Source organism: Paenibacillus sp. MCAF9 (assembly GCF_052114265.1).
Lineage (GTDB): Bacteria > Bacillota > Bacilli > Paenibacillales > Paenibacillaceae > Pristimantibacillus.
This window is the reverse complement of sequence record NZ_JBFREL010000015.1, coordinates 57,672-115,342: the sequence shown is the minus strand read 5'-3', so window position 1 is coordinate 115,342 and position 57,671 is coordinate 57,672. Positions and strand designations below refer to the sequence as shown.

Annotated in this window: 56 protein-coding genes (2 of these 56 cut by a window edge); all 56 read right to left on the bottom strand. The window is 44.3% G+C overall.

Annotation, left to right across the window (positions count from 1 at the left end):
* Window positions 1-481, bottom strand: the 5' end (the start) of a protein-coding gene (gene yfmF / locus AB4Z45_RS21220) for an EF-P 5-aminopentanol modification-associated protein YfmF (RefSeq protein ID WP_441911356.1). The gene continues 794 nt to the left of window position 1, outside the view; only the first 481 of its 1,275 coding nucleotides appear in the window; its start codon is at window positions 479-481; the stop codon falls past the left edge of the window.
* Between the two features lie 147 nt (window positions 482-628).
* Window positions 629-1,414 carry a spore cortex-lytic enzyme gene (gene sleB, locus AB4Z45_RS21215; protein ID WP_441911354.1) on the bottom strand — a complete coding sequence of 262 codons (786 nt, stop codon included), beginning with the start codon at window positions 1,412-1,414 and terminating at the stop codon, window positions 629-631.
* 117 nt (window positions 1,415-1,531) lie between these two features.
* On the bottom strand, window positions 1,532-4,210 hold the full coding sequence (locus AB4Z45_RS21210; RefSeq protein ID WP_441911353.1) for a DNA translocase FtsK: 2,679 nt from the start codon (window positions 4,208-4,210) through the stop codon (window positions 1,532-1,534).
* An 81-nt stretch (window positions 4,211-4,291) separates the two neighbouring features.
* Window positions 4,292-4,504: a YlzJ-like family protein gene (locus AB4Z45_RS21205; protein WP_441911352.1), complete on the bottom strand. Its 213-nt coding sequence runs from the start codon at window positions 4,502-4,504 to the stop codon at window positions 4,292-4,294.
* The gene (locus AB4Z45_RS21200) at window positions 4,501-5,238 is read right to left on the bottom strand and encodes a ClpP family protease (protein ID WP_430055122.1); all 738 of its coding nucleotides are present in this window, start codon (window positions 5,236-5,238) and stop codon (window positions 4,501-4,503) included. Before AB4Z45_RS21200 ends, AB4Z45_RS21205 begins: the two co-directional genes overlap by 4 nt.
* 216 nt (window positions 5,239-5,454) lie before the next feature.
* Window positions 5,455-7,134: a ribonuclease J gene (locus tag AB4Z45_RS21195; protein ID WP_053375776.1), complete on the bottom strand. Its 1,680-nt coding sequence runs from the start codon at window positions 7,132-7,134 to the stop codon at window positions 5,455-5,457.
* Between the two features lie 433 nt (window positions 7,135-7,567).
* Window positions 7,568-8,443: a 4-hydroxy-tetrahydrodipicolinate synthase gene (gene dapA, locus AB4Z45_RS21190; RefSeq protein WP_441911351.1), complete on the bottom strand. Its 876-nt coding sequence runs from the start codon at window positions 8,441-8,443 to the stop codon at window positions 7,568-7,570.
* Between the two features lie 25 nt (window positions 8,444-8,468).
* Window positions 8,469-9,683, bottom strand: a complete 1,215-nt coding sequence (gene dapG / locus AB4Z45_RS21185; RefSeq protein ID WP_339208970.1) for an aspartate kinase — start codon at window positions 9,681-9,683, stop codon at window positions 8,469-8,471.
* A gap of 62 nt (window positions 9,684-9,745) precedes the next feature.
* Window positions 9,746-10,780, bottom strand: a complete 1,035-nt coding sequence (gene asd, locus AB4Z45_RS21180) for an aspartate-semialdehyde dehydrogenase (protein ID WP_441911349.1) — start codon at window positions 10,778-10,780, stop codon at window positions 9,746-9,748.
* A 28-nt stretch (window positions 10,781-10,808) separates the two neighbouring features.
* Entirely contained in the window at window positions 10,809-11,399 is a 591-nt protein-coding gene (locus tag AB4Z45_RS21175) for a dipicolinate synthase subunit B (protein WP_076269194.1), read from the bottom strand.
* Window positions 11,396-12,295 (bottom strand): dipicolinate synthase subunit DpsA, encoded by a 900-nt coding sequence (dpsA, locus tag AB4Z45_RS21170; protein ID WP_441881236.1) that lies wholly within the window; start codon window positions 12,293-12,295, stop codon window positions 11,396-11,398. The genes AB4Z45_RS21175 and dpsA overlap by 4 nt, the downstream gene beginning before the upstream one ends.
* Before the next feature lie 128 nt (window positions 12,296-12,423).
* Entirely contained in the window at window positions 12,424-12,903 is a 480-nt protein-coding gene (dut, locus tag AB4Z45_RS21165) for a dUTP diphosphatase (RefSeq protein ID WP_441911347.1), read from the bottom strand.
* Window positions 12,848-14,116, bottom strand: coding sequence for a M16 family metallopeptidase (locus AB4Z45_RS21160; RefSeq protein WP_076269191.1), 1,269 nt, complete (start codon window positions 14,114-14,116; stop codon window positions 12,848-12,850). The genes dut and AB4Z45_RS21160 overlap by 56 nt, the downstream gene beginning before the upstream one ends.
* 123 nt (window positions 14,117-14,239) lie before the next feature.
* Window positions 14,240-15,235, bottom strand: coding sequence for a polysaccharide deacetylase family protein (locus AB4Z45_RS21155; protein WP_441911345.1), 996 nt, complete (start codon window positions 15,233-15,235; stop codon window positions 14,240-14,242).
* A gap of 202 nt (window positions 15,236-15,437) precedes the next feature.
* Window positions 15,438-17,537 carry a polyribonucleotide nucleotidyltransferase gene (gene pnp, locus AB4Z45_RS21150; protein WP_441911343.1) on the bottom strand — a complete coding sequence of 700 codons (2,100 nt, stop codon included), beginning with the start codon at window positions 17,535-17,537 and terminating at the stop codon, window positions 15,438-15,440.
* 152 nt (window positions 17,538-17,689) lie between these two features.
* Window positions 17,690-17,959: a 30S ribosomal protein S15 gene (gene rpsO / locus AB4Z45_RS21145; RefSeq protein WP_053375765.1), complete on the bottom strand. Its 270-nt coding sequence runs from the start codon at window positions 17,957-17,959 to the stop codon at window positions 17,690-17,692.
* Between the two features lie 213 nt (window positions 17,960-18,172).
* A complete protein-coding gene (locus AB4Z45_RS21140; protein ID WP_441911341.1) occupies window positions 18,173-19,120 on the bottom strand; it encodes a bifunctional riboflavin kinase/FAD synthetase in 948 nt (315 codons plus the stop codon).
* A 44-nt stretch (window positions 19,121-19,164) separates the two neighbouring features.
* Complete coding sequence (gene truB / locus AB4Z45_RS21135) at window positions 19,165-20,079, bottom strand: tRNA pseudouridine(55) synthase TruB (protein WP_441911339.1); 915 nt, start codon at window positions 20,077-20,079, stop codon at window positions 19,165-19,167.
* A gap of 3 nt (window positions 20,080-20,082) precedes the next feature.
* Complete coding sequence (locus AB4Z45_RS21130) at window positions 20,083-21,072, bottom strand: DHH family phosphoesterase (protein ID WP_441911337.1); 990 nt, start codon at window positions 21,070-21,072, stop codon at window positions 20,083-20,085.
* A complete protein-coding gene (gene rbfA, locus AB4Z45_RS21125) occupies window positions 21,069-21,425 on the bottom strand; it encodes a 30S ribosome-binding factor RbfA (RefSeq protein ID WP_054028943.1) in 357 nt (118 codons plus the stop codon). Before rbfA ends, AB4Z45_RS21130 begins: the two co-directional genes overlap by 4 nt.
* 7 nt (window positions 21,426-21,432) lie before the next feature.
* Window positions 21,433-23,994 carry a translation initiation factor IF-2 gene (gene infB, locus AB4Z45_RS21120; protein ID WP_441911374.1) on the bottom strand — a complete coding sequence of 854 codons (2,562 nt, stop codon included), beginning with the start codon at window positions 23,992-23,994 and terminating at the stop codon, window positions 21,433-21,435.
* Between the two features lie 61 nt (window positions 23,995-24,055).
* On the bottom strand, window positions 24,056-24,388 hold the full coding sequence (locus AB4Z45_RS21115; RefSeq protein WP_054028945.1) for a L7Ae/L30e/S12e/Gadd45 family ribosomal protein: 333 nt from the start codon (window positions 24,386-24,388) through the stop codon (window positions 24,056-24,058).
* On the bottom strand, window positions 24,375-24,689 hold the full coding sequence (gene rnpM, locus AB4Z45_RS21110; protein WP_076269184.1) for an RNase P modulator RnpM: 315 nt from the start codon (window positions 24,687-24,689) through the stop codon (window positions 24,375-24,377). The genes AB4Z45_RS21115 and rnpM overlap by 14 nt, the downstream gene beginning before the upstream one ends.
* 54 nt (window positions 24,690-24,743) lie before the next feature.
* Window positions 24,744-25,841, bottom strand: coding sequence for a transcription termination factor NusA (gene nusA, locus AB4Z45_RS21105; protein ID WP_054028947.1), 1,098 nt, complete (start codon window positions 25,839-25,841; stop codon window positions 24,744-24,746).
* 38 nt (window positions 25,842-25,879) lie between these two features.
* Window positions 25,880-26,341, bottom strand: coding sequence for a ribosome maturation factor RimP (gene rimP / locus AB4Z45_RS21100; protein ID WP_339208958.1), 462 nt, complete (start codon window positions 26,339-26,341; stop codon window positions 25,880-25,882).
* 169 nt (window positions 26,342-26,510) lie between these two features.
* On the bottom strand, window positions 26,511-30,818 hold the full coding sequence (locus tag AB4Z45_RS21095) for a PolC-type DNA polymerase III (RefSeq protein WP_441911336.1): 4,308 nt from the start codon (window positions 30,816-30,818) through the stop codon (window positions 26,511-26,513).
* A 43-nt stretch (window positions 30,819-30,861) separates the two neighbouring features.
* Window positions 30,862-32,310: a proline--tRNA ligase gene (proS, locus tag AB4Z45_RS21090; protein WP_441911335.1), complete on the bottom strand. Its 1,449-nt coding sequence runs from the start codon at window positions 32,308-32,310 to the stop codon at window positions 30,862-30,864.
* 10 nt (window positions 32,311-32,320) lie between these two features.
* Window positions 32,321-33,595 (bottom strand): RIP metalloprotease RseP, encoded by a 1,275-nt coding sequence (gene rseP / locus AB4Z45_RS21085; protein WP_441911333.1) that lies wholly within the window; start codon window positions 33,593-33,595, stop codon window positions 32,321-32,323.
* 88 nt (window positions 33,596-33,683) lie between these two features.
* Window positions 33,684-34,823: a 1-deoxy-D-xylulose-5-phosphate reductoisomerase gene (locus tag AB4Z45_RS21080; RefSeq protein WP_441911332.1), complete on the bottom strand. Its 1,140-nt coding sequence runs from the start codon at window positions 34,821-34,823 to the stop codon at window positions 33,684-33,686.
* Window positions 34,824-34,839: 16 nt separating this feature from the next.
* On the bottom strand, window positions 34,840-35,634 hold the full coding sequence (locus tag AB4Z45_RS21075) for a phosphatidate cytidylyltransferase (protein ID WP_441911330.1): 795 nt from the start codon (window positions 35,632-35,634) through the stop codon (window positions 34,840-34,842).
* A 27-nt stretch (window positions 35,635-35,661) separates the two neighbouring features.
* The gene (locus tag AB4Z45_RS21070) at window positions 35,662-36,426 is read right to left on the bottom strand and encodes an isoprenyl transferase (RefSeq protein WP_076269177.1); all 765 of its coding nucleotides are present in this window, start codon (window positions 36,424-36,426) and stop codon (window positions 35,662-35,664) included.
* A 61-nt stretch (window positions 36,427-36,487) separates the two neighbouring features.
* Window positions 36,488-37,042, bottom strand: a complete 555-nt coding sequence (gene frr / locus AB4Z45_RS21065) for a ribosome recycling factor (protein ID WP_339208952.1) — start codon at window positions 37,040-37,042, stop codon at window positions 36,488-36,490.
* Window positions 37,042-37,770, bottom strand: a complete 729-nt coding sequence (gene pyrH / locus AB4Z45_RS21060) for a UMP kinase (RefSeq protein ID WP_053377774.1) — start codon at window positions 37,768-37,770, stop codon at window positions 37,042-37,044. The genes frr and pyrH overlap by 1 nt, the downstream gene beginning before the upstream one ends.
* Before the next feature lie 103 nt (window positions 37,771-37,873).
* Complete coding sequence (gene tsf, locus AB4Z45_RS21055; protein WP_372239011.1) at window positions 37,874-38,539, bottom strand: translation elongation factor Ts; 666 nt, start codon at window positions 38,537-38,539, stop codon at window positions 37,874-37,876.
* 129 nt (window positions 38,540-38,668) lie between these two features.
* On the bottom strand, window positions 38,669-39,367 hold the full coding sequence (gene rpsB / locus AB4Z45_RS21050) for a 30S ribosomal protein S2 (protein WP_054028957.1): 699 nt from the start codon (window positions 39,365-39,367) through the stop codon (window positions 38,669-38,671).
* Window positions 39,368-39,550: 183 nt separating this feature from the next.
* The gene (locus AB4Z45_RS21045; protein WP_441911329.1) at window positions 39,551-40,126 is read right to left on the bottom strand and encodes a hypothetical protein; all 576 of its coding nucleotides are present in this window, start codon (window positions 40,124-40,126) and stop codon (window positions 39,551-39,553) included.
* Window positions 40,119-40,685 (bottom strand): DUF6115 domain-containing protein, encoded by a 567-nt coding sequence (locus AB4Z45_RS21040; RefSeq protein WP_441911327.1) that lies wholly within the window; start codon window positions 40,683-40,685, stop codon window positions 40,119-40,121. Before AB4Z45_RS21040 ends, AB4Z45_RS21045 begins: the two co-directional genes overlap by 8 nt.
* A gap of 35 nt (window positions 40,686-40,720) precedes the next feature.
* Window positions 40,721-41,047 (bottom strand): hypothetical protein, encoded by a 327-nt coding sequence (locus AB4Z45_RS21035; RefSeq protein WP_441911325.1) that lies wholly within the window; start codon window positions 41,045-41,047, stop codon window positions 40,721-40,723.
* Window positions 41,048-41,086: 39 nt separating this feature from the next.
* Window positions 41,087-42,493 (bottom strand): DUF342 domain-containing protein, encoded by a 1,407-nt coding sequence (locus tag AB4Z45_RS21030; RefSeq protein WP_076269171.1) that lies wholly within the window; start codon window positions 42,491-42,493, stop codon window positions 41,087-41,089.
* Between the two features lie 14 nt (window positions 42,494-42,507).
* On the bottom strand, window positions 42,508-43,293 hold the full coding sequence (locus AB4Z45_RS21025) for a FliA/WhiG family RNA polymerase sigma factor (RefSeq protein WP_339208940.1): 786 nt from the start codon (window positions 43,291-43,293) through the stop codon (window positions 42,508-42,510).
* A 4-nt stretch (window positions 43,294-43,297) separates the two neighbouring features.
* The gene (locus AB4Z45_RS21020) at window positions 43,298-43,735 is read right to left on the bottom strand and encodes a hypothetical protein (RefSeq protein ID WP_076269170.1); all 438 of its coding nucleotides are present in this window, start codon (window positions 43,733-43,735) and stop codon (window positions 43,298-43,300) included.
* Between the two features lies 1 nt (window position 43,736).
* Entirely contained in the window at window positions 43,737-44,231 is a 495-nt protein-coding gene (locus tag AB4Z45_RS21015; protein WP_076269169.1) for a chemotaxis protein CheD, read from the bottom strand.
* Window positions 44,228-44,848, bottom strand: a complete 621-nt coding sequence (locus AB4Z45_RS21010) for a chemotaxis protein CheC (RefSeq protein ID WP_076269168.1) — start codon at window positions 44,846-44,848, stop codon at window positions 44,228-44,230. The genes AB4Z45_RS21015 and AB4Z45_RS21010 overlap by 4 nt, the downstream gene beginning before the upstream one ends.
* Window positions 44,849-44,851: 3 nt before the next feature.
* The gene (locus tag AB4Z45_RS21005) at window positions 44,852-45,313 is read right to left on the bottom strand and encodes a chemotaxis protein CheW (protein ID WP_076269167.1); all 462 of its coding nucleotides are present in this window, start codon (window positions 45,311-45,313) and stop codon (window positions 44,852-44,854) included.
* 13 nt (window positions 45,314-45,326) lie between these two features.
* A complete protein-coding gene (locus AB4Z45_RS21000) occupies window positions 45,327-47,411 on the bottom strand; it encodes a chemotaxis protein CheW (RefSeq protein WP_441911324.1) in 2,085 nt (694 codons plus the stop codon).
* A 44-nt stretch (window positions 47,412-47,455) separates the two neighbouring features.
* Window positions 47,456-48,817: a protein-glutamate methylesterase/protein-glutamine glutaminase gene (locus AB4Z45_RS20995; protein WP_441911323.1), complete on the bottom strand. Its 1,362-nt coding sequence runs from the start codon at window positions 48,815-48,817 to the stop codon at window positions 47,456-47,458.
* A 26-nt stretch (window positions 48,818-48,843) separates the two neighbouring features.
* Window positions 48,844-49,713 carry a MinD/ParA family protein gene (locus tag AB4Z45_RS20990; RefSeq protein ID WP_339208931.1) on the bottom strand — a complete coding sequence of 290 codons (870 nt, stop codon included), beginning with the start codon at window positions 49,711-49,713 and terminating at the stop codon, window positions 48,844-48,846.
* On the bottom strand, window positions 49,710-50,939 hold the full coding sequence (gene flhF, locus AB4Z45_RS20985) for a flagellar biosynthesis protein FlhF (protein ID WP_441911321.1): 1,230 nt from the start codon (window positions 50,937-50,939) through the stop codon (window positions 49,710-49,712). The genes AB4Z45_RS20990 and flhF overlap by 4 nt, the downstream gene beginning before the upstream one ends.
* Window positions 50,936-52,966, bottom strand: a complete 2,031-nt coding sequence (gene flhA / locus AB4Z45_RS20980; protein WP_076269162.1) for a flagellar biosynthesis protein FlhA — start codon at window positions 52,964-52,966, stop codon at window positions 50,936-50,938. Before flhA ends, flhF begins: the two co-directional genes overlap by 4 nt.
* Window positions 52,967-52,988: 22 nt before the next feature.
* Entirely contained in the window at window positions 52,989-54,083 is a 1,095-nt protein-coding gene (flhB, locus tag AB4Z45_RS20975) for a flagellar biosynthesis protein FlhB (RefSeq protein ID WP_441911319.1), read from the bottom strand.
* A gap of 13 nt (window positions 54,084-54,096) precedes the next feature.
* On the bottom strand, window positions 54,097-54,894 hold the full coding sequence (gene fliR, locus AB4Z45_RS20970; RefSeq protein ID WP_076269160.1) for a flagellar biosynthetic protein FliR: 798 nt from the start codon (window positions 54,892-54,894) through the stop codon (window positions 54,097-54,099).
* A gap of 11 nt (window positions 54,895-54,905) precedes the next feature.
* Window positions 54,906-55,175: a flagellar biosynthesis protein FliQ gene (gene fliQ, locus AB4Z45_RS20965; RefSeq protein ID WP_054028974.1), complete on the bottom strand. Its 270-nt coding sequence runs from the start codon at window positions 55,173-55,175 to the stop codon at window positions 54,906-54,908.
* Between the two features lie 22 nt (window positions 55,176-55,197).
* Entirely contained in the window at window positions 55,198-55,905 is a 708-nt protein-coding gene (gene fliP / locus AB4Z45_RS20960; protein WP_372239010.1) for a flagellar type III secretion system pore protein FliP, read from the bottom strand.
* A 37-nt stretch (window positions 55,906-55,942) separates the two neighbouring features.
* Window positions 55,943-56,542 (bottom strand): flagellar biosynthetic protein FliO, encoded by a 600-nt coding sequence (locus tag AB4Z45_RS20955; RefSeq protein ID WP_441911318.1) that lies wholly within the window; start codon window positions 56,540-56,542, stop codon window positions 55,943-55,945.
* Between the two features lie 57 nt (window positions 56,543-56,599).
* Window positions 56,600-56,962, bottom strand: a complete 363-nt coding sequence (locus AB4Z45_RS20950; RefSeq protein WP_076269158.1) for a response regulator — start codon at window positions 56,960-56,962, stop codon at window positions 56,600-56,602.
* A gap of 20 nt (window positions 56,963-56,982) precedes the next feature.
* On the bottom strand, window positions 56,983-57,671 hold the 3' portion of the coding sequence (gene fliY, locus AB4Z45_RS20945; RefSeq protein ID WP_441911316.1) for a flagellar motor switch phosphatase FliY. It continues 580 nt past the right edge of the window; 689 of the gene's 1,269 nt are visible here — the last part of the coding sequence; the start codon falls outside the window, past its right edge; it ends in the stop codon at window positions 56,983-56,985.

The following is a 57,671-nucleotide window of genomic DNA, read 5'->3' as shown; positions in this document are numbered from 1 at the left end:
CCAAGCAGCGCTCAGCAGCGTATCGAATTTTATCATTTACGATCGCCTCTAAACGTTTTCTGAGCGTCGTTTTTTCGGCATCTACATACTTCTGATGGAAACCATTCTGATCTATGAGCGGGTCTGTTATTACATCACCTAGAAATTGCAGCGATTCTGCAAGAAGTGGAGTATCGGATGAAACAAACTCATCATTTATGACATCCATTCGAAATTGAACGATCTGAGAGTCGCCTCTTTTATATACATCAAACCCAAAGCCTGCTCCATATAAATCATCAAGCTTCTCACGAAAAGTAATCGTTTCTGGTAATTTCGCCGTGCCTCTTCTCAGTACAAACGGAATAAGAGCAACCGGTGTTACTGTTGCTTCTTCAAGTGAAAGTCCCGCAAATAACGAAATGGCAAACGTTTTGAATCGTTTTGTAGGCAATACATGCAGACGAATGCGCTGCAGCTGCCCTCTTTCAAATGTGGACACTCGGTTTGCTCCTTTCAACGGCGCGTTATAGAGTAAATCTATTCCATTAAACAAATCACTATACCATTCTAACCTATAGGAAATGGAAGAAGCAACCACTGCTGCACTAGGCAGTAACGGCTGCTTCCTTTCGAGAATGGCTTATAGTTACATACAGAATATATGCTTGCCGATTGTTTTAATTTGTGTTCTTGTCCAGATCCATTTTGAGGTTGCTGTTTCTGGATTGAAATAATAAAGACAACCGCCAGACGGATCTTGGCCGTTTATGGCATCCATAACTGCCTCGCGCGCTTTCGCATTAGGCGTGAGCCAAATTTGACCGTCAGCAACCGCTGTAAAGGCACCAGGCTGGAAGATGACACCATAAATCGTGTTGGGGAAACTTTGAGACTTCATACGGTTAATGATAACCGCTGCAACCGCGATTTGGCCTTCATACGGCTCGCCTCTTGCTTCACCGTATACGGCATTAGCCATAATCTGTATGTCATTTTCCGACAAGCCTAATCGGTTGGAACCTCCAATGGGTGCCTTATTGCCGGAAGAACCAGCATTTTCTTTACCGCCAGAATTAGAACCGGAAGCAGGCGGGGCTGCTGCTGATGGCGTCCATTTTTTGGTTGCTTCCCAGAGCTTCAGCTTTGTTTTGGCACCGACAATACCGTCCGATTTAAGCCCAAACTTCCATTGAAACCAAGTGACCGCATTTTTTGTGCTCGATCCAAACTTCCCGTCTATATCACCTTTAAAATAACCGAGGTGCTTTAGCCGTCCTTGCAATTCTTTTACGTCTTGTCCAGTTGAGCCTACCGTTAAGGTGGCGTTGCTGAACGTTTCCTTTACTCCGTCATGCTTTCCGCTCAGTAACGAAAAGGAACCGAACAACAACAGCACGATAATCGAGGTCACCAAAATCAAACGATTTCTCATGATGGGATCTGCCTTTCTCTTGCAAGTTAGTTCGCTTAAGGTAGCGTTACCTAACTTTAGTATGAGAAGTTGATCCCACTTCTATGCACTTCGTTCCGTTTTCTGCAAACTTCGGTATTATGAGCTAGCTCTTCCAGCTTGAAATTGATCGAGTGTAATTAGCACTTCCCGCGGCTTACTGCCTTCATAAGGACCAACAATAGAGCGAGCCTCCATTTGGTCGATTAATCTTGCCGCTCTAGTATAGCCAATTCTCATCCGCCGCTGCAGCAAGGAAACCGATGCCTGCTTCGCTTCCAATATCACTTGTACCGCCTGATCATAAAGCTCATCGAGCATTTCGTTCCCATCCGTTGTTTCCTCTTCAACTTCCGGTACAAGATCCTCTTTATACTGCGCTTCGGCTTGACCGCGTGCGTAGTTTACTAATGATTCTACTTCCTGATCGGATAAAAAAGCCCCTTGCACCCTGATCGGCTTCGACATCCCAACCGGCAAGAAAAGCATATCACCGCGACCAAGCAGCTTTTCTGCTCCTACCATATCAAGAATGGTGCGAGAGTCTACCTGAGAAGATACACCGAAAGCAATACGGGAAGGAATGTTTGCTTTAATAACGCCCGTAATGACATCGACTGATGGCCGCTGCGTTGCAATGATAAGATGAATACCAGCTGCACGCGCCATTTGAGCAAGCCTTGCAATGGAGTCCTCTACATCGTTTGCAGCAACCATCATCAAGTCAGCAAGCTCGTCCACAATAACAACGATATAAGGAAGAACAGCTGCAGGATTATCGGCCATTAAATTGTTGTAGCCTTCGATATTACGAGTTGCGGATTTTGAGAAAAGCTCATAGCGGCTTTCCATCTCAACAACAATTTTCTTTAGAGCCAGAGAAGCACGCTTAGGATTCGTAACAACAGGAGCGAGCAAATGCGGAATTCCATTGTATACGTTCAGCTCAACCATTTTTGGGTCAATCATAAGAAATTTAACCTCGTCTGGCGCAGCCTTATACAAAATACTCGTAATAATGCCGTTAATACAAACGGATTTACCCGAACCTGTAGCACCTGCTACAAGCAAATGGGGCATTTTGGCTAAGTTGCCTACGATCGTCTGTCCCGATATATCTCGGCCGAACGCGATAGACAATTTGGACGCAGCATTTTGAAACGCAGTGGTTTCCATTACCTCCCGCATCGTTACGACGGAAACCTCCATATTTGGCACTTCTATCCCTATGGCTGATTTCCCCGGAATCGGTGCCTCCATCCGAATATCCTTAGCTGCTAGCGCAAGAGCGATATCATCCGTTAAACCAACAATTCGGCTAACCTTAACGCCTGTTGCCGGCTGAACTTCATAACGAGTTACTGCTGGCCCGCGAACAACATCCAGTACCTTGGCACGTACGCCAAAGCTTTCCAGCGTTGCCTCCAGCTTTCGGCGAGAGTCGTACATGTCGGATGCATCTGCATTTTTGCTCATTAAATTCGGTTTAGTAAGCAGTGTAAAAGGCGGCAGCAAGTAAGGCTTAGGTGCGTTCTCTTCGGCAATAGGACGTTTCGGAATCGGTTGCTCCGTATCTTCCTCATACATAAGCGCTTCTGAAGAATTAGCACCAGCCTCGATTATTTCAGGCTCCAATAAATCCGTATCATCATCCTCAGCCTCTTCCAGAGTATCGTTTAGCAGCTCTGAATTTGCCAATTCCTGGATAGGATTCGTTTGGTTCCATGCTTCATCACGATTAGGTACAAGCGGCTCATGGTCGATTATAAGACCATCACCAGCATTTTCCCATGGCGGCGTGCTGTCATGCTCATGAATATCTGGAGTCAATTCTGTATGTAAATCGGCGCCGGATTTCTCCCAAGGCGGTTCGATATCATTTTGCCAGGCTGGCTTCACGCTTGCAAGCGTGTCCGTTCCATTTGGCTCGAACACCCATTCATCCTGCGGATGAATGGATATATCAGACTCTTCCTCATCTTGATCCTGTCTCCAAGAGAAAAACAAGGATCTTCTCTTCTTCTTCTTGGGAGGAGCAGCAACATAACTTTCATGATCGTCATCAATCGTTTCATCATCATCATCGAAATCAGCCTGTCCAACATTGGCACTCGCTTGTGCTGCTGCGGCAGCACGCAGGGAAGCTCTCTTCTCCCATTTAGCTGCAAGCAGCTTGAACATGCGATTGCCACGGGTCGTAACCAATCTCCCTAACTCCACATACGACTTACCTGTCATAAGCATGATAGAGATCGCGAACATAACAAACATAATAAGCTTCGCGCCATAATACCCGAATAAAGAGAAAAATAATGAATATTGAATAGCGCCTACAAAACCACCGCTTATTTCTTTGTCTCTGATCGGCAAATCATTTTCGGCCGGTACACTTATTAAAGATAATTTCAAATCGCTGCTAAGCTGATTAAAAATCTTCGACCCTGTCAAATCAACCGTAGGGCTCAGCTTTTGATCAATTTCAGATATGGAGCTCATGAGTGTAAACGCCAGCACCATAATAAACAAACCTGTTCGCTTGTTCGTCCATCCTTTAGGCCAAGCGCGTTTGATCATGACCGCAAGTCCAATGACAATCCCAATTAGTGCTAATACAAAATAAAATTTGCCGAGCACAAGCCCAAACAGCTTGGATAACGAGCGCCCGACAGCCGCCTCACCAGAGAGGGCAATAATTGAAATTGTAATAAGCAAAATTCCATATACTTCATATTTTAAGTTTGTGCCAATTGATTTTTTTCGTCTCTTTTTCTTTGCCAAATCCGTCACCTCTGGTAAAAGATTATACCATAGGTGGGCAAATGTTCCTATGAGACATTTGCACGAACATTTGTTTGTTCATTATTTATAATTCACAATCGTGCCCGGCATTAAATTTGGATTGAGATAGTCATCGAGGCTGCAATCTAATAAACGAATAATTTTCCCCATTCCCGGTGCGATAGGAGTCACCTGCATCTTTACACCATTTGACCATACCTCTTGCGGTTGCTCTATTTCGTCATTAAAGCCCTCCAGCACAACCTCAAGAGGCATATTCGTATAAAGTGTCATTGGATATTCACCTCAATTCTGCCGAGCTTGGAAGCCTCAATTCTTCGGTTTAATTCCTTTAACGCCTCACCCAAGCCGCCAACGGCATCAATCAGACCATGCTTGACTGCATCTGACCCAATAACCGTAGTTCCTATATCCCGTGTAAGCTCCCCCGTCTTGAACATGAGCTCTTTAAATGTATGTTCCGTCACGTTCGAGTGCGAAGTTACAAATCGTACGACGCGCTCCTGCATTTTATCCAAATATTCAAAGGTTTGTGGTACACCGATTACTAAACCGTTTAGACGAATTGGATGTATCGTCATCGTTGCTGTCTCTGCAATAAACGACATATCGCCAGCTACGGCAATCGGAACACCTATGGAATGTCCTCCGCCAAGCACGAGCGTTACTGTTGGCTTGCTGAGTGATGAAATCATTTCAGCTATTGCCAGTCCTGCCTCGACATCGCCGCCTACAGTATTCAGAACGATAAACACACCTTCAATTTTATGATTTTGTTCAGCTGCTACGAGTTGTGGAATAAGATGCTCATATTTAGTCGTTTTATTTTGCGGAGGCAAAACGAGATGTCCCTCCACTTGCCCAATGATGGTCATACAAAAGATATTGGATTCCGTCAATGCAGGAGCCGCTGTCTGACCAAGCTGCTGAATCGTTTCGACAACAGCATTCGCCTTTTTTTTATCGTCTGGAATAGGTTGTTCAGGCTGCTCTGAAGTAAACTGCATGTTTGTGTGACCATTCATTTAAATATCCCCCTCTTATGTTGATGCTCGTCATAGTATGAGGTCTGGTCAAAAAATTATACAAAATACAGTCTAGATCTCTTGATTTGACAAACCAAGCAGAAACGGTTTCGGTTTTTACATAAAAAAAGAATCGCTTGTGTCCGCCGCGGCAATTGCGGAAAGGACAAGCGATTCTTTTCATTAATTATTTATATGTTAAACTTCCATAATGATTGGCAAAATCATTGGACGACGACGAGTCTGCTCGTACAAGAAACGACCAAGCGCATCCTTCACATTCGTTTTGAGCGATGCCCATTCATTTACTTTATCATTCATCAAACGTGTAAGCGTCGATGTTACGATGCGATTGGCTTCATCAAGAAGACCTTCGGATTCACGAACATAAACGAAACCGCGAGAAATAATATCTGGACCAGACAAGATCGCGCCATCTTGCTTGCTTAATGTAACAACAACGACCAAAATGCCATCTTGCGACAAAAGCTTGCGGTCACGCAATACAATGTTACCTACATCGCCTACGCCCAATCCATCAATCAATACGTTTCCTGCTTGTACTTTCGAGCCTTTGCGGCCGCTGCCGTTCTGGAACTCAACTGTATCACCGTTATCAATAACGAAAATGTTCTCGCGCTCAATTCCGATTGCTTCTCCAAGCTTCGCATGCTGACGAAGCATACGATATTCACCGTGGATAGGAATGAAGTATTTGGGCTTAATCAAGTTAAGCATAAGCTTAAGTTCTTCTTGGCTGCCGTGACCAGATACGTGAACGCCTGAAACGGAACCATTTCCGTAAATAACATTTGCGCCAAGGCGGAATAATTCATCAACAGTACGACCAACATATCTTTCATTGCCCGGGATTGGTGTTGCCGCAATAATGACGGTGTCGCCTGGTAAAATATCAACTTTGCGATGTGTCGAACGAGCCATGCGAGTAAGCGCCGACATCGGCTCGCCTTGACTGCCTGTACACAAAATAACAACACGATCAGCAGCTAATTTGTTTACTTCTTCCGGCTCAATAATCATTCCCTCTGGAATATTCAAGTAGCCAAGATCAGAAGCGATACCTACAACGTTAACCATACTGCGGCCAACAACCGCAATCTTACGTTTTGTTGCAATAGCAGCATTTATAATTTGTTGAATCCGATGTACGTTGGAAGCAAAAGTTGCTACGACAACGCGTTGTGACGATTTGCGGAAAATATCCTCTAGATTGTCGCCAACTTGTGCTTCAGATGGCGTGTATCCTGGACGTTCAGCATTTGTACTGTCTGACAATAGCGCCAAAACGCCGCGCTTGCCAATCTCAGCGATACGCTGCAAGTCAGCAAATTGCTCATTCACCGGCGTATGGTCAAATTTAAAGTCACCAGTATGAACAACAGTACCTTCAGGTGTATCCAAGCTGACACCTACGGAATCTGGAATACTGTGGTTCGTTCTGAAGAAGGATGCACGAATCGTGCCTAATTGAATTTCGCTATCAGCATTGATGAGAATACGTTTCGTTTCTCCGAGCAAGCCGGCTTCCTTCAATTTTCCTTCGATAAGTCCGAGTGTTAGTTTTGTTGCATATAATGGCACATTTAAGCTTTTTAGTACATAAGGCAAACCGCCAATATGATCCTCGTGACCATGTGTAATAATAATTCCGCGAACTTTGTCGCGATTTTCCGTTAGGTAAGAGATGTCAGGGATAACAATATCGATTCCGAGCATGTCCTCTTCAGGGAACTTAAGTCCTGAGTCAACTACAACGATATCATTGTTATATTGGATGACGTACATGTTTTTCCCGATCTCGCCAACTCCGCCTAGTGCAAAAATGAGCAATTTATCCTGGTTGTTCTTCTTAGACAAGTGTTTTCCTCCTTAAAATTTTGCGAAGCGAAATTCGCTTCGTAATCATTGGGTTAATTTTCGAAGCAAAATAGCTTTGTAAGCATTTTCTTAAATATTTCGAAGCGAACGGCTCCGTAAGCATCTAATTATTATTGCGAAGCTATAATGGCCTCGTAAGTATTGTCGTAATATGGAAAAGCAATATTTATTTTGTACGGATCCACAGGTAATTAATGCCGAACATTGTTTACCTATGCGTTGTTATCGTCAGATGCCGCTCTGACGTTAATTTCATTTCCAAATATTTGCCGCACCCAGTCACTTGAAATCATTATACATGAAGAAAAAGCTGGAATACAAGTGAAACACGATATTGCTATTATGCAATATGCTTCCCAAAAAAATAAAACCGATGCTGGATGCACCGGCTGCAATCAACGATTACGTGTATTTACACCAGTAAATTGCGTAAGAATGCGGCCTCAGCCTCGGTCACAGTAACAAGCGGAAGTCTAACTCCTCCAACTGGCAAACCTTTTAAGCCAAGTGCAAATTTCACGGCCACAGGATTAGGTACAGGATGAGGACAATTGAATAAACCTCTGAAAATTGGATGTAAAATACCATTTATTCGAGCAGCTTCCTGCACGTTTCCGTTCACATAGGCTTCGATTAATTGTTTCATTTGCGCGCCAACGACATGTCCCGCAACGCTAACGATTCCGTAAGCTCCAATAGCCAAAGCAGGAAGTGTAGCACTGTCGTCCCCGCTGTATACTTTAAATCCTGCAGGAGCACCACTAATAATTTGAGTTAATTGATCTGTTGAAGCACAATCTTTTGTCGCCACAACATTGTCGATTTGTGCTAAGCGAAGCGTCGTTTCGACAGAGATGTTGACTCCCGTACGACCTTCCACATTATACAAAAGAATAGGCAATTTTGTTGCTTCAGCAATAGCCTTAAAGTGCTGATAAAGTCCTTCTTGACTAGGACGGTTATAATATGGAGCAACAAGCAAAATGCCATCAACGCCTGCTGCTTCTGCGTCTTTTGTCAGATGGATGGAATGGGCTGTGTTGTTGCTGCCCGTACCAGCAATGATTTTGCAACGACCATTCGCATGCTTAACAGCAAATTGGAACAGTTCCAGTTTTTCTTCATCGGAGAGCGTCGGTGATTCGCCAGTCGTGCCTGAAACGACAAGACTATCGCTTTGCTGCTCCTCAATCAAATAATCAATTAATTTTGCTGTCGTTTCCCAATCAATATGACCGTCCGCATCAAATGGGGTTACCATTGCGGTAATTAGTCTTCCAAATTCCATCTGAATTCCTCCCAAAAAAGTTGCTCTATCGATGTAGCTCGAACTTCGCGTGCAGAGAACGAAGTGCCTCTACCATATCCGCTTCACGAACGAGCACCCATATCGTAGTATTAGAATCAGCCGATTGCATGATTGAAATGCCCTGCTCCGTCAGCGCTTCCACGATACGCGCCATAACGCCTGGCTCTCCATTCATACCACCGCCGATGACGGATACTTTAGCACAGCCTTTAATAGCTGAAGGTGCAAAACCGCATTCCTTCAGTACATCAACTGCACGTTTAGCATCATGATCAAATACGGTATAAACTGCACCGCTTGGCGTTACATTAATAAAATCAACACTAATATGATGTTTAGCCATAGATTGAAACACTTGCAGCTGCACATCATTTCGGCCTTCAATAGCCTTTACTGATATTTGAGTAATCCCTGCTGCATGGGCAATTCCTGTAACATGACGATCCTTAACCGCCAGCTCAGCCTTAAGCTCAGCTGAATCAGTTACTAATGTGCCTGTTTCACTTGAGAAAGTAGAACGAACACGGAGCGGTATACGAGCCTGCTGAGCAATCTCAACGGCACGAGGATGAATAACCTTAGCTCCTTGCCTTGCCATGTTGCATATTTCAGCATAGCTTACGACAGGAAGCGGTTTCGCCTCCTCGACTAATCTAGGGTCCGCCGTTAAAATCCCGTTAACATCCGTATAAATATCGACCATTTCAGCGCGCAGCGCAGCACCTAATGCTGTAGCTGAAGTATCGCTTCCGCCGCGGCCAAGTGTTGTCGTATCTCCTAATGCTGTGCTTCCTTGAAAACCTGTTACGATTACAACGGTTCCTTCACGTAAATGATGAAGCACCTTATCTGGCCGAATCTCTTTGATTCGGGCTTGCCCATACTGCTCGTCAGTAATCATGCCCGCCTGTCCTCCGGTTAGGACAACGGAAGGAATGCCGCTCGCAATGAGCAAGCTGCATAAAGCGGCTGCGGAAATAATTTCTCCGCAGCCTAGCAGCATATCTCGCTCACGCGCTGGCAGCCTGTCGCCATTATCACGTATAACCTGAAGCAAGGTATCCGTTGCGTAAGGATCGCCCTTACGCCCCATAGCAGATACGACTACGACTACAGCAAGGCCACTGCTGCGTTCTCTGGTAATATGACTAATTACGTGTTCTCTGGCATGATCGGTAGAAAGAGAGGTGCCCCCGAATTTTTGAATCAGGATGCGCATATTATAATCCTCCATGATCGATCCAGGGAAGAAGCAAGCTTTACTACCTTTTACTTAATACATTAACCTCTTGCGATATGTTCAGCGATTTGAACAGCATTCCATGCTGCTCCTTTGAGCAGGTTATCGGAGACGATCCACATATTAAGTCCGCGATCCGAACCAAGATCACGTCTCAAGCGACCAACAAATACATCCGGCTTACCGGCAGCATCAGTCGCAAGCGGGTATTGCTGATTAGCAGGATCATCAACGAGCGTAACGCCCGGTGCATCTGCAAGCAGCTGCTTAACCTCTTCCAAATCGTAGTCGTTTTTGAGCTCAACATATAAAGATTCCGAGTGACCGTAAACGACAGGAATTCGCACGCATGTAGCTGTAACCTGGATAGACTCGTCACCCATAATTTTTTTCGTTTCGCGAACCATTTTCATTTCCTCAAGCGTATAACCATTCTCTTGAAACTTATCAATTTGCGGAATCGCATTAAATGCAATTTGATGCTTAACCGGCAATGCGCCTACTGGAAGAATAGCTGGGTTTACCTCTTCACCCTGAAGTGAAGCTGCAGTTTGACGAAGCATCTCGTCAATAGCAAGATTTCCAGCACCAGAAACCGCTTGATAGGTGGAAACGATAATACGCGAAATACCAAAACGGTCTTGTAGCGGTTTAAGAGCTACTACCATTTGAATGGTCGAGCAGTTCGGATTAGCGATTATGCCCTTATGCTCGCTAACCTTCTCAATATTAACCTCAGGAACGACAAGCGGTGTGTTTTCGTCCATGCGATATGCATTTGTGTTATCAATACATACTGCACCATGTTTAACAGCATGTGGAGCCAATGCTTTAGTAACATCGCCTCCTGCACTAAACAAAGCGATGTCGATACCTTCGAAGCTTTCCGGTTTTGCTTCTTCAACCGTAAGCTCCTGATCTTTAAATGTAATTTTTGTGCCGGCTGAGCGAGCAGACGATAACAGCTTAAGCTCTCGGATTGGGAAGTTTCTGGATGCAAGTAATTTCAGTATTTGTTCTCCTACTGCGCCTGTTGCACCAACAACTGCAACGTTAAACAATTTCTGATACGACATCTGTTGTCGTCTCCCCTCTAACCGTGTGTCATGAATGACGTTCGACAAGCAGAGGCTGCAGCTGTTTGCCAGAGAGGGCAGCTTCGCATGCTTCCAAGACCAAATCCATTCTGGCAACAAGCGAATTAGGCTTCTGCACCGGGTTATCTTGGCCGAACGGTACAAAATAAATATGTTTAGCCACTAATAGCTTCGCTATGTTAGCGGCATTTAAACCAAGTCCATCATTTGTCGAAATAGCAAGAACCAGCGGACGGCCATTGCGCATTTGGGCTTTTGCAGCCATAAGTACTGCGCTGTCCGTAATCGCATTTGCAAGTCGGCTTGTTGTATTTCCTGTGCAAGGTGCTATGACAAGAACGTCCAGCAGCTTAGAAGGCCCAAGTGGCTCCGCCTGCACAATGGTCGAAATAAGTTCATTTCCGGTAATCGCTTTTAACTGTGTTTGCCAATCCTCGGACTTTCCAAATCTAGTGTCCGTTGTCATAAGTGTATTCGAAACGATCGGCACCACATTGGCCCCCGCATCGACGAACCGCTTAATTTCAGGCATAACTTCAGCAAACGTACAATGTGAGCCTGACAATGCATAACCCACCGTAATTCCAGACCAATTCATATCCCATTCCCCCGCTTAATCGTATCGTCCAAAATCAACTGAGATAAGCAATCCGCTATGATACGTCCAGCTGTTTTCGGTGCGACGATACCGGGTAGTCCGGGTGCGAGCATCGCTTTAATGCCACGCTTCTCAGCGAAGCGGAAATCTGTCCCGCCAGGCTTCGATGCGAGGTCAATAATGACGGCTCGCGAAGGTAAATTTGCGATAATTTGTGCTGTGACTATCATAGTCGGAATTGTATTAAAAAGCAAGTCAATATTGCTCACATGATGCAATAAACCACTGATGTAGAAAGGCTCAAAACCCATCTCTGCCGCTCTTGCGAACTGCTCTGAACGCCGTACACCGACCTTCACTTTGGACCCCAAACCTTGAAGTGTTCGTGCCATTGTAAAGCCTGTTCTACCGAAACCAAGCACCATAGAAGAAGACCCATGAATCGTAATATCCGTATTCTGAATGGCCATCATTAAGGCGCCTTCCGCTGTCGGAATTGAATTGTATATGGCAACATCATCACGGTCAAACAGCTCAACGAGCGACAGTGAATGCTGCTCGCATAGCTGACGCAAATAAGGCTTCGCCATCCCTGTATATACTGTGCAATGTTTTGGCAGCTTTGCAAAATGGCTGTCTGCCAGCTGCATTTGTCGGTCACTAAAAACACTCTGGATGATCCCTTGATCATCAGTGCCTACGGCAGGCAACAACAACGCATCGACGGATTCAAAAAGCTGTTCCTCAAACTCCGCTTGTACCGCTCCGTCGAGTGACGAATGCAAGCCGTCAAAACCCGAAACTGTGACAGCAGCATCAAGCTCAGTCAGCTTTCGAATTACCTCCAGCTGCCTTGCATCACCCCCAAGCAGCAGAACTTGAACGCCTGTTAGCATTAAGCTTCACTCCTTTCTTGCTAATAGCTCTAGATCATCTTATGCTTGCGCCCAGAGCGGGGTGAAAAAGAAAAAAAGATCGGGCATATGCCCGATCTTCTTCATACTCATTTATGAATTCATATCGCTTAAACGCCAGTATGTCCAAACCCACCGGCACCTCTTACGGTGTCAGGCAGCTCGTCAGCTTCTATAATCGTAACTGCCGGCACGAGTTGGAATACCATTTGAGCTATTCTTTCCCCGCGCGTGATTGTAAACGGCTGATCGCCTAAATTGACGAGCAGCACTTTCACTTCTCCACGGTAGTCCGCATCAATCGTACCTGGTGAATTCAAGCAAGTAATGCCATGCTTATACGCAAGGCCGCTGCGCGGTCTAATTTGCGCCTCCAGCTCCCCGGGCATTGCCATTGCAAAGCCGGTAGGAATAAGCTTACGCTCGCCTGGCTGCAATACTACAGGCTCTCCTACAGAAGCTTGCAGGTCAAAGCCAGCTGCCCATTCGGACATTTTTTTCGGTATGGCTATATCTTCATTTCCTTCTAATCGTTTAAACTGAACTTGATACAAATTGATCCCTCCTGAGCTCTGCTGCTGCTTTATCATTCGTTCCGACCATTGCAACGGAGAAAGGAGCAGCTAACATACGCTTCGTAACATCAACTACATCTGACATCTGCACCGAATCGATACGCTTCAACAGCTCATCAAGCGTGTAATGATGACCGAGCATCAACTCGTTTTTGCCCAATCGATTCATTCTGCTGCTCGTGCTCTCTAAGCTCAAAATCAAGCTGCCCTTCAATTGCTCCTTGCCGCGGTGCAGCTCATCCTCGCCTAATCCTTTTACAGATAGCTCGTTCATCTGCTCCATCGTTAAATCAAGCACTTCCTTCGTTTGCTTAGGCGCCGTTCCAGCATATAAAGTAAACAAGCCAGTATCCGCATAGGAAGTGTGATAGGAATAGACAGAATACGCGAGTCCGCGCTTCTCTCTTATTTCTTGGAACAGCCTCGAGCTCATTCCGCCCCCTATAGCATTGTTAAGAAGAATCATGGCATACAAATTTGAATCGGTAATCGAGCACCCTGGGAAAGAGACACATAAATGGTTTTGCTCTGTTTTCTTTTTGTAAAACAAATAATCGCCATGAAATGCCGGAGGCGTAATGATGGATGAGGCTGGCTTGCTATTCTTAAAGCTTCCAAAATATTGTTCCATTAACGCAAGCAAGCTCTGCTCTTCAACATTGCCTGCAACACTGATTACTACATTCTCAAGTGTATACGTATCGTTCATATATCCGCGAAGCGTATCAGAGGTCATGGCAGTCAAACGATCCTCAAGCCCCAATATCGAATAAGCAAGCGGGTGTTCACCGAATGCTGCGCGAGAGGCTTCGTCATGCACCTTATCATCCGGAGTATCCTCATACATAGAGATTTCCTCTAGAATAACATTTTTTTCTTTCGCCAATTCTTCCGGATCAAATTGGGAATTAAAAAACATATCCGAGAGAGCGTCTACGGCAAGCGGCAAATGCTCATCAAGCACCTTGGCAAAATAACACGTATATTCCTTCGAGGTAAACGCATTKACATTTCCGCCTATACCATCGAATAAATCCGCTATGTCCTTTGAAGTACGGCTTTCTGTGCCTTTGAACAGCATGTGTTCAATGAAATGGGAGATGCCGTTATTTTCTGGCGTCTCATTGCGTGAGCCCGTTTTGACCCATATGCCAAACGATACTGATCTTACTGTCGGTATGTATTCAACGACAACACGCAATCCATTGCTAAGTGTGTATTTGTTCATTAGTAGTCCTCCTCATGTTTTGTGCAGCAAAATGATCATTATTATACGTCTCATCATTTTGCCTTACAAAACTGACATCATATACATGTGACTCTAAACATGAATGTTTTTACTATAGCAGAATCAGTCCGCTCCCTCAACTTCAACGGGAATCCGCTTGGAGGAAAGCGTTTCACTAACCGTTCCTATTGCGTAGCCTTTTGATTTAGCTGTAGCAATTATGCCAGGCAGCGCATCTCGCGTTGTGGCTGTAGGATGCATTAATATTAGCGCTCCAGGCTCTAATTTCGCTGCAATTTTGCGCACAACGCCATCTGCCGGCGGTTTCTGCCAATCAACCGTATCAATGGTCCACAGCACCGTTTTTAACCCCTGCTCCTCGGCAATCTGGACAGTCGCTTGATTAAAGGAGCCCGATGGCGGAGCAAACCATTTGTTGTTTACGTTCAAGCTCGATTTCAATAAGGCTTCGGTTTTGGCTATTTGATTGTACTGCGCTTCCCTGCTAATCGCACTCATGTCAGGATGAGTATACGCATGATTAGACATTTCATGTCCTTCAGCTTGTATTTGCTTAGCAACATCAGCGTTTTTACTTAGCCAGCTGCCATCAAGGAAAAAGGTAGCTTTCACTTTTTCACGTTTAAGTGTTTTTAAAATGGAATCTATGTACTCATTGCCCCAAGCGACATTGATCATAAGCGATATCATCTTTTTGTTGGGATTGCCGCGAAAAATCGGATGTGGACCAAGATCATTTAGACTGATTTCGGGTTCAACCTCTTTATATACATAAGGAATGGTTTGAGAAGGCGGAGCAAGCAATGCAGCTTCGAGCGTTTTATCAACATCGACTTCCAAGCCGTTATACCCTGGAATAGCTCTCCAAACACGATCAATCCGCGCGTCTACTGGTGCAATATTCAGCTTATCTGCTTCTTCTGAAATTATGTTCAGCAGCCTCTGCTTCTCCGATTGCGTATAAGAATATTGTGCATAAACCATTTTATTATCATATTTTAAAGAAGAGAGAAATTTTGATATGTCGTCGTTCATACTGACGAATGCAAGCACTAGAAGCATACTTGCCACAATTGCAGTTGCTTTTCTAAGCATCATTATTCCCACTCCCATCTAAGTCCTCGCACGCTTTCTAAGCTTGACCTTATTTCGGCATGTTAATTCATATGTATGAAAAGTAGGACGAGAATATGCAGCGGCTGGGCAAGATGGTGACCGGATGTCGCTTAAAAAAACAAAAAGAGCCAGATCAAATCTGTCTCTTTTCTTCTTATTTATAGGACCGCCAAGCATTAAAAGCTTATTGCGGCGATGCTTCTGGCGTCATCAAAATTTTGGCAGACAAGTTAATACGGCCTTGTCCGTCAATTTCGGTTACTTTAACTTTGATTTGGTCGCCAATGTTAACGACATCCTCTGTTTTTGCAACACGTTCATTCGACAATTGAGAAATATGGACAAGTCCATCTTTGTTCGGCAGAATTTCAACAAATGCACCGAACTTCTCAACGCGCTTAACCGTACCCATATAAATTTCACCAACAACCACTTCTTTAACGATACCTTCGATAATCGATTTAGCTTTTTGGTTCATCTCTTCGTTTGAAGAAGCGATAAATACCATTCCGTCTTGCTCGATATCGATTTTCACGCCAGTTTCTTCAATGATTTTGTTGATGATTTTTCCGCCTGCGCCAATAACATCGCGGATTTTGTCCGGATTAATGCGAAGCGTCAAAATTTTCGGTGCATACTTCGATAAGTTTGGACGAGTAGTCGGCAAGCTTTCGAGCATTTTACCTAGGATGAAAATACGGCCTAGGCGAGCTTGTTCCAGCGATTGCTCCAAAATAGCGCGGTTGATGCCGGCAATCTTGATATCCATTTGAATAGCTGTAACGCCTTCAGCTGTACCTGCAACTTTAAAGTCCATATCGCCGAGATGATCTTCCATCCCTTGAATATCAGAAAGAATTGCAAAGTGATCGCCATCTTTAATTAGACCCATAGCAATACCAGCTACTGGCGCTTTGATTGGTACCCCTGCATCCATCATAGCAAGTGTGCTTGCGCAAATGCTTGCTTGTGAAGAAGAACCGTTAGATTCCAAAACTTCCGAAACAAGACGAATCGTGTAAGGGAATTCAGCTTCAGATGGAATAACTTTGGAAAGTGCACGTTCTCCGAGAGCACCATGCCCGATTTCACGACGGCCTGGCGGACGAAGCGGACGAGCTTCACCAACGCTGAACGGCGGGAAGTTATAGTGATGCATGAAACGTTTTGTTTCTTCAGGCGAAATGCCATCCAAAATTTGAACGTCGCCCATTGCGCCAAGCGTACAAATACTTAGTGCTTGTGTTTGTCCACGAGTAAACAGCCCTGTTCCATGTGTGCGAGGCAAAATTGCCACATCACAATCGATTGGACGAATTTCATCAAGCGAACGGCCATCTGGACGAACCTTATCATGAGAAATAAGACGACGTACTTCTTCCTTCACGATGTCATAAAGAACTTCTTTAACATCAGAGAGTAGTTCTGGCGTATCGATATATTGCTCTTCAAAGTGAGCAACTGCTGCGCTGTTAACTGCGTCAATTGCGTCTTGACGAGCATGCTTTTCTTCCACCTTAATCGCTTCAACCAAACCAGCAGAAGCATAAGCGCGAACATCAGCATTCACTTGCTCATTTACAGTATGTAGCTTAACTTCCATTTTCGGTTTGCCGGCTACAGCTTGCAGCTCTTCTATTTTTGCTACGATCTTTTTGATTTCGTCATGACCAAACATAATCGCTTCAAGCATTACTGCTTCAGAAACTTCGTTTGCTTCTGCTTCCACCATCATGATCGCATCTTTCGTTCCTGCGACAACTACAAAAATATCCGTTTCTACGCTTTGCTCCACCGTCGGATTAATAATGAATTCGCCATTAACACGTCCAACGTTTACTCCGCCAATTGGACCATCAAATGGAACATCAGAAATGGATAGTGCAGCAGATGTACCGATCATAGCCGCAATTTCTGGCGAACAATCTTGATCCACACTCATTACAATGTTCATGACTTGAACGTCATTCCGGAAACCTTCTGGGAATAACGGACGAATAGGCCTGTCCGTAAGTCGGCTGGATAAAATCGCCTTCTCGCTTGGACGGCCTTCACGTTTAATGAATCCACCTGGAATTTTACCAACAGCATACAAACGTTCTTCATAGTTAACAGTCAATGGGAAGAAATCCAGATCCTTCGGACCTGCTGACGCTGTTACCGTACACAATACGACAGTATCACCATACTGAACAGTGACTGCTGCATTCGCCTGCTTCGCAAGGCGGCCGGTTTCAATGGATAGCGGTCTTCCGCCTACCATCATCTCAATTCGTTGTACCATTTTATCCCTCCTAATTGTTATTCGATTAGTCTATTTCACTGCTAATTGGCAGTTTATTCCGAGTGTTTCCCTATTACAAAAAGCAACCCGAATCCGCTCATCCGTTATTCCCGGACGGCTGGACAACCAGGTTGCTTTTCTTTACGCATGTTTTAGCGGCGAAGGCCGAGTTTTTCGATCAATGCGCTGTAACGTCTAACATCATTGTTTTTAAGGTATGCAAGCAGCTTACGGCGCTGACCTACCATCTTGAGCAAACCACGACGGGAATGATGATCTTTCTTGTGCTCCCGCAAATGTTGAGTCAAGTTAACGATGTTTTCAGTCAGGATAGCCACTTGAACTTCCGGGGAACCCGTATCAGTTGCATGTGTCTTATGCGTCTCAATCAGTTCGTTTTTACGTACTTGTGTAATTGCCATCCTAATTCACCTCCTTCTTGATAATCGCCATTAGCCTCGAAGCCGTCGGTGAGATCGGACATCCAAGCTAAGGTTAAGTTTGTCCGTATGTCACACAAAATGTATGACTACTTACAACGTTTTATAGTATAACACATAAGGTAGACGAATGTCGAGGATCATAAATAAAGAATGCCCAACATCCGTTTTCACACGAATGGTTGATACGATTAGTTAGTTGTAACCATGAATCGCCTTCGCTTGCTCAGAATCAGATCCAATCTGCTCAACAAGCTCGGCAATGGAATTGAATTTTTTCTCCGAACGGATAAACGATAGCAATTGCAAACGCATATGCTCACCGTATATATCGCTGTTGAAGTCAAACAAATGAGCCTCCATTACAGGTTTCAGCTCATCTTTGTTAAAGGTTGGTTTTAAGCCATAGTTTAAAACACCAGGGTATGCGGTATCACCAATCCAAGCCATTACCGCATAAACGCCAAGCCTTGGCGCGATATATGGGGCATTAAATTGCAGGTTTGCTGTTGGGAACCCGATCGTACGACCTCTTTTGTCCCCATGAACAACGATCCCTTCAACTTCATATGGCCTGCCAAGCAATCGTTCTGCCAGTTCAAGATCACCTTGCTCAAGAGCTTCACGGATATAAGTACTGCTAACTTTTATCCCGTTCTCGATCAAAGGCTCAATGATATGAACAGAAATATCAGGCTCTGCCAGCTGCTTCAAAGTCTCTGCATTACCTGAGCCTTTGTGGCCGAAGTTGAAATCAAAGCCTACAACGACCTGCTTAGCACGAAGTGTGCGCAGAACCTCATTGACGAAGCGCTCAGGTGTTACTGAAGCAAACTCAAGATCAAACTTCATTATGAATACAAGATCTACGCCAAGCTCTGCAAATAACGCTGTCTTCGCATCAAAAGGCGTAAGGCAACGATAATATTGCTCACCTTGTCCGAGAACTTCCTTCGGATGAGGATCAAATGTCAAAACCGCTGATAGCATCTCGGATTCCTTCGCCGCATTTACAGCTTGGCGAATCACGTTCTGATGTCCACGATGAACCCCGTCAAAATGACCGATTGCTATGGAAAGCGGTTTGTCCAGCGACAACGTGGACAAACCGTTTAAAGGAAAACTTAATGGAATAATTTCCAACGCTGAAGCACCTGCATTTCCTATTAACTTTCTACAACGATAAGCTAAGCTGAAAACACTTTGATTGGCTTGAAAACATTTGCATTCAAATCAATCTGAAAAATACCTAGAAACGAGCTTTGATCATTATAAAGACGTATAAGTTGTCCATCTAAAGTCAATGCTGCATGTTCTACGGAATGGCTGAGACTAACTTTCTGTCCTTGCAGTGCAAGTTTCCCAAACGATTCTGGAATCGTCACACGATCCAAATGTGTAATGGCTTCATCGGCGGAAATGATATGTCCGCTTAATTCACCGGATTGCTGCAATTGCTCAATTTGCTCAAGCGTCAAACAGCTTTCCTTTGTAATACCGCCTGACATCGTTCGCGTCAAATGGGCCATCGTAGCAGGAACACCTAATGCTTTGCCGATGTCTACACATAACGTCCGAATGTATGTACCTTTTGAACAAACGACAGAAAACGAAATCTGAGGCTGATCAAGATCGAGCTGAGTATCAATGAGATCTATTTGATGAATCGTTACTTTTCTCGATTTCCGCTCAACGGTCTTTCCTTCTCTAGCTAACTCGTACAATCGCTTGCCATCAACTTTGACAGCGGAATACATGGGAGGTACTTGATCAATCTCGCCTAAAAACTGCGACAGCGCATGGCGAACATCTTCTTCTGTAACCGATATTGGCGTTTGCCGCTCAATAACTGTACCCGTTATGTCTTCTGTATCTGTTGCAATTCCAAGCTGCAATACGGCTTCATATGACTTAGGCCGCTCTTGCACATATTCGACTACTCTCGTTGCACGCCCAAGACATAGCGGCAATACACCCGTAACCATAGGATCAAGCGTTCCTGTATGACCAATTCGCTTCATCTTTAGCACTCGGCGCACTTTTGCAACCACATCATGAGAAGTCCAGCCTTCAGGCTTCCAAACTGCCAAAATGCCGTCCATCGCTTAAATCAACGCCTTTCTGACTGCTTCCACTAGCTCTTCAATCGAGGTCGTTAAAGAACCTTCAATCCGGCATCCTGCTGCACGCACATGACCGCCACCGCCGAATGCTTGCGCAATTGCGGCTACATTGGCTTTGCCTGCTGAACGCATGCTTGCTTTGACTGCACCGTCTTCCGTTTCTTTAAATAGAATGCCGACTTCAACTCCATCCACATTAAGCGCATAATTCACGATTCCTTCTAGATCTTCAGGAACAGCACCTGTATTGCGCAAATCATCTTTGCCAATATAGACCCAGCCGATCTCTAAGTTATCCGTAAATGTGAGGCGATTGAGTGCGAGCTGGAGAAGTTTGAGCTTAGCCATGGTCATTTTCTCAAGAAGATGATCAGCGAGCTCATTGCCGGACACGCCTAAAGCGAGCAAATGCGAGGCAATCTCCATAACACGCGGACTCGTGTTTGAATAACGAAACCCGCCTGTATCGGTCAACAAACCGGTGTAGATTGCTGTTGCGCAATTCACATCTAATGCGATTTCTGCCCTCTCGATTAAATCATACAATATTTCAACAGTAGCCGCAGCTTCTGCTCGTATAACATTTACGGTGCCAAATCCATTGTTTGTTGGATGATGATCGATATTAAGCAGCTTTGCATCTGGTGCAAAGCTGCTCGCTACCTCTCCAATACGTTTGAAATCCGCACAATCGACCGAAATAATGGCATCAAATGTTTGTTGAGTTACATCGCGCTTGTAATTGAGAATTGAATCAAATTGATGCAAGAAACGAAGTCTGGACGGCAGCTCGCTTTCATTTATCAGCACTGCCGTCTTCCCAAGTTTCTCAAGCATCCAGCCTACGACAACAGTAGAACTAATAGCGTCACCGTCAGGCTGTACATGTGATACGACCAAAAAATGATCGTAAGTTTTCATGAACGCCAGCGCTTCATCTAGCTGCATCGAATAGCTGCTTTGATTTATCATCGAGCTGAATTCCCATTGTTGATGTTTTCAAGCAATGCCTCGATGCGGCTGCCATATTCAATACTGCTGTCAAACTTGAACAGCAATACGGGTGTATGGCGAAGGCGCATGCGCTTGCCAAGCTCTGTGCGAATAAATCCAGTTCCGCTCGCTAATGCCTTAAGCGTCGCTTCCTTCTGCTCTTCGCTGCCAAGCACGCTTAAATACACTTTTGCTTGTGAGAGATCACTCGAAGTTTCAACACCTGTTACAGTAATGAATCCGATTCTAGGATCTTTCAACTCTGTTTGTATAATTTGGCTCAGCTCTTTTTTAATCTGTTCGCCGACCCGCCCTACTCGGATTTTTGCCATGCTTTACTCACCTCTCTACTGATTCCATGACAAACGCTTCGATAATATCGCCTTCACGAACATCATTGAAACGATCAAGCGTGATACCGCACTCATAACCTGCTGCAACTTCTTTAGCATCGTCTTTGAAACGTTTTAGGGATTCAATTTTGCCTGTGAAGACAACGATACCGCCACGAACCAAACGTGCTTCAGCGTTGCGAGAAATTTTACCGTCAGTAATCATACAACCTGCAATTGCGCCAACTTTAGTCACTTTAAATACGTTACGAACTTCAGCGTGGCCAATAACAACCTCTTTGTAGATTGGATCAAGCATGCCTTTCATTGCTTGTTCAATCTCATCGATTACGTTGTAGATAACGCGGTGCATACGAACGTCAACTTTTTCTTGTGCAATCGTTGCTTCTGCTTGTGGATCAGGACGAACGTTAAATCCGATTACGATAGCATTGGAAGCTGACGCCAAAATGATATCCGATTCTGTAATCGCGCCAACACCGCTGTGGATGATTTTTACGCGAACGCCTTCGATTTCAATTTTTGCGAGCGAGCCTTTAAGTGCTTCGGATGAACCTTGAACGTCGGATTTGATAATAACGTTCAGATCTTTAATTTCACCATCTTTGATATGGTTATACAGATCATCAAGCGTTACGCGTGTATTCGCACCCATATCCGATTGACGCTGTTTAATGGAACGACGTTCAGCAATATCACGAGCTTTGCGTTCATCTTCAAATACCATGAACGGATCTCCAGCTAATGGAACTTCTGTTAGACCAGTAATTTCTACTGGCGTAGAAGGACCTGCTTCTTTTAAGCGACGGCCTTTATCATTAACCATTGCTCTAATACGGCCGAAGCAGTTACCTGCAACAAAAGCATCTCCAATTTTCAAAGTACCGTGTTGAACGAGAATACGCGCAACAGGACCTTTACCTTTATCAAGCTCAGCTTCGATAACAGTAGCGCGAGCGCGTTTGTTCGGGTTAGCTTTGTAGTCATTCATCTCAGCAACGAGCAAAATCATTTCAAGAAGGCCTTCAAGACCAATTCTTTGTTTAGCGGAAACTTCGACGAAAATAGTGTCGCCGCCCCACTCTTCCGGAACGAGTTCATATTCAGTCATTTCTTGTTTGATTTTCTCTGTATTCGCTTCTGGCTTATCGATTTTGTTAACCGCTACGATAATAGGAACGCCAGCTGCTTTTGCATGGTTGATGGCTTCAACCGTTTGCGGCATGATGCCGTCATCAGCTGCTACTACGATGATCGTAATGTCCGTAACCTGCGCACCGCGTGCACGCATAAGCGTAAACGCTTCGTGACCAGGTGTATCGAGGAACGTAATTTTTTTATGGTTAATTTCGACTTGGTAAGCACCGATGTGCTGTGTAATTCCGCCGGCTTCTCCGCCTGTTACATTCGTTTTGCGAATGGCATCAAGCAAAGTTGTTTTACCGTGGTCAACGTGACCCATAATAGTAACAACCGGTGGACGTGTCACCAAATTTTCATCTTCGTCTGTTTCTTCTACAGTCTCAAAGGAATCTTCCTCAACCGGAATTTTCACTTCAACCTCTACCCCGTAGTCTGTTGCGATCAAATGAATCGCATCCATATCGATTTCTTGGTTGATCGTAGCCATTACGCCAAGGAAAATCAGTTTTTTAATAACTTCTGATGCATCCTTATGCAGCAATTTTGCCAATTCGCCAACAGTCATTGTACCGCGTACAATAATTTTCTTTGGCGTATTGTCAATTTTCTCGCGTGGCGGTTGTTGTTGGAACTTGCCGCCGCGACCTTTTTGACCACCACGGCCATTGTTGCCTCTGAAGCCGCCTGGTTTGCCGTCTTCAAATCTTTTTTGGCCTGGTCTTGCGTTTCTGTTGTCGTTACCGCGCGCTTGTCCTTGTGCTGGCTTAGAGTCGAAACGACTTTGGCCCGATGGTGCTGGACGGCTGCTTGCGTCTGAACGCGGAGCGCTTGGACGGATGCCTGTATTGCTTTGTCCGCCTTGTGAAGGTCGGCTTTGTCCAGATGATGCTGGACGGCTGCTTTGACCGCCTTGACCTTGTGATGGACGGCTTGAACCCGCGTTAGAACCCGCTGGGCGATTACCTTGTCCGCTTTGTCCTTGGCTTGGACGGCCCGAATTAGAACTGCCTTGTGAAGGACGGCTGCTGCTTGATTGTGATGCTGGACGACTTGATTGTTGTCCTGCTGGTCTTTGTTCTGATTGCTGTTGGGTTGTTTGTGGTTTCGTATTAATAGAATTCATAGGCCCCTGTCTGTCTTGATTCGTATTTTTATTTTCTTGTACTGGCTGCGGCTTCTTCTCCTGCTGTTGTGGCTGCTGCGATTGCGGCTTGTTGGCAGTAGGTTGAGCGGCAGAAACTGTTACATTTGTTGTCTCTTGCGCGCGCTTTGCAGCTGCATTTTGTTTAATATTGCGAAAAAAACCTTCAACCTTATTTACCATTTCGTTTTCCATCACACTCATATGGTTATTGACTGGCAAATCAAGTCTTTTTAGGATCGTTATGATTTCTTTGCTGCTCATATTAAGTGACTTGGCATACTCGTAAACGCGCAGCTTATCTTTATTGTCCTTGCTGTCTTGTTTATTGTCCAATATGATCCACCTCCGTATTATGGCTCAGATGACTCGCAATCATTTTTCCGAATTGCGCATCGGTTACCGCTATTACAACCCGTTCTGGCTTACCAATCGCCTTTCCTAGTTGCTCACGGTCGAATGCTTCGGCGAGTTGTATTCCGTAGGTGTTGCATTTGTCACGAAACTTTTTTTTCGTATTGTCTGAAGCATCTCCTGCAAGGATAACGAGATGCACTTGTTTATTTCTTACAGCTTTGAGGACAATTTCATCGCCTGTAATCAGCTTTCCGGCACGCATTGCCATGCCAAGCTGCGATAAGCTCTTATTCTGCTTCATCGCTTATCAGCTCCTTACCAGCAATAAACTGTTCCTCTACCGCTATAAAATCCTGCTCAAGTTGATCGTAAATGTGTTCACCAACATGCTGCTTCAGTGCTCGATCAAGCGCCTTGGATTTCTTCGCTAATTTAAAGCAACTGACTTTACCGCATAAATATGCACCGCGGCCAGCTTGTTTGCCTTTCAGGTCAATCTGCACCTCTTCGGCCGGTGTCCGCACAATCCGAATGAGTTCCTTCTTCGGCATCATGTCCTGACAAGCGACGCATTTGCGAAGCGGTACTTTTCTCGGTCTCATTGTACACCCCTCCTCTGCCAGCTGAATTGACGCGTATCTGTTGAAAAATTCAGATTAGTCGATGGAAACTGAATCCTGATGCATGACCGTAGTCATTGATTTCGGACGTCCATACTCCTGCTCTGCCTGCGTTTCGCTTTTGATATCGATTTTCCAGCCAGTCAGCTTGGCAGCAAGCCTTGCATTCTGACCTTTAATTCCGATCGCAAGCGATAGTTGGTAATCCGGCACGATTACTCTGGCCATCTTCTCTTGTTCGAATACGATAACCTCTAGCACCTTTGAAGGGCTAAGTGCATTCGCAACATATTCATCCACGCTTTCAGACCAACGAACGATATCGATTTTTTCACCTTTAAGCTCGTTTACGATCGTCTGAACGCGCAGTCCTTTTTGGCCAACACATGAACCAACTGGATCAACCTCGGAGTTACGGGAATGAACCGCAATCTTTGAACGGAAGCCAGCTTCACGAGCAACCGAACGAATTTCTACTACTCCGTCATAGATCTCAGGCACTTCAAGCTCGAACAAACGTTTTAAAAGGCCAGGATGCGTGCGGGATAAAATGATTTGAGGACCTTTAGTCGTGTTCTCAACTTTCGTAATATACGACTTCACGCGGTCACCATGCTTAAACTTATCAGTCGGCATAAGCTCAGTCAAAGGCAATACAGCCTCAACCTTGCCTAGATCCACAAATAAATTGCGAACATCCTGACGTTGAACGATACCGTTAACGATATCTTCCTCTTTATCGATAAAAGCATTATAAATCAATCCGCGCTCAGCCTCACGAATACGCTGAGTAACGACCTGCTTCGCTGTTTGAGCAGCGATACGTCCGAAATCACGCGGCGTAACTTCAATATCCGCAATATCGTCAAGCTGATAATGAGGATTGATTTCTCTTGAAGCCTCCACTGTAATTTCCAGACGCGGATCTAACACTTCATCAACAACAGTCTTGCGGGCGTATACTTTGATAACACCAGTATGACGGTTAATATCGACGCGTACATTTTGAGCGGTATTAAAATTTCTTTTGTAGCTGGAGATAAGAGCAGCCTCAATGGCTTCAAGGAGCACATCCTTGGTAATCCCTTTGTCTCTTTCTATTTCTTGTAGTGCTTCAATAAAATCCATACTCATTGGACTGGATTTCCCCCTTTCAATATAGAAACGAATATTTAGAACACGATTGCGAGTCTGGCGCCAGCCACCTTATCGTAAGGAATGGTATATTCCTTTTTGGCTGTACGAACGACTGCATTTTCTCCATCAAATGCAAGTAGCAGCCCCTCAAATTCTTTAGCGCCGCTAATCGGTTCATATGTCGTTATGTAAACGTGCTTACCGATTGCTTTACGTACTTCATCTTCATTCCGAAGCGGTCTTTCTGCTCCTGGGGAAGATACTTCCAAGAAATAAACATCTGTAATTGGATCGTTTTTGTCCAATTGCTCACTTATGAATTCGCTGATACGACCGCAGTCATCGATGTCGATGCCGCCTTCTTTATCTACGAAAATACGAAGGAAATAATTGCTTCCTTCTTTTACATACTCAATATCAACCAGTTCAAATCCATTGCTGCTGAGGTAAGGTAAAACCATTTCCTGGACAGCGGCTTTGATTTTGGATGTACTCAAATTCAGTTGACCTCCTGTTTATACGCACTATGCCATTTTGCCATTAACAAAACGTAAAGAGTGGGTTTCCCCACTCTTCTGCATCAAAGTCTTTATAATCATCATTGCCAGAAAAATTATAACATAACCGCACTATAGTGACAAGAAATCTTTTCTATTCAAGCCGCTTCTAGAACAGTGAAAGCTGATTAGATTCAGGTAATCCACGGAAGCAGCCCATGTTTCCAAGAACCTCAATAATCGTTTTTGTCGCCTTTGATTTCATTTGGAAATCCTCTATTGACAAGTACTCGCCATCGTCTCTTGAGGCTGCGATATTACGTGCGGCGTTATCGCCAATTCCTGCAATCGCAGCAAATGGCGGAATAAGGGAATCCCCATCTACAAGAAACTTCGTCGCGTCAGAACGATATAGATCGATCGGCTTAAAGGAGAAGCCGCGCGCTGTCATCTCAAGTGACATTTCCAGCTGCGACACCATGTTTTTCTCTTTAGGGAGCGCATTAAATCCTTTGGCTTCGATCTCGATCAGCTTACGCAAGATCGCATCATATCCTTGGCAAAGCAGCTCCAAATCAAAATCGTCCGCTCTTACTGTAAAGTAAGTAGCATAATACTCTATTGGATGATAAAGCTTGAAATAGGCGGTGCGAACAGCCGATATGACGTAGGCCGCGGCATGTGCTTTCGGGAACATATACTCGATCCGCAGGCAAGAATCAATGTACCACTGCGGCACCTTGCATCGCTTCATCTCTTCGATCCACTCTGGCGTCAAGCCTTTACCTTTACGTACACTTTCCGTAATTTTAAACGCGAGCCCAGCGTCCATTCCAGCTTTATAAATCAAGAACAACATGATGTCATCCCGGCAGCCAATTACCGTCTTGATGTTGCAAGTGCCGTTCTTGATTAGCTCTTGTGCGTTTCCAAGCCAAACTCCCGTGCCATGAGACAATCCGGAAATTTGCAGCAAATCGGCAAACGATGAAGGCTGCGTCTCTTGAAGCATTTGACGAACGAACTTCGTTCCCATTTCCGGTACTCCGTAAGTAGCTACCGATGAGCGAATTTGCTCGCCTGGCACGTTAAGTGCTTTGGTCGAGTTGAACATGCTCATGACTTTAGGATCGTTCATCGGAATTGACGTAGGATCAACGCCGGTCAAATCCTGCAGCATCCGCATCATTGTCGGGTCATCGTGCCCCAGAATATCAAGCTTAAGCAAGTTTTCATCAAATGCGTGATAGTCAAAATGAGTTGTCTTCCATTCCGCATTCACATCGTCTGCTGGAAATTGAACAGGCGTTATATCTTCAACATCGATATAATCGGGAACAACGACGATACCGCCTGGATGCTGTCCCGTGCTTCGTTTTACGCCGGTACAGCCGCTCGCAAGTCTCGCAAGCTCCGCTCCGCGCCATTTCTTGCTATGTTCTTCCTCATATTTCTTCGCGAAGCCATAAGCTGTTTTTTCTGCAACCGTACCAATCGTGCCTGCACGGAACACACACTTCTCGCTAAACAATACTTTCGTATAGTTATGGGCAATCGGTTGATAGTCCCCGGAAAAGTTCAAATCGATATCGGGAACTTTATCGCCTTTGAATCCTAGGAAGGTTTCGAACGGAATATCCTGTCCTTCACCTTTCATCGGCTTCTCGCATTTCGGGCATAATTTATCCGGTAAATCGAATCCACTCGGAATGCTTCCGTCCAAAAACCATTCGCTATGCTTGCAATCCGAGTTTTTGCACAAGTAATGGGCAGGCAGCGGATTAACCTCTGAAATACCCAGGAATGTAGCAACAACCGAGGAGCCAACCGATCCCCTTGATCCGACCAAATAACCATCTGCATTGGATTTCTTAACAAGCTTCTCCGAGATCAAGTAGTTGGCAGAGAACTTAAATTTGATAATAGGAATAAGTTCTTTCTCCAGCCTGTCGATAACGACCTGAGGAAGATCTTCCCCATACATCGACTTTGCTGTGTCATAACAGGTGTTGCGAATTTCCTCGTCGGCACCCTCAATAATTGGAGCAAATAGTCCCGTCGGGAACATATCATACGGCTCAAACCGATCAGCAAGCTCTACTGTATTCGTAATGACGACCTCACGTGCTCTAGCTTCACCTAAAAATGCAAATTCCTCCAGCATTTCTTCCGTTGTACGGAAATGAGCATCTGGTTTGCGTATACTCTTAAGCGGGCTAAAACCAGTGATCCCATGAATTGTTATGTCACGATACATTTTGTCGCGCGGATTCAAGTAATGAACGTTTCCTGTAGCAATAACCGGCTTGCCCAGCTCATCCCCGATTTGGCAAATCCGGCGATGCGCCTGCTCAATCTCCGCTCGGCTGCCTACTAGCCCCTTTTCAACTAAGTGCATGTAGAAATCTATCGGCTGGATTTCAAGGACATCATAGAAACGTGCAACCTCAAGCGCTTCTTCGTACGATTTATTTAGAACCGTTTCGAAAAATTCACCTTTCTCGCAACCAGAAATAACGAGCAAGCCTTCACGGTGTGCAACAAGCTTCGTTTTTGGAATTGTAGCTACTCGTTTGAAATGCTCTGTATGCGAGATAGAAATAAGCTTGAATAAATTTTTCTTCCCAACAGCATTAAGCGCATAAATATTGCTGTGGAAAGGCCGAGAATTAGATAAATCAATGCCCACATAGTCATTTAACTGATGTAGATTCGTAATATTTCGCTCAGCTGCATCTGCAATCAAGCCATACAACACGCCGCCAAGAGCAAGGGAATCGTCTACAGCGCGGTGATGGTTGTCGAGACTAACCTTATATTTATCTGCTAACGTATTCAAACGATGATTTTTAAGCGTTGGAAAAATAAATCGAGCAAGCTCCAGCGTATCGAGCACTGGATTTTTCACTTCCGGCATGCCGAAAGCTTTGCAGTTGGCTTGAATAAAGCCGATATCAAATCTTGCATTGTGGGCAACAAGAACATCATCACCAATGAATTCAATAAATTCTCTAAGCTTAGGCTCAATATCCGGCTGCCCTTTTACCATATCATCATTGATGTTAGTCAACTGCGTAATGTGGTAAGGAATTTTTTCATGCGGATCAATAAGGGTAGAGAAACGATCAATCTCTTTGCCATCACGCATTTTAACGCCGGCAAGCTCGATAATTTTGTTATTAATAACGGAAAGGCCCGTTGTCTCAATATCGAAAACAATATAAGTTGCTGTCGCAAGCGGCTCAGGCCTTGATTCCAGCACCATTGGCACTGCGTCGTTCACGATGTTCGCTTCAACACCAAAAAGCACTTTTATGCCGTGTTTTTTGGCCGACTTATTCGCATCCGGATAACATTGAACATTGCTATGGTCCGTTACTGCAATCGCCTTATGTCCCCATTTGGCAGCCGTCTTTATATAGACATCTACCGGAGTTACCGCATCCATTGCGCTCATGGTTGTATGGAGATGAAATTCGACGCGCTTTTCTTCCGCTTTATCCATACGCTCAGCAGGTGTTCTGACCTCATGCAAATCATTCGGCATCATCACAAGCTCCGGTTCTTGCATGAAGCGATCATATTCTATGCGGCCGCGAGCTTTGACCCATTTGCCATTGGCAAGCTGGTTCAATATTTTCACATCGTCCTTTGTCTTCGCAAACATCTTCATCGCGATAGAGTCGGAGAAGTCAGTCACGTTAAACGTAAACAATGTGCTTCCGTTACGAAGCTCTTTCACTTCGAGGCCGAATACCGCACCTTGTACTGTAATTTTTTTCTCTTCTTCGATGATATTCATCAATGGAACCGGCTCTTCCCGAATATCATAACCAACCGCCAGCTTGATTTCACTCTCATCGACGAGCTCAGACTCGGATTGCGCGCTCGCCATCAGCTCCTGCACATATTCCCGCTCTTCCTGCACCATCCGAAGGGAGAATTCATCCAAAATATCTTGCCTGGATTCGCTTACGATCATTTTCACTTTGCATGCGCGCTGGAAATTCTCATTAAAGAAACGAATAATTTCATCATCCAATCGTTTCTTCCGAGCGAGTTCCAATCCCGTATTGTCTAAGAGAGATAGCGTTAGCAAGTCTCCTTCAACCGTGATCGAAGATTTCTGCAGCCATCCATTTACGGAAGCGATCTCGCGCTGTGCCCATTCCATGAACAAACCCCAGTATTGCAGCACAATGGATTCAGTCTCTACAACAGGATCATAAATCAGCAAGAAACTGACTGCAGCGATAGACTCAAACTTCATTCGAGCCGCCTGGCAAAGCCCATTATAGGCCTGTAAAGGCACCATGGACGTTTTGCGGATGCAAAACGTCCATTCTTGATTGCTGTTGCTAACGATAACTTGATCTATATATCCATCTTGAAAATAGGTTTGTATAAGTTCTTGCGGCAGCTGAATATGCTGTAAAAGCATTTCAAAACTCTGCCGTTTTTTTGCGGTTTGGCTCATAAAATACCACTCCTTAAGATCCGAACCGAACTAGCTTCAGTCCTTAATAAGCTCTTGCGAATACAACGGTATGTTTGGATGGATCTCCACATACGAGACATGTTTTTTTGTGCGATTCCGGGGCGAATGGAATATTCCGGCTTGTCGCTCCAGTTTCTTCCTTGACCTGCTTCTCGCAAGCAGCAGAGCCGCACCAGCCAGCTTCTACGAAGCCGCGCTGTTCTTCCAAAAAGCTTTTCATTTCATCAAGCGTTTCAACTGAGCGAGAGTTGTCAATACGGAACTGCTTCGCACGATTAAACATTTCTTGATGCGTTTCTTCAAGCATGGCTTCTATTTCTGCTAGAAGATTAGCTTGCTGTACAATACGCTTCTCTCCAGTAACTCTGGAAACAAGCACAACTTGTCCATTTTCCATATCACGCGGTCCAAGTTCAAGGCGTAGTGGAACACCGCGCATCTCATATTCGTTGAACTTCCAGCCTGGGCTCACGTCAGCACGATCGTCCACGCGTACGCGAATACCGGCTTTCTTAAGCTCTGCATAAAGCTCATCCACACGGCCAACAACCTGCTCGCGCATTTTTGCAGGGCCAATTGGAATCATAACCACTTGTGTTGGAGCAACTTTAGGAGGCAGCACCAGACCACGATCATCGCCGTGAACCATAATAAGGGCGCCGATTAGTCTTGTGCTCACGCCCCAAGAAGTTGTATGAGCGAATTGCAATGTATTCTCACGATCAAGGAATTTAATATCAAAAGCAACTGCAAATTTCGTACCCAAATAATGCGATGTTCCGGCTTGAACAGCCTTCCCGTCCTTCATCATCGCTTCGATCGAATACGTATCAACCGCACCGGCGAACCGCTCAGAAGGCGTTTTTTCACCTTTGATTACAGGGATAGCAAGGAATTCTTCAACGAACTGCGTGTAAACATCAAGCATCTGCATCGTCTCTTGACGCGCTTCCTCTTCTGTCTCATGCGCAGTATGGCCTTCTTGCCACAAAAACTCACTCGTACGAAGGAATGGCATTGTGCGCTTCTCCCAGCGAACGACGTTTGCCCATTGGTTAATGAGCAGCGGAAGATCACGGTACGATTGAATCCATTTCGAATACATATGCCCAAACATCGTTTCCGATGTAGGACGAATAGCAAGGCGTTCTTCGAGCTTCTCGCCAGCTGCTTCAGTTACCCAAGGCAGCTCGGGATTAAAGCCTTCAACATGCTCTTTTTCTTTCTGGAAAAAGCTCTCTGGAATAAAGAGCGGGAAATACGCATTGCGATGTCCCGTCTCCTTAAAGCGGCGATCAAGATCACGCTGAATATTTTCCCAAAGCTCATATCCCTCAGGACGGAATACGATACAGCCTCTTACAGGCGAATAATCCATAAGCTCGGCTTTTTTAATAACATCAATATACCATCTGGAGAAATCCTCGCTTTGAGGCGTGATTTCTGTAACAAACTGTTTATCCTTAGACATAAGCGACTATTTACTCCCCTTTTACCAATCGTAAAATATCATTATAAGTTACTACGAGCATTAATAACATGATGAGCGCGAAACCGACAAAATGTACCATGCTCTCACGGTTCGGATCAATCGGCCGGCGTCTAATTGCTTCAATTCCGAGGAATATAAGGCGGCTTCCATCAAGGGCAGGAATCGGCAGCAAATTAAATATTCCTAAATACAAGCTTAGCAGTGCTGTCCATGATGTTAACTGAGCAATGCCTTGCTGAGCAATCTGGCTCGTTACTTCTGCTGTTCGTACAGGTCCGCCAAGATCATCAAGCTTGAACTCTCCGAAAATAAGCTTCTTGAAGCCTTCAAAAATGCTTACTGTCATGTTTTTCATGAGCTTGCCTGCGCCTGTGAACGTTTCAGAGAAAGTAGCCGGACGTGTTGGCAATGCTGCACTGATTCCAACCTTGCCTACACCCTCTTTGTTCGGTTCAGGTGTTATAACAACTTGCTGAGCTTTGCCGTCACGAATAATATCCATTTTAACAGGAACATTCGGTGATTTACCGATAATCGCGATCATTTTATCAAAATCAGCTCCGATTTTGATACCGTTGACTGCATCGATGACATCGCCCTTTTTCAAATCTACTTTATCAGCTGGCATGCCTTCTGATATTTCATTAACAAGCAGCTTATCAGGCGACTCAACAGGAACACCTGCTAGCTGAATGTAGGTAGCAAACAATACAAATGCGAGCACAAAGTTCATCAAAGGGCCAGCAAATATAGCAAGTGCACGCTGCGCTACTGTTTTGCTGCCAAATTGTCTGTCAAGCGGCGCGATTTGTGTTTCTTTGCCTTTTGCGATCATCAAAGCAGTAGGGTGTACCGAGAAAATCTCGTTTTCCCCTTCTACGTCAAGTGTAACAGATAGCTTGCGCTCAAGATCGATCGCAACGATTTCTCCGCGAATAACACCGCTGCGGTCATCAAGACGATCCAAATAAAGTCTAGTCACTTTATTGTCTTTCAGACGAACCGCGATCGTTTGACCGGGCTGAACATCAATGATTTCTGGATCTTCTCCCGCCATTCGAACGAAACCGCCAGCAGGTATTAATCGAAGCGTATATCTCGTTTCGCCACGTTTTACCGAAAAAAGCTTCGGCCCGAAGCCAATTGCGAATTCTCGCACCAATATGCCTGCGCGTTTTGCGAAATAGTAATGACCCCATTCATGGATCGTTACGATCACGAAAAAAACGAGTATGGTCAAGAAAACAACTTGAATCATGTGCATTAAGCTGAAGCCTCCTGTTCGTTACGGCCTGTACATAGATTATCATTATTCTCCCGTCCGATACAAGAGAACCGGAATTTAACCGACATTATACGGATTGGGCCAGCTGTCTTGCCCAAGCGTCCACTTCTGAGATCATCTGCAAATCATTGATATCAGCTGCTTCGTGCTTGCCAACGACCGTTTCCAATATCCGTTCAATGTCAAGAAACGTAATTTCACCCTTCAAAAACCGTGCCACCGCAACCTCGTTTGCAGCATTGTATACTGCAGGAGCTGATTGACCTAGCTTCCCACACTCGAATGCCAGCCTTAGACATGGATATCTTTCAAAATCCATCTCGCGAAAATGCAGCTTTCCGATTTGTGCCAGGTTCAGCCTGCTTGTCGGGGTTACATTCCGCTGCGGATATGACAACGCATATTGAATCGGTACTCGCATATCCGGCATTCCAAGCTGCGCGATTATGCTGTGATCGGTAAACTCCACATAAGAATGAATGATGCTCTCCGGATGAATAATGACACCTATTTGATCGTATGTAACATCGAACAGCCATCTTGCCTCAATAACTTCTAGCCCTTTATTAACCATAGTCGCTGAATCAATCGTAATTTTTGCGCCCATCGACCAATTGGGATGATTTAGCGCTTCAGCTACTGTTACACCCTCAAGCTGTTCTCTTGTGCGATCACGAAAGGAGCCGCCGGAGGCTGTTAATGTAATTTGATTGATAGATTTGCGATCTTCGCCGTTTAAGCATTGAAAAATCGCCGAATGTTCACTGTCTATCGGCAAAATCGATACTCCGCGCTGTTTCGCACGTTCCATTACGATATGACCTGCCGTTACGAGTGTCTCTTTGTTCGCCAAACCAATCATTTTCCCTGCATCAATCGCCGCCAATGTTGCCGGCAGCCCTCTGCTTCCCATAATTGCTGTCACAACGACATCAGCGTCCGTTCCAGCGGCTACTTCAACAAGTCCTTCTTCGCCATAGACAACCTTTGTTCCAGGCGGCATATGGGGACGAGCGGCTTCTGCGTCTGCTTTGGAAGCCAAGCTAACGAGCGAAGGTTTAAATTGTTTGGCTTGCTCTATAATCAAATCGACATTCGCACCAGCGGACAAGGCAACAACCTGATAACGATCAGGATCATGGGCAATAACGTCCAGCGTCTGTGTTCCGACTGAACCTGTCGAACCTAATATACTTATTTTTTTCACACAAAATCCTCCTGACTTATACAGGCAGCAGCCCGGTAAGCACTAACAGCGGAAACACGATTAGCCAGCTATCGCATCGGTCGAGCACTCCGCCATGTCCTGGCAGAAGCGTACCTGTATCCTTTATATCTCTCACACGTTTATAAGCAGATTGAATCAAATCCCCAAACTGTCCAGCTACAGCGGCAATTAAACCGATTAGCAAAGCCTTTGGCAAATCAATAAAATCGGGCATCGTGAGTGCGAATACTGCCGATACGATTAAGGATAACAATACGCCGCCTAAAGCGCCTTCGATCGTTTTGTTCGGGCTGATTGATGGCCATAGCTTCGTTTTCCCAATGGCTCGTCCAGTAAAATAAGCACCGATATCCGAAGCCCAAATACAGCCAAAGGACAAAAACGTCCACAATAGGCCATGCTCCTCAATTTGACGAGCTTCGCCCATTGCTGAAAAGCCGTAACCTACATATAAAGCGCCTAGCAACATAAGTGCGGCGCCATCAATTGTCGTTTTATTTTTGGTAATCACGGTTAGGGCAAGCAGCAAGAAGGCCAGTATCCAAACAATAGTCAGGAAAGATGGAATAACAATTCCCCAATCAGACCATGGAAGCACAAACAGTAGCACACCCGCATATCCGAGCAAAGTTGACGGATGCGACCATGCTACACCATTCATTCGCGCATATTCAGTAAAACCAATAATAGCTAGCAATACGAGGAGAGTTGTATATAACCATCCGCCTGCTATTGTTAAACCTATGAAGCCTGCACCTGCTACAATTCCAGTAATCAATCGTTGTCTCAATGAAAAGTCACACTCCGTCGCTTGAAGCTACAATCCACCATATCGACGCGCGCGGCGCTGATACTCCAAAATCGCTTCTTGAAAATGCGCTTCCGTAAATTCAGGCCAATACACATCCGTAAACCACAATTCACTATAAGCAAGCTGCCACATCATAAAATTACTTAATCGCAATTCACCGCTTGTACGAATGAGCAAATCTGGATCGGGCAATCCACTTGTAAGCAAACGATCGGCCATTACTTTATCATCGATATCATCGATTGCAAGATTTCCTTGCTGAACCTCAGATGCGATGCTTTTCACAGCTTCAAGCATTTCCTTACGGCTTCCATAGTTTAAGGCAAAGTTTAGAACTAGCCCTGTATTGTTAGCGGTCTTTATAATGGCTTCTTCAACTGCACTGATCGTAAATGAAGGCAAATCCTCTTTATGTCCCATCATGCGAACCTGCACGTTGTTGGCTATCAATTCTTCTAATTCAATTTCAAGAAATTGCTGCGGAAGCTTCATAAGAAAATCCACTTCAGCTTTAGGTCTCTTCCAGTTTTCCGTTGAAAACGCATATAACGTCAAATATTTGACGCCTAACCGATCCGCTGCAATGGTAATACGTTTGACCGCTTTCATGCCGGAATGATGACCAGCCATACGTGGCAATCCGCGATCTTTAGCCCAACGGCCGTTCCCATCCATTATAATTGCAACATGCTCAGGCACATTTTCTGAGGCCACAGAATCAGTCGGCTGTAAGGACGATTTGCCTAATTTGGCCCAAAGTCGCTCGATCATCTTACTTCCTCCCAACCGAAATCAAAACCAAACCCCACCTATCGGAGGGGCCCAGAGATTATTATACTTCCATAATTTCTTTTTCTTTGGCAACAAGCACTTTATCTACTTCAGCAATAAATTTATCAGTTGCCTTCTGAATATCCTCTTGGTGACCACGTGATTCATCTTCAGAAATTGTTGTTTTCTCAAGTTTTTTCACGCTGTCGTTAGCATCCCGACGAATATTGCGAATAGCTACCTTTGCTTCTTCACCAAGCTTTTTCGAAGTTTTCACAAGCTCTGCCCGGCGCTCTTCTGTAAGCGGTGGGATAGAAAGACGAATCGATGCACCGTCATTGGAAGGTGTCAGTCCAAGATCCGATTTCATAATCGCTTTCTCGATTGCCGACATCGACGATTTGTCCCATGGTTGAATGAACAACGTACGAGAGTCTGGCGTACTGATGTTAGCAAGTTGATTGACAGGCGTCATTGCGCCGTAGTATTCCACTTGAATACGGTCAAGCAAAGATGAATTAGCTTTACCAGCGCGCAAAGACGACAAATCACGTTTTAGCGCGGAAATCGCTTTATCCATACGTTCTTCTGCGTTTTTTTTCAGCTCTTGTGGCATTATTTCGCACTTCCTCTCACTATCGTTCCGATTTTCTCACCCAGCACGACGCGTTTAATATTCCCTTTCTCTGTAATCGCAAATACGATAAGAGGAATATTATTATCCATGCAAAGTGAAGCTGCGGTTGAATCCATTACGCCTAGATTACGGTTAAGCATGTCGAGGTATGTAAGCTCCTCAAATTTCTCAGCTGTGCTATCTTTAAATGGATCAGCAGAATATACGCCATCCACTTTGTTTTTCGCCATTAATATTACTTCTGCTTCGATCTCAGCTGCGCGAAGAGCTGCTGTTGTATCTGTTGAGAAAAATGGATTACCAGTTCCTGCAGCAAAGATTACGACGCGTCCTTTTTCCAAATGACGGATAGCACGACGTCTGATGTACGGTTCAGCGATTTGTTGCATCGCGATCGATGTTTGTACGCGAGTAGGTACATCGATTTGTTCCAGTGCATCTTGAAGTGCAAGTGAATTCATAAGAGTAGCCAGCATTCCCATGTAATCAGCTGTTGCACGGTCTATGCCTTTTGCAGAACCTGCAATTCCACGCCAAATGTTGCCGCCTCCGACAACGATGGCCACTTCTATGCCAAGTGCTACGACTTCCTTCACCTGATCAGCAATTGAAGATATGACCGTCGCTTCAATGCCATAACCTTCCTGACCAGACAATGATTCACCGCTTACTTTCAAAACGATACGTTTATACACAGGATGCTCCAACGTTAATACCTCCATCATGCACCTCAGTAAATGAGGTCCTTCAAATATGTTCTAATCATACAAGCAGGCGGGGCGGACGCCCCGCCCCGCCTGTGCGTTCGGATTAATGTTTAACTTGAGCCATAACTTCTTCAACGAAATTGTCAACTTTTTTCTCTAGGCCTTCACCAAGCTCATAACGAACGAAGCGACGGATGGAAATGTTTTCACCAATTTTGCTGATTTTTTCATTAAGCAATACGGAGATTGTTTTGTCTGGGTCTTTAATGAACGATTGCTCAAGAAGACAGAACTCTTCGTAGTATTTCGAGATACGGCCTTCAACCATTTTTTCAACGATTTTTTCAGGCTTGCCTTCGTTAAGTGCTTGAGCTTTCAAAATTTCGCGCTCTTTTTCAAGCTCTTCAGAAGAAACCTCGTCACGGCTAACGAATTTAGGGTTAGCTGCAGCGATTTGCATAGCTACGTCTCTTGCAAACTCACGGAATTGATCCGTTTTTGCAACGAAATCCGTTTCACAGTTTACTTCAACGATAACGCCGATACGGCCGCCTGCATGAATATACGATTCAACTACGCCTTCGGTTGCAATACGACCAGCTTTATTTGCTGCTGCCGCCAAACCTTTTTCACGAAGTACTGCAATTGCTTTTTCAACGTCATTGTTTGTTTCGTCCAAAGCTTTCTTGCAATCAAGCATTCCAGCTCCAGTTCTTTCACGAAGCTCTTTTACCGCGCTAGCACTAACTGCCATTGTAAGCCCTCCTATAGGTTTCACGAAGTCTATGTAGCTTCGAGAATCATTAATTGTTTTTTTAGTGATTTACATTCAAAAAAAGGGCAGTGAGAGGTTTATCACCATCTGACCACCCTTTGTTGACTAATTAAAGCCTTTAAATTAAGCCGTTGTTTGTTCGCCTTGGTTAGCTTCAACGATTGCATCAGCCATTTTCGAAGTCAACAACTTAACGGCACGAATTGCATCATCGTTACCTGGGATTACGTAGTCAATTTCGTCTGGATCACAGTTCGTATCAACGATACCAACGATTGGGATACCAAGTTTGCGAGCTTCTGCAACAGCGATACGCTCTTTGCGTGGGTCGATAATGAACAACGCGCTTGGCAAACCTTTCATTCCTTTAATACCGCCAAGGAATTTTTCCAAACGGTCTTTTTCTTTGTTAAGGATGATAACTTCTTTCTTAGGTAGAACCTCGAAAGTGCCGTCCTCAGCCCATTTTTCAAGTTGTTTCAAACGATCAATACGTTTTTGAATCGTTTGGAAGTTAGTCAAAGTACCGCCCAACCAACGTTGGTTGATGTAGAAGTTGCCGCAACGCTCTGCTTCTTCTTTAACGGAATCTTGAGCTTGTTTTTTCGTACCTACGAACAGCATAGTGCCGCCGTCTGCAGCGATCGATTTAACAAAGTTGTAAGCTTCGTCAACTTTTTTCACCGTTTTTTGCAAATCAATAATGTAAATCCCGTTTCTTTCTGTGAAGATATAACGATCCATCTTCGGGTTCCAACGACGAGTCTGATGACCGAAGTGTACCCCAGCTTCTAGTAGCTGTTTCATGGAAATAACCGCCATTTCTCCAACACCTCCTATAATGGTTTTTTTAGTGCTCCTCCGCTAGTCGCATCTTTCGCCAAAACTTCCGCCGGGCGGAAGCACCGTTTGACAAAATTGACCTGCGTGCGTTTTTAACACCGTGAATTAATATACCATAAATACACATCGCATGCAACAATCGTTTCAGAAAAGATAGGATAGCTATTTTTTGTTGGCAGTTAGAAGATTTACTTCTGAGGATGTTAAAGGCTCGCCGGTTACGATCCGAATGGCTTCTTCAACCGTTATCTCCTCATGAAACAAAAAATAACCGGCGCGAACCAGCTTCTTTGACTTTTTCATTTTTGATACAAAAGCGGTTTTATCTTTAATAATATTATTAGAAGCAAGCAGCTCTGCTGTAATCGTCAGACTAGAGCCTGCTTTAATTCTTATAACATGCTTGATCTCAGACTGTTCCTGAACAGGGACTGTCGTAGCCGTAGGCGCAGCTTTATCAGTCTTCGCCTCGCTTGTCTGCTCCTTAGCTTTGTCAGAATCAGTAGCAGGCTTAATCTCCTGTCCCCCTGTGTTGTCCTTATTAAGCTGAAGCGAGTCTTGATTTGCCTTTAACAAAGCATCAACTTCTAGTTGAGTGTAAAGCTTCTCATCTGACTCTTTTCCTAAGTCACTTAGCCTTTGCCTGCTTTGCTCGCCAGAGAGCATCAGCTGGAACAACAAAGCGCCAATGATGATACCTGCACCTAATCCCATAAGAAATACTCGACTTTTAAGCATGGACAGAATCCTCCTGCTTAGCGAGTTGTATAATAAGCTGTACCTCACCTTTGTTCATACCAAGCTTTTTGGATATCGCTTCAATCGATTTCCCTTGCTCATAAAGTGTAAACAGCTCTTTATATCTGTCCTGGATAGTGTTCATCCGCACTGTCTCTTCTATAATATGTTCAACAACAGGCGCATCTTTAACAAGTTGTTCATTCGAATTTAATGAGACCGCTGGCAATGGGGTTTCCACTGGACGCATGTAGGCCATGGACTCGGACATTTTCTTTTGCAACTGCTCTGTGAGCTGTTCGCATTTCCGCTCCAATTCTACAATACGCTGCTCCTTGCGATCCGCATCTAATTTCGATTCTTGCTGAGCAGTTCTAACGAGGAGCACGAGATCCTCATTATCCTTCTCCATGTTCTCCATAAACTGCTCCAGCGCGGTTTCCATGTTTTGCATCGATTGTGACGGTAGAGCTGTATCCTGCTTCTTACGAGGCATTACAAAGGCACCGACAATAACAACCGCTCCTAGTAATACGATATATTGCAAGTATGGCTGCATCGTTCATAGCCTGCCTTTCATAGGATGCCTTCATTTTATAACTTAATATCAAGCCTATGGCCTTTGTACGGATGTGTCGGAGCCGCCTCCTGTTCATCAACATCCGAGGATAACTGTGTACGCTTACGTTTTGCCTGCTGATAAGCGTTACCTTGCTGACCTTCTTGATCACTGCGAATATGAAGTCCGTTTGATTGCTCGATCGCTGTGTTTTTCCCTCTTAGAAGCTCTGTTTGTTTGGCGGACTGATTGGCCAACGTATTCTGATCAGCTATAGGTTTATGCATCGCTTGTCCATGCATGCCGCTGAATTCTTGCGTTCGTGGTACAGACATCTGCAAATCAATGGATTTGAACGTCATATCTGCTCACCCCTTTGCGCCATTCATCAATTTCAAGCGTTATTTGGTATAAGGAACTAAGACGATATCCCCTTCGGAATAACGGAAGGTCACCCGCTGTGCTGAATCCTTCACAAACTTTGTGTACCTGCCAATTACAATTTTTGTTCCGCCAAATACAATATTGCTGACATCGATCTTCGATCGATCTGTGTTCTCCAGCGTTTTCTCTATCTCAAGAATACGGCTTCTCGTCTCATCATTCTCAAGCACCGTCTGACGTTTTGTGGCGGTCAGCTTAACGCGCAATGCCAGCTTCTCAGGAGTTAATTTCCCTGTCACAGCTAATTGATCCAAAATAACAAGCGCTTTATCCGTTTTATCTAAATTATCCATGTTCTGCCTTAACCTCGTTCTTAGCTCGAGCAGCTCCGAACGATATTCAGGGTTTACGCCTACTTCAATGGTTGTGGCTGTGGACATCGAGTTGCCAATGGTTCGAGCGCTGACAAGGTCACCTGCTTGTACAAGTCCGCCTACGATCAATCCTTTTGCGCCTGAACACACAACATTTTTTCCGGCTTTTACATGCGAATGCATGATGCTTTGTGATACCAGCACCTCTTCGCCCGCGATAACATTGCCTTCTTGTATAAATGAGCTTCGCACGTTTCGTCCAGCTTTTACAAAACCTTTATTGCTTCCCAATATTCCGCCTGTAATTTCAACAGAGCCTTCTGATTCGATTTCTGCCCCTTCAACTCCGCCAATAACTCGGATATCGCCCGAAGCTTTAACCCTGAATCCGCTAAGAACATTGCCTCTGATGACTACTGTACCAACAAAATCAATATTGCCGACACTATAATCCACATCGCCGTTTACTTCGTAAACAGGAAACACATTAATTTTTTCTTTTTCAGTAAGCGAAATCAAGCCGTCAATTGCCGAATACATAGCCGTCTGCTCGTTGTTCAAAACGACATTTTTGCCTACTTTAAATCTAACGTGCTTGCCGAGCCTAGGAGCAATTTCTTCTCCCGTTACCGTCCTGCCAACAGGACCTGCTGTAGGCTCGAATCGCTCAGCAATCAATTGTCCACGCTTGACATTTTTCAGCTGAACAACTTCTTTAAAGTCAACCTTCCCATCCTCGAGCTCCGTTGGGGCGTTCACATTTTTATCCATATCATAAACTAGCTTCACATATCCGTCTTTACCAGGTGTAGGAGACTGCCCTTGCGCAACAAGTGTTTGTTCTTTGAAATATGCGAGAGGATTAGTGCCAATCTGACTCAGAACTTCTTTACGAAGGCCAAAAACGATCCCCTTGCTATGCAAGAATCGTTCTAGCTCATCGCCGTTACATTCGAATTCGTCCGAAATCCTGCTAAAGGTTAAAAATGCAGACAAATTATCGGCAGATGTCTGTATGCGTAGGTATGATTCTAATTGAAGATTTTCCACGTAGCTCCCCCCTTTTAATGTTGCATGAGTTGATCTTTATGCTTAGCCAAAGCTCCTCGCAGCCTCAAAATCGCTTTAGAATGGAGCTGGGATATTCTCGACGGTGATAGTGACATTACTTCAGCAATTTCACTTAATGATAATTCCTCATAATAGAAGAGAGAAACGACTGTTCGTTCCTTTTCCGTAAGTTTTTCAATCCCTTTAACCAATGATTCTTTCAAATAAAACTCATGAACCTTATGATCCGGGTTTTTCGCTTTATCGTCCACTAGCAAAGACATTCTAGTCTCCGATTCCTCTTCACGAATCGGGTCTTCCAATGAGCAAACCGTTGTAACCGCAATATCTTGAAGCATATTAATGAATTCTTTCTCCGTTACATCAAGATAGCGGCTAATTTCTGCATCTGTCACAGAACGCAAGTATTGCTGCTCTAAGTGCTGATATGCCTCTTCTACTCGTTTAGCCTTCTCTCGCACAGAACGCGGGACCCAGTCACCTTGTCTTAAGCCATCTATTATAGCGCCGCGAATGCGCCATGATGCATACGTTTCAAACTGCAAGCCGCGGCCGTAATCAAATTTTTCAATTGCGTCAATAAGACCCATTACGCCATTGCTTGCAAGATCATCTCTAATGACGTTTTTTGGGAGTCCAATGGCCATTCGATTCGTTACATAATCAACCAGCGGCAAATATTGTTCAATCAACGTCTTTTTCGCTTCCAAATCGCCTTGTTCTCTCCAGGCTTGCCACATCTGCAAGTTTGTCAAATGAGGGGTCTTCTGCTCAATCATCGACTCACTCTCCTGTCAGGTGACGAATGGCTTTAACCAATTCTTCAGGCTGTGTATTTTTTGTATTTAACAATTGCGGAGGATTTAACGGACGAAAATCGCTTGCATCATCTTTCTGAGTTTCGATTGGCTGCTTGCCGGCACCATCTTTAATCTGTGATTTCAACAATTGATTGATATCTTCTGACTCATCTGGTGTCTGTAAATCTAGCTGACTGCCTTTTCCTTCTTCATCTTCAATTTCCGAGCCTATTAGTGCTGGCGGTTGAAGGATGTATGCCAATATTGCCCGTACTCCATACGCAAGAACAAAAAAAGCGATGAAAGCATACATACTTCTAAGCAGCATAACAGTAATCGGATTGTTACCGATTGAGAAAGCTACCGTAAGCACGGTGCCGAAAATTCCAAATACGACATTCCATCGCCATGTTCCGAACATTTTAAATCTCCTTTGTTCCAAATTGCACACTTCTTATGGAAAGCATTCCGCTAGTACTGTCAAACTCTATCGTTCTACCAAAATTTCCGCCCGTATCTTGAGAGATAATCGGAATTTTGAATCTTCTAAGCATTTCTGTACAGGATTCAACATTGCGCGGGCCAATTCTTAGCGAATCACTGTGTCCAGACATAGCAAACATTTGAGCTCCACCAGCCATCTTAGCTTTCATGCGTTCAATGTATGCACCTGCTGCTATCATTCGATCAAGCAGCTCGGGTATGGCGGTATCTGCATATTTAGCTAGATTCATTTTGGTCTCACGAGCAATGTCTGAAGATGGCAGCATGACATGTGCCATACCGGCTATTTTTCGCGTTGGATCATACAAGGTAAGTCCAACACATGAACCTAAGCCGGTCGTTTTGAGTATCGCCCCATCCGTTGCAATATTTAAATCTGCCATGCCGACTTTGACCAAATTTTGTTGTATCATTCGCTAACGACTCCCAAAGCCCTAAAAATTTTCTCAAACGACTCTGGATCTGGAATGAGGAAAAAATGTCCTTCAAGCGACTGACAATCCTCCAAAAAGGTCGTTTCAATAAGTAGGGCCGAGTCCCCCATCTCTCCGTATTGCATTAAACCGTAGCTAAGCACGGCACCTGCCATATCTACTGCTATAGCGGGTACGGAGGGGGCCATTGCTAAATGAGTGAAATCAGCTAATGAAGATAAATAAGAGCCTGCTAAAATATTGCCAATCTCACAAAGAGCAGACAGCTCCATTTCTGAATATCCGTCCTGCTCTTCAATATTTAAGGAAAGCAGCTGACGCAACAATCGCCTTGCCGAATCTTCTTCAATGATAAAAAACATGTTGCCGGGAGCTTCTCCTTCCACTCGAAGAAAAACAGCAATGACGATTTTTTCCGAACCGCCAACACGCTCCGCCACTTCTTCAAATGGAAGCAAACTTACCTTCGGCACCGCCATATCAACTGGCTTATCTAACAAACGGGATAATGCAGTAGCAGCATTGCCTGCTCCAATATTGCCGACTTCTTTCAATACATCTAATTCAAATGCTTCAAAGCGGCTAAAAAGGTTCACAAGTTATACCTCAAGCTGCTCAAGTTGAATTATTTCATTCTTGTTGAGCACTTCGGACAAGTTCAGCATGATGAGAAGTCGACCTTCACCAAGCTTTGCAATGCCTCTTAAGTATTTAGCTTTAATGCCTCCAACAATTTCGGGCGGCAAATCAATCGTATCTGTATCAATGTCGATGACATCATTCGCCGAGTCTACGATGAATCCAACTTCGATGTCAGCCACTGAAACAACAATGATTCTTGAGTTTTCTGTAGTTGCCGTTTCCGTTAGATTGAATCTGCCTCTCAGGTCAATGACAGGAACGACCACACCCCGAAGGTTGATAACCCCTTTAATAAAAGTAGCTGTTTTCGGAACGCGTGTAATTGGAGACAATCTTTCAATCGTACGGACCTTGTCTACTTCAATTCCATACTCTTCGCTGCCTAGTGCAAACACGATAACCTTTAATTCTTCTCCCATCGTAAAAACCTCCCTATTTGATAAGTGCATTCGGATCGATAATCAATGCGACATAACCATCGCCAAGTATCGTTGCGCCGGAAATTGCTTTAATATTCGTTAAATATTTGCCCAGCGTTTTTAGCACGATTTCACTTTGACCAATAAATTCATCGACCATTACAGCTGCCCACTTCTCGCCTTTTCGAACGACTACAATTTCCGTTTCAAGCTCGTCATTCTCATTAAAATCAGGAGAGTCAAGCACTTTGCTTAGCGATACTAGAGGTATGATGGTATTTCTGAACTCTATCATTTTGTTGCCATGCACTTGAAGAATTTGTTCTTTGCGGATAATACCTGTCTCAACGATCGAAGATAATGGGATAGCATACTTCTCCGACCCCAGCTTGATCAGCATTGCGGAAATAATGGATAGCGTAAGCGGCAATTGAACAGAAAATTTCGTTCCTCTACCAAATGCAGAATCTATCGTTACGTTTCCACCTAGAGAAGTAATTTTTGAACGAACGACGTCTAGACCAACACCGCGTCCGGATATGTCCGAAATTTTATCTGCGGTACTGAAGCCTGCCGCAAAAATAAGCATATTAATTTCATCGGGCGTCAGCAGTTTTGCTTCGTCAGCCGTGACGACGCCATTTTTAATGGCTGTTTTTAGTACTCGTTCATGGTGTATGCCGCGGCCATCCTCTTCCACTTCAATGAAGACATGATTTCCGCTATGAAACGCGCGCAAGAAAATCGTACCGGTTTCTGGCTTGCCTGCCGCAATTCTCTCTTCCACCGTTTCAATTCCATGATCAACCGAGTTGCGCAATAGATGAACGAGCGGATCTCCAATTTCGTCGATTACTGTACGGTCAAGTTCCGTATCGGCACCAGTAATAACAAGATCGATTTTTTTGTCTAGCGATTTTGCTAAATCTCTAATCATACGAGGGAAACGATTGAATACCGAATCCACAGGTACCATGCGAAGCTTAAGTACAATACTTTGAAGATCTGAGCTCACGCGCGCCATATGTTCCACAGTTTCAGTCAAATCACTGCGTTTGATTTCACTAGATAGCTGTTCCAGCCTAACTCGGTCAATAAGCAATTCGCTAAACAAGTTCATGAGCGTATCGAGCCTCTCAATGTCTACACGAATCGTCTTCGACACATTAGCTGGTGTGCTGGCAGCAGGTGCCGATCGAGTTTGTCCTTTTGCTGCTTCAACAGATGTAACTGCTGTTTCGGTTTGCGGCGCAGCAATTTCAGCAACTTCGACAACCTCTACTGCCGCAGCTGCGTTAGATTGGCCGAGCACGGCTAAGGACTCTGCATCCAAAGAAGTGACAACAGCGGATTCAATTTCTGAAATATTAAGCAGCTGTGCTTGAAGATCTTCCTGCTGCAAGCGTGAAATCGTAAACACCGTAAAAGTGAAATTGAATTTTTCTTGTTCGATGTCTTGAACGGATGGATCTGATTTAATTACTTCACCATTGCGCTCTAGCAAATCAAATACCATATAAGCACGAACGGCTTTTAGCAAGCAATTATCGCGAATAGCTATTTGAATATGAAAAACGTTATGTCCTGTTTCTATCGATTGAAGCAAAATCGAAGATTGAAACTCATCAAGCAGCATCGCCCCTGATGCGCTTGATTCTGCAGCACTTGGTGCATTAGCCGCTACGGTTGGAGCCTGAGTCGCTTTGCTTGCGCTATAATCACTTTTCAAGATGATTTGCAGCGATTCAACGATCGAGGTAACGTCCGCTTTCCCAGTACCGCCGTCCACAATATCCTGAACCATTGCTTCAAGCGCATCTAACCCTTTAAATAAAGTGTCAAAAATAAAGCTGTCCATTTTTAACTTGCTGTTGCGAACGAGGTCAAGCACATTTTCCATTTCATGCGTCAGCGCTGCTAAATCTTCAAAACCCATCGTAGCTGACATTCCTTTGAGCGTATGCGCTGAACGGAATATATTTTGAACGATACTAAGCTCCTCAGGCTCGCTTTCCAGACGAAGCAAATTTTCATTCAAGGATTGCAGGTGATCATTAGATTCATCGATAAACATCGATAAATAGGCATTCATATCCATTTCCTAGCACCTCCTGTTAGTATGGTGAAGCCATTCTAGCCTATCTATTTCAGCACTGCTTGCTTCAGTTGCGATGCAATTTGCTGCAGTGGCAATACTTTACTCACACATCCAGCTTCAACAGCCGATCTCGGCATTCCATAAACGACACAGGTTTCTTCAGCTTCTGCTATGGTCGTTTCAATGCCACATTCGGATAACAGCTTCATTCCCTTCGCCCCATCACTGCCCATGCCTGTCATTATGACCGCATGACGCTTCAGTTCGCGATATTCAGCCAAGGATTCAAACAATACATCTACAGAAGGACGATGTCCGTTACGCTGCGGCTGTTCAGTGAGCGCAATCGAATAGCTGGAAGCATCTTTGACAAGCTCCATATGATAGCCGCCAGGTGCGATATAGGCAACGCCAGCAACTACTTTTTCTCCCTGTTCTGCTTCTACGACATGAATCTCGCTAAAGCTGTCTAGCCGCTGTGCCAATGACTTGGTGAACTTGGGAGGCATATGCTGAACAATAAGCACCGGTGCTGGGAAATCAGCTGGCAAAGAAGTGATTACCTCATGCAAAGCTCTAGGACCGCCTGTCGAAGTTCCAATGGCTACGATATGTTTAAAGGTAGAAGCTGTCTGGACTGTCTTTGCTTTTTTTGTTGAAGGTGGCTCAGAGAAATGAGATTTAGGTTCAGCCTGCGGTGCCTTTTCGACTGATTTGCGAGGTGCAATCTTAGATTTGGCATCGTTAGGCTTTGCTTCATCTTGCATATTGCTTGTAAGCTTATTATGTAAAGGGGGAACCGAGCGCTGTTGCCCTTGTTTATCTTCCGCTTTCTTGAACGGCAATTTGTTCCGATCTTTAGCAGGAGTAGACAATGCTTCAAACGGCAGCTCCTCATGGTGTAAAATGTTGTTCGAAACTACTTCTTTTTTCGCTTTTGGCAAGCTGCTATCATCTGCTTTTGTTTCTTGTTTCTCGCTAATCGTAATCACTGGCTGATAACGCTTCGTTAATACTGCGATACGCAATTTCTCAAGCAGAACCTCTCCAACTTGGCGAATATCATTTGAGATCGTTGCTGAAGGTTTTCTAATGAAGTCGAATGCACCAAATTGCAGTGCTTTAATCGTTTCTCTTGTATTGTCTTCGCTTATACCTGAGAGCATTATTACAGGAGTTGGATGATCCTTCATAATAATCTGTAATGCGTCAATTCCGTTCATTAACGGCATTTCAAGATCTAAGGTAACGACATCCGGTTTCCATTCACGTACCGCTTCTATTGCTTCATGACCGTTTTTAGCTGTAGCTACGATCTTAAACTGTGAATCTTGAATGATTAGATCACTAATGATCTTTCGCATAAATGCGGAATCATCTACAACTAGTACGCGATAAGGAACCATTCCATTTCCTCCTCACTTCCAAAGGATTATCTTGAGAGTCTGAACATTTTATGCAGAAATCCTTTGACACCGCCGTTAATTGCAGTATTCTGTGGTATTTCAAGAAATTGCTTTGCGATCCGGTCAATAGCAACGGATGCTTCGCTTCCAGGATAGGCTACAGTAAAGGGCACTTGACGTTTCACAGCTTTTGACACATTTGGGTCATCCGGTAAAATACCAAGATGAGGTAAATCGGATTGAAGAAACCTGTGTGCAACCATGCTAATTTTATCAGCGGTTTGTTTTCCTTCACGGAAATCAGCGGCTCGATTGACAATTAACTTGAAGTGAACATCCACCTCCATCGCTTTAACCATCTTAATTAATGCGTATGCATCTGTAATTGAAGTAGGTTCGGGCGTTGTCACAACGATTGTTTCTTGCGCTGCAGTTATAAATTTAACCGTTTCCTTCGATAGGCCTGCACCAGTATCAAACAAGATCACATCATACCTGCCATGCAGCTTGCTAATCTCATCAGCGAAACGGTCAAGCTGCTCTGTAGACAAATCCATCAAATCTCTAAAACCAGATCCACCTGCAATAAAGTTCAGCCCTTCCGGACCTTCCTGCACGATTTCCCAAATTGTTTTCTCCTGCTTAAGCAGATGATACAAATTGTACGTGGACGAAACGCCCATAAGCACATCAATGTTGGCCATTCCAATATCTGCATCAAAAACGAGCACTTTTTTACCTAATCGTTGGAGCGCTAATGCAAAATTCAAGCTGAAATTCGACTTTCCAACTCCGCCCTTACCGCTCGTTACCGTCACTACACGAGTCGTGCGGCCTTCATCTTGAAGCTCCTGCTGCTTGACTAAATTACGTAATGCTTCAGCTTGATCCATCATAAACTATTGCTCCCGAGCAGCTGCTTAACGTATGAATCCACTTGAAACTTCTCGATATCGTCTGGAACGGTCTGACCACTCGCCATATAGGTAGGAAGCAATTCAAAATTCATAATTAGATTAAAAATTGCTCCGTAAACCGATGTTTCATCAAGCTTTGTAAACAACACTTTTCGAACGCCGTATTTGCAAAAATGATTGGCTACTGCTGACATATCCTTCGTCTTGCCAGTCATGCTAAGCACAAGCACCGTTTCGTTAGCCTCGGTCGTTTGAAGCAAGCTGTTGACCTCTGATACATGAAGCTCACTGCGGAAGTTTCTTCCAGCGGTATCCATATATATGAGTTCTCGTTCTTCAAGCTGCTTGAAAGCACGGGGCAAATCCATCTGCGAAAAAACGACCTCTAGCGGCACGTTCAAGATGTTGGCATAAGTTCGGAGTTGATCCACGGCTGCAATTCGGTAGGTGTCTGAAGTAATGAACCCCACTTTCCTGCCCTGCTTGATTGTTTGTTCAGCTGCAAGCTTCGCAATAGTCGTCGTCTTGCCAACTCCGGTTGGACCAACAAAATGAACCACTCTTACATGACTGCTAATACTGCTGCCACTATAGGGTTGCAGCCACTCTTGCAGCAGCTCTGCCGCATGCTCCCAAATTTGTTCCTTTGAAAAAACGATTTTTTCTTCGGATTCTTTGTCAGAAATAGCTTGTATCAAACGCTCGATCCACTGCAATTCCATTTCTTGTTCTATCAAGTGTTCTCTCAGTGCAATCAAGTGCTCTGATATAGAAATTAGATTGTTTTGCTGTTTCGAGAGTTTTAACATGTATTCTCTTAAATCTCGAATCTCATCGATGATGAATTGTTCTCGTTCTATTTTGTCCTTCTGAAGCTCTGCAATCGGTACTGAAGAAACTGCTTGAACGCTTGGCGGCTCCATTACAGCCGTTGCTGTTCGCTGCGCCGTTTGCAAAATTTGCTCAACGACCGCATCCACTTGAGGATCCGGGTTTCGCTGAGGTTTTGCTTGGGGACTCGATTGATTCGCTTGATTCGATTCGATAGCGGCGATAACCTCCATCTTTTTCTTACGAAACATCCCCATAAAGCCGCCTACTTTAATTTCCTTCGTATTCAATATAACTGCATCTTTCCCAAGCTCGCTTCGAATCAGAGAGACCGCTTCTGGCAATGCACTGACGACATATCGTTTTACTCTCATAGATTCACCACCCCAACACTCTGAACTTCAATATTTGGTTCAAGCTCACTGTAAGAAAGAACAGGTACATCCTGCATCGTTCTCTCCACAATTTGTCTCAAATACATCCGAATGGTAGGTGATGCGAGTACAACAGGCTGTTGGCCAGCTTGAATCTGACGATTTACATGCTCATTGAGCTTCTGGTAAATCTGTTGAGTGGAAACGGGATCTAGTGCAATATAGCTGCCTTGATCCGATTGCTGCACAGATTCAGCAATTTTTTTCTCAAGCTGCGGTCCTACTGTTATCACTCGTAACGTATCGCTACCAGATGAAAACTGCTGTGTAATTTGTCTTGATAGCGACTGACGTACATACTCTGTCAATATATCAGGGTCTTTCGTATAGTTTCCATGATCCGCTAATGCTTCAAAGATGGTAACTAGATCTCGTATAGACACCTTTTCTCTTAGAAGCTTCGACAACACTTTTTGTACGTCGCCAATGGTAAGAATAGACGGTATAAGTTCATCAATAAGCGCAGGATAGGACTCTTTTACATTTTCTACGAGCTGCTTCGTTTCTTGACGTCCAATCAGCTCATGTGCATGTCGTTTAATAATCTCAGTTAAATGCGTAGCAACGACTGAAGGCGGGTCAACGACTGTATAGCCGGAAAGTTCGGCACGTTCCTTCATTTGCTCATCAATCCAAATTGCAGGCAATCCGAAGGCTGGCTCTGTTGTTTCAATACCAACGACCGAATCGTCCTCAAATCCAGGGCTCATGGCCAAATAATGATTAAGCAGCAAATCGCCGCGAGCGACGGTGTTGCCTTTAATTTTGATGACATACTCATTTGGCTTCAGTTGAATGTTATCCCTGATCCGGATGACTGGTACAACGAGCCCAAGCTCCAGCGCACATTGCCTGCGTATCATGATGATTCGATCAAGCAAATCTCCTCCCTGCTGCGTATCCGCAAGGGGGATAAGACCATAACCAAACTCAAATTCAATCGGATCGACCTGCAAGAGGCTAATTACACTCTCTGGACTGCGAACCTCTTCAATTTGCTGTTCTTCGACAAGCATTTCCTCTTGCTCTTGTTGCTTATGTATAGCTTTCTGCATATACCAGCCGCCAAAGGCCAGCATAATAGCGAATGGCCAAGTTCTTAATGGACCGATTGGTGTAAGGCCTAGCAAAGCGATTGTTCCAGCTGCAATAAATAGCAGCTTCGGGTATTTGAATAGCTGAGCGGTTACATCCTCTGCCAAGTTCCCTTCTGATGCCGCTCTAGTTACGATAAGACCAGCAGCTGTGGAAATAAGCAATGCAGGTATTTGACTGACGAGACCATCACCAATCGTAAGGATCGAGAACGTCGAAAGCGACTCGCCAAAGCTCAAGCCATGAATCGCCATACCAATGATAAATCCGCCAACTAAGTTGATGACTAGAATGATAATGGAAGCAATTGCATCACCCTTTACAAACTTGCTGGCACCATCCATTGCCCCGTAAAAGTCCGCTTCACGTTCGATTTTGGAACGACGTGCTTTCGCTTGATGTTCATTAATCAAACCAGCATTCAAATCTGCATCAATACTCATTTGTTTACCCGGCATCGCGTCGAGCGTGAATCGTGCTGCAACTTCCGCTACCCGTTCAGAACCTTTCGTAATAACGATGAACTGCACGACTACGAGAATGAGGAAGACGATAAATCCAATTGCAATTTCTCCACCGCCAACCCAGCTGCCAAACGTAGCTACGACTTCACCTGCTTCCGCATGTGACAAAATATTTCTAGTAGTAGAAACGTTCAGCGCAAGTCGGAATAAGGTAGTGATTAGTAGAATTGCCGGAAATATAGAGAAATCAAGAGCTTCCTTTGTATTCATTGCAATAAGTAATATCATCAATGCTATCGAAATGTTTAAAATGATGAGTATATCGAGTAGTAGGACTGGGATCGGGATTATCATCATGAGTACAATTCCAATTACGCCAAATAGTATTACAAAGTCCTTTGCTTTCATGACGCCTCCACCTCCCGTAGTGTTATGATTTCAATCGGCCTTTCATCTTATATACATATGCGAGCACCTCAGCCACAGCTTGGAACAGATCTGGAGGTATGACATCCCCTATCTCCGCTCGTTCATAAAGCGCTCTGGCAAGCGGTTTATTTTCCATTGTCACAACACCGTTTTCTTTCGCTATTTCTCTAATGCGAAGCGCTACATGATCCATGCCTTTGGCGATGATTCTTGGCGCTTCCATTTTGGTTGCATCATATTTCAATGCAATAGCGAAGTGTGTAGGGTTGGTAATGATGACATCCGCTTTAGGAACCTCTTGCATCATACGCTGCATGGCCATTTTGCGTTGACGCTCACGAATGCGGCTCTTAATGATCGGGTCACCTTCAGATTTTTTGTATTCATCCTTAATATCCTGCTTAGACATTCTCAAACTTTTGTTATGCTCATAACGCTGATAGAAAAAATCTGCTAATGCGAGTACGGCGAGCACCACACCAATTTCTATACCTAGTTTTATCGTTAAACCAGCGGTAAAACTAAATATTTGTTGGATTGGCAAGCTAGCAAGCACTAATATACGGTTCCATTCTTTGGATATGGTCATATATACGAGCACTGCTACAATAAGCAGTTTTAAAACACTTTTCAAAAATTCGACTACTGTTTTAGCTGAAAAAATTTGCTTAAAGCCGTTGATCGGGTTCAATTTGCTTAATTTCATTTTTAGAGGATCACCAGTTAGCAAAAAACCGTACTGTACAACGTTGCCGAGGACACCGACAAGAACGGTTACCGCAAAGATTGGCAGTAAGATTAGCATCATTTCAATTGCTACATCATTGAAGAGCGACATAATGTTGCCTGTCGTAACATCCATCAACAGCCAGTCTTCAAACAGATTGCCGAAGAGCATCATGATATGTGTCTTGAAATAATTGCCCATCATAATGAAGCTCATAAAAACAAAAATTAATATTAATGAACCCGGCAAATCAGCCGATCTTGCAATTTGACCCTTTTTTCTTGCTTCATCCTTTTTCTTCGGAGTTGCTTCCTCAGTCTTCTCTTGACTGAAAAGCTGCAAATCAAGCTCTAGACGGTAATTTCGCATGGGAAGCTTCCTCCTATTTCACGTCAGGCGGCGGTCCTTGCACGATACCGAATAACTGCTCCAAAGCATCAAACATGATGGAAAACAATCTTTCGAATATGCCAGCAAGACTTGGCATTAACAACACTAGCAAAATCATGCCTATAATTAGCTTTAGAGGTATCCCGATTACAAAAACATTGAACTGAGGAGCGGTTTTGGTTAAGAAGCCTAATCCAACATCCGTCAGAAACATCGCTACTACCAAAGGCGCTGACACTTGAATGGCCAGCAAAAACGTGTTTGCGAATGTTCTTGTTAAAAAATCGGTAATGCTGCCGCTCATTATTCGGCTAAATAAATCATTGGACAAAGGCATCCATTCGTAACTGTCCATAAGGCCTGTTAATAAAAAATGATGACCGTTCATCATTAAGAAAACAACTAAGATCATCATGTATTTAAAATTGCCGAGCAATGGGGCTGACGTACCTGTATGGGGATCTACGATATTTGCCATTGCAAAACCAACCTGCAAATCCATTAAGGCTCCCGCGGTCTGAACGACCGTGAAGAACAAGTAGACTACATACCCAAGCAGTACGCCGACCAATATTTCTCGAACCAGAACCAAAATATATTCAGCGTCCGGAACCATCGTCTGCTTCACACCGTACGTTAAGAAAACGATAAACGAGATAAAAAATCCGAGCCCAATTTTGAAAACATTCGGCACGCCTCGCGACGAAAAAACAGGCGCTACGACGAAAAACGCAGTTATTCGACAAAAGATTAACAAAAAAATAGGGAAACCCTGTACGATCGCGTTCATACACTCACAACCTAACCGATGTAATTATGAAGATTGTTCAGCAGATTGTAAGTGAAGTCGATAACCGTATTTAGAATCCATGGGCCAAAAATGATGATGGACACGAAAACCGCTACAATTTTCGGAACAAATGCCAGCGTCTGCTCCTGAATCTGTGTTGTTGCTTGAAATATGCTGACTAATAACCCTACGACCAAAGCAAGAACGAGCATTGGTGCACTGGCTTTCAAAACAACGAATACGGCCTGGCTGGCCAACCCGATTATGAAATCAGTACTCATCAAACGTCCCTCCCTGCTAGTATCACGTGTTGAAACTTAATAACAAAGATTTTACGATCAAATACCATCCATCTACCAATACAAATAGCAGTATCTTAAACGGCAAGGAAATCATAACAGGAGGCAGCATCATCATTCCCATTGCCATCAATGTGCTTGCGACAATCATATCGATGACTAGAAACGGAATGAATATCATAAATCCCATTATAAAAGCTGTTTTCAGCTCGCTTATGGCATATGCAGGTATTAGTACTGTGATCGGAATCTCTTCAAATGAAGCTGGCTTCTCTGTTTTCGTATAATTCATAAAAAGCATTAAGTCCTTTTCCCTCGTATGAGAGAACATAAACTTCTTCATCGGAACGGAGGCTTCCTTAAAAGCTTCTGTTTGAGAGATTTGACCTTTTAAATAGGGCTGCAATGCAACATCATTTACTTGAGAAAACGTTGGAGCCATGATAAAGAAGGTTAGGAACATTGCCAGTCCAATCAACACTTGATTGGGTGGCATTTGCTGTGTTCCAAGCGATGTTCTTACAAAGCCCAGAACGATAACGATTCGAGTAAAGCTTGTCATTAGCACCATAATCGCTGGTGCGATACTTAGTACTGTAATTAATAGAAGAATGGATAATGCGCTAGTATCGGGCGTGTCACCGCTTCCGTTGCCAATATTGATGGATACGTCGGGTAACGGCTCGGCAAATGCTTGATTATGTAATAACATCGCAAGCAATTGAACAACAACGATTGATATCCACCACTTATTTTTCATCATCCATCAACCGTTCATTTGATTTAGATTCATGCAATAACGATTCCAATTGCTGCTTGCGGTCAGCTTGCTGACTAAGCTTATTTTGCAACAAATCCTGAAAGGAAGACGTCTTGTTCCACTGCTCGTTCGCAGGATCAGACCCATTCGGATTGTTGCGATCTTTGAACTTCTTAAGTATTTGTGAAACTAGATCCTTTGACCAAGCCGATTCCTGTTGACGCTCCAGCGCTGAAATAACAGCACTTGCTTGCTCAGGATCATCTAGCTTGTCAATTAGAGTTATGTTCTCGCCGACGCCAACGATATAAATCCGACCAGCAATCTCGACGACTTGTAACGAGTTATTCTGTCCTAGCGCAATACCGCCAAGTGAACGAAGCGATCGATTCGTTCCCCACATGCGATTGCGCTGCGACAACCATTTAATGACTAAAATAATTAATACGATAACGATGGCAAGCGATACGATAACCCAAATCATGTTGCCCGCTAGATCATTTGTTCCGGTAAACATCATTTGTCCTTCATCGTTTGCGCTGCTGCCGCCTTGTGCCGCAGCAGCCGCAAATTGTGGCCAAATCGCCATCCCAAGAGCAGACACCATTGAAATGCGCGAAGCTATGTTAAACATAATGTCTAACCGTTATCCGAGTGTTTTCTTGATCGCTTCAATTACACGATCAGCTTGGAACGGTTTGACGATGAAGTCCTTTGCGCCTGCTTGAATCGCATCAATTACCATTGCTTGCTGACCCATTGCTGAACACATAATTACTTTAGCATTGCTATCAATTTTTTTAATTTCTTTCAGAGCGGAGATTCCGTCCATCTCAGGCATCGTAATATCCATTGTTGTCAAATCAGGTTTCAATTCCTTGTACTTCTCCACTGCTTGTGCGCCGTCTTGGGCTTCACCGACGACTTCGTAGCCGTTCTTTGATAAAATGTCACGAATCATCATGCGCATGAAAGCTGCGTCGTCTACGATAAGAATGCGGTTTGCCATCTTTTTATCCTCCTAGGATGCTATTGTAATTTTTGAATGCGGTCCCATTGGCTTACGATATCCGTTACACGAACACCAAAGTTTTCATCTATGACAACAACCTCGCCTTTTGCGATCAGCTTGTTATTCACTAGGATGTCGACTGGTTCGCCAGCTAGCTTGTCCAGCTCAATAATAGAACCTTGCGACAGCTCCAAAATATCTTTTATCTGCTTTTGGGTCCTTCCTAATTCTACCGTGACCTTAAGCGGTATGTCGAGAAGTAAATTGAGGTTTGTCTCATCTGGCTGAATAATTGGCGCATTGCCAAAATTAGCAAATTGCACAGGCTGTACATTAACATTTCGACTAGCTGCATGACCATATGTATGAGGCCCCGGCGGCTGCATCGACATGTCGTAGCCAGCTGCAGGTGTTTGATACGGCATAGAAGGCATTTGAGGCGCCTGTGAAGCCATATTCATTTGCGGCGGCACAGCGTTCAAATGAGCTGCTGCAGCCGTTTCTTGCATTGCCATAGCTTGTTGTTGTGCTGCTGGCGCTGCTGCAGCCGTTTGAGGCGCTGGAACAGCAGGCTGAGCTGGCTGATCATCCACCACTCCCATTAATATATCAACCATTTGTTTCGCAAACGGAATGGGCAGCAGCTGCATGATTGTTGAATCTATGAGATCTCCAATCGTAAGCCGGAATGATATTTTTATAAACA

Excerpts from the sequence above, each read along its gene's own strand:
- sleB (WP_441911354.1), bottom strand. The coding sequence starts at position 1,414 with ATGAGAAATCGTTTGATTTTGGTGACCTCGATTATCGTGCTGTTGTTG.
- AB4Z45_RS21205 (WP_441911352.1), bottom strand. The coding sequence starts at position 4,504 with ATGACACTTTATACGAATATGCCTCTTGAGGTTGTGCTGGAGGGCTTT.
- AB4Z45_RS21200 (WP_430055122.1), bottom strand. The coding sequence starts at position 5,238 with ATGCAGTTTACTTCAGAGCAGCCTGAACAACCTATTCCAGACGATAAA.
- dapA (WP_441911351.1), bottom strand. The coding sequence starts at position 8,443 with ATGGAATTTGGAAGACTAATTACCGCAATGGTAACCCCATTTGATGCG.
- dapG (WP_339208970.1), bottom strand. The coding sequence starts at position 9,683 with ATGCGCATCCTGATTCAAAAATTCGGGGGCACCTCTCTTTCTACCGAT.
- asd (WP_441911349.1), bottom strand. The coding sequence starts at position 10,780 with ATGTCGTATCAGAAATTGTTTAACGTTGCAGTTGTTGGTGCAACAGGC.
- AB4Z45_RS21175 (WP_076269194.1), bottom strand. The coding sequence starts at position 11,399 with ATGAATTGGTCTGGAATTACGGTGGGTTATGCATTGTCAGGCTCACAT.
- dpsA (WP_441881236.1), bottom strand. The coding sequence starts at position 12,295 with ATGCTAACAGGCGTTCAAGTTCTGCTGCTTGGGGGTGATGCAAGGCAG.
- dut (WP_441911347.1), bottom strand. The coding sequence starts at position 12,903 with ATGATAAAGCAGCAGCAGAGCTCAGGAGGGATCAATTTGTATCAAGTT.
- AB4Z45_RS21155 (WP_441911345.1), bottom strand. The coding sequence starts at position 15,235 with ATGATGCTTAGAAAAGCAACTGCAATTGTGGCAAGTATGCTTCTAGTG.
- pnp (WP_441911343.1), bottom strand. The coding sequence starts at position 17,537 with ATGGTACAACGAATTGAGATGATGGTAGGCGGAAGACCGCTATCCATT.
- rpsO (WP_053375765.1), bottom strand. The coding sequence starts at position 17,959 with ATGGCAATTACACAAGTACGTAAAAACGAACTGATTGAGACGCATAAG.
- truB (WP_441911339.1), bottom strand. The coding sequence starts at position 20,079 with ATGGACGGCATTTTGGCAGTTTGGAAGCCTGAAGGCTGGACTTCTCAT.
- AB4Z45_RS21130 (WP_441911337.1), bottom strand. The coding sequence starts at position 21,072 with ATGATAAATCAAAGCAGCTATTCGATGCAGCTAGATGAAGCGCTGGCG.
- rbfA (WP_054028943.1), bottom strand. The coding sequence starts at position 21,425 with ATGGCAAAAATCCGAGTAGGGCGGGTCGGCGAACAGATTAAAAAAGAG.
- infB (WP_441911374.1), bottom strand. The coding sequence starts at position 23,994 with ATGAGCAGCAAAGAAATCATAACGATCCTAAAAAGACTTGATTTGCCA.
- AB4Z45_RS21115 (WP_054028945.1), bottom strand. The coding sequence starts at position 24,388 with ATGAAGCAGAATAAGAGCTTATCGCAGCTTGGCATGGCAATGCGTGCC.
- rnpM (WP_076269184.1), bottom strand. The coding sequence starts at position 24,689 with ATGAGACCGAGAAAAGTACCGCTTCGCAAATGCGTCGCTTGTCAGGAC.
- nusA (WP_054028947.1), bottom strand. The coding sequence starts at position 25,841 with ATGAGTATGGATTTTATTGAAGCACTACAAGAAATAGAAAGAGACAAA.
- AB4Z45_RS21095 (WP_441911336.1), bottom strand. The coding sequence starts at position 30,818 with ATGAGCCAAACCGCAAAAAAACGGCAGAGTTTTGAAATGCTTTTACAG.
- proS (WP_441911335.1), bottom strand. The coding sequence starts at position 32,310 with ATGTCTAAGGATAAACAGTTTGTTACAGAAATCACGCCTCAAAGCGAG.
- rseP (WP_441911333.1), bottom strand. The coding sequence starts at position 33,595 with ATGCACATGATTCAAGTTGTTTTCTTGACCATACTCGTTTTTTTCGTG.
- AB4Z45_RS21070 (WP_076269177.1), bottom strand. The coding sequence starts at position 36,426 with ATGATCGAGCGACTTTGGGCCAAATTAGGCAAATCGTCCTTACAGCCG.
- frr (WP_339208952.1), bottom strand. The coding sequence starts at position 37,042 with ATGCCACAAGAGCTGAAAAAAAACGCAGAAGAACGTATGGATAAAGCG.
- rpsB (WP_054028957.1), bottom strand. The coding sequence starts at position 39,367 with ATGGCGGTTATTTCCATGAAACAGCTACTAGAAGCTGGGGTACACTTC.
- AB4Z45_RS21045 (WP_441911329.1), bottom strand. The coding sequence starts at position 40,126 with ATGCTTAAAAGTCGAGTATTTCTTATGGGATTAGGTGCAGGTATCATC.
- AB4Z45_RS21040 (WP_441911327.1), bottom strand. The coding sequence starts at position 40,685 with ATGCAGCCATACTTGCAATATATCGTATTACTAGGAGCGGTTGTTATT.
- AB4Z45_RS21035 (WP_441911325.1), bottom strand. The coding sequence starts at position 41,047 with ATGACGTTCAAATCCATTGATTTGCAGATGTCTGTACCACGAACGCAA.
- AB4Z45_RS21025 (WP_339208940.1), bottom strand. The coding sequence starts at position 43,293 with ATGATTGAGCAGAAGACCCCTCATTTGACAAACTTGCAGATGTGGCAA.
- AB4Z45_RS21020 (WP_076269170.1), bottom strand. The coding sequence starts at position 43,735 with ATGTTCGGAACATGGCGATGGAATGTCGTATTTGGAATTTTCGGCACC.
- AB4Z45_RS21015 (WP_076269169.1), bottom strand. The coding sequence starts at position 44,231 with ATGATACAACAAAATTTGGTCAAAGTCGGCATGGCAGATTTAAATATT.
- AB4Z45_RS21005 (WP_076269167.1), bottom strand. The coding sequence starts at position 45,313 with ATGGGAGAAGAATTAAAGGTTATCGTGTTTGCACTAGGCAGCGAAGAG.
- AB4Z45_RS21000 (WP_441911324.1), bottom strand. The coding sequence starts at position 47,411 with ATGGATATGAATGCCTATTTATCGATGTTTATCGATGAATCTAATGAT.
- AB4Z45_RS20995 (WP_441911323.1), bottom strand. The coding sequence starts at position 48,817 with ATGGTTCCTTATCGCGTACTAGTTGTAGATGATTCCGCATTTATGCGA.
- AB4Z45_RS20990 (WP_339208931.1), bottom strand. The coding sequence starts at position 49,713 with ATGATGGATCAAGCTGAAGCATTACGTAATTTAGTCAAGCAGCAGGAG.
- flhF (WP_441911321.1), bottom strand. The coding sequence starts at position 50,939 with ATGAGAGTAAAACGATATGTCGTCAGTGCATTGCCAGAAGCGGTCTCT.
- flhA (WP_076269162.1), bottom strand. The coding sequence starts at position 52,966 with ATGAAAGCAAAGGACTTTGTAATACTATTTGGCGTAATTGGAATTGTA.
- flhB (WP_441911319.1), bottom strand. The coding sequence starts at position 54,083 with ATGCGAAATTACCGTCTAGAGCTTGATTTGCAGCTTTTCAGTCAAGAG.
- fliR (WP_076269160.1), bottom strand. The coding sequence starts at position 54,894 with ATGAACGCGATCGTACAGGGTTTCCCTATTTTTTTGTTAATCTTTTGT.
- fliQ (WP_054028974.1), bottom strand. The coding sequence starts at position 55,175 with ATGAGTACTGATTTCATAATCGGGTTGGCCAGCCAGGCCGTATTCGTT.
- fliP (WP_372239010.1), bottom strand. The coding sequence starts at position 55,905 with ATGTTATTACATAATCAAGCATTTGCCGAGCCGTTACCCGACGTATCC.
- AB4Z45_RS20955 (WP_441911318.1), bottom strand. The coding sequence starts at position 56,542 with ATGGCGATTTGGCCACAATTTGCGGCTGCTGCGGCACAAGGCGGCAGC.
- AB4Z45_RS20950 (WP_076269158.1), bottom strand. The coding sequence starts at position 56,962 with ATGGCAAACCGCATTCTTATCGTAGACGACGCAGCTTTCATGCGCATG.